46 protein-coding genes and 1 pseudogene (1 of these 47 running past the window's edge) are annotated in these 44,545 nt (G+C 72.0%); 28 read left to right on the top strand and 19 right to left on the bottom strand.

The window, feature by feature from the left end; genetic code table 11:
- Positions 1-121: 121 nt before the first annotated feature.
- Together ABZ370_RS37385 and ABZ370_RS37380 are read right to left on the bottom strand one after the other, a co-directional pair.
- Positions 122-1,642, bottom strand: coding sequence for a DUF1996 domain-containing protein (locus ABZ370_RS37385; protein ID WP_358630695.1), 1,521 nt, complete (start codon positions 1,640-1,642; stop codon positions 122-124).
- Positions 1,643-1,662: 20 nt separating this feature from the next.
- A complete protein-coding gene (locus ABZ370_RS37380; RefSeq protein ID WP_358630693.1) occupies positions 1,663-2,199 on the bottom strand; it encodes a DUF4142 domain-containing protein in 537 nt (178 codons plus the stop codon).
- A 938-nt stretch (positions 2,200-3,137) separates the two neighbouring features.
- On the opposite strand from ABZ370_RS37380, the gene ABZ370_RS37375 reads away from it, so the two are divergent.
- The 8 genes from ABZ370_RS37375 (at position 3,138) to ABZ370_RS37340 (ending at position 12,154) form a co-directional block, all read left to right on the top strand.
- Positions 3,138-3,731 carry a hypothetical protein gene (locus tag ABZ370_RS37375; RefSeq protein ID WP_358630712.1) on the top strand — a complete coding sequence of 198 codons (594 nt, stop codon included), beginning with the start codon at positions 3,138-3,140 and terminating at the stop codon, positions 3,729-3,731.
- 157 nt (positions 3,732-3,888) lie between these two features.
- Positions 3,889-4,974, top strand: a complete 1,086-nt coding sequence (locus ABZ370_RS37370) for a substrate-binding domain-containing protein (RefSeq protein ID WP_358630691.1) — start codon at positions 3,889-3,891, stop codon at positions 4,972-4,974.
- A gap of 122 nt (positions 4,975-5,096) precedes the next feature.
- Positions 5,097-6,443 carry a sugar ABC transporter substrate-binding protein gene (locus ABZ370_RS37365; RefSeq protein ID WP_358630689.1) on the top strand — a complete coding sequence of 449 codons (1,347 nt, stop codon included), beginning with the start codon at positions 5,097-5,099 and terminating at the stop codon, positions 6,441-6,443.
- Between the two features lie 74 nt (positions 6,444-6,517).
- Positions 6,518-7,468 carry a sugar ABC transporter permease gene (locus ABZ370_RS37360; protein WP_358630710.1) on the top strand — a complete coding sequence of 317 codons (951 nt, stop codon included), beginning with the start codon at positions 6,518-6,520 and terminating at the stop codon, positions 7,466-7,468.
- Positions 7,465-8,352 carry a carbohydrate ABC transporter permease gene (locus tag ABZ370_RS37355; RefSeq protein WP_358630687.1) on the top strand — a complete coding sequence of 296 codons (888 nt, stop codon included), beginning with the start codon at positions 7,465-7,467 and terminating at the stop codon, positions 8,350-8,352. Before ABZ370_RS37360 ends, ABZ370_RS37355 begins: the two co-directional genes overlap by 4 nt.
- Before the next feature lie 77 nt (positions 8,353-8,429).
- Positions 8,430-9,410, top strand: a complete 981-nt coding sequence (locus tag ABZ370_RS37350; RefSeq protein ID WP_358630708.1) for a hydroxyacid dehydrogenase — start codon at positions 8,430-8,432, stop codon at positions 9,408-9,410.
- Positions 9,411-9,455: 45 nt separating this feature from the next.
- Complete coding sequence (locus ABZ370_RS37345) at positions 9,456-11,399, top strand: DUF2264 domain-containing protein (protein ID WP_358630685.1); 1,944 nt, start codon at positions 9,456-9,458, stop codon at positions 11,397-11,399.
- Positions 11,396-12,154, top strand: coding sequence for a TIM barrel protein (locus tag ABZ370_RS37340; RefSeq protein WP_358630683.1), 759 nt, complete (start codon positions 11,396-11,398; stop codon positions 12,152-12,154). Before ABZ370_RS37345 ends, ABZ370_RS37340 begins: the two co-directional genes overlap by 4 nt.
- Positions 12,155-12,196: 42 nt before the next feature.
- Here ABZ370_RS37340 and ABZ370_RS37335 read toward each other — a convergent pair whose 3' ends face one another.
- On the bottom strand, positions 12,197-12,763 hold the full coding sequence (locus ABZ370_RS37335; protein WP_358630680.1) for a hypothetical protein: 567 nt from the start codon (positions 12,761-12,763) through the stop codon (positions 12,197-12,199).
- 178 nt (positions 12,764-12,941) lie between these two features.
- On the opposite strand from ABZ370_RS37335, the gene ABZ370_RS37330 reads away from it, so the two are divergent.
- Entirely contained in the window at positions 12,942-13,928 is a 987-nt protein-coding gene (locus tag ABZ370_RS37330) for a pirin family protein (protein WP_358630677.1), read from the top strand.
- A 201-nt stretch (positions 13,929-14,129) separates the two neighbouring features.
- Here ABZ370_RS37330 and ABZ370_RS37325 read toward each other — a convergent pair whose 3' ends face one another.
- The 4 genes from ABZ370_RS37325 to ABZ370_RS37310 form a co-directional block, all read right to left on the bottom strand.
- Positions 14,130-14,966 carry a lysophospholipid acyltransferase family protein gene (locus tag ABZ370_RS37325; RefSeq protein ID WP_358630674.1) on the bottom strand — a complete coding sequence of 279 codons (837 nt, stop codon included), beginning with the start codon at positions 14,964-14,966 and terminating at the stop codon, positions 14,130-14,132.
- Positions 14,963-15,721 carry a GNAT family N-acyltransferase gene (locus ABZ370_RS37320; RefSeq protein ID WP_358630672.1) on the bottom strand — a complete coding sequence of 253 codons (759 nt, stop codon included), beginning with the start codon at positions 15,719-15,721 and terminating at the stop codon, positions 14,963-14,965. The genes ABZ370_RS37325 and ABZ370_RS37320 overlap by 4 nt, the downstream gene beginning before the upstream one ends.
- A gap of 140 nt (positions 15,722-15,861) precedes the next feature.
- The gene (def, locus tag ABZ370_RS37315) at positions 15,862-16,539 is read right to left on the bottom strand and encodes a peptide deformylase (RefSeq protein ID WP_358630669.1); all 678 of its coding nucleotides are present in this window, start codon (positions 16,537-16,539) and stop codon (positions 15,862-15,864) included.
- A gap of 258 nt (positions 16,540-16,797) precedes the next feature.
- Entirely contained in the window at positions 16,798-17,316 is a 519-nt protein-coding gene (locus ABZ370_RS37310; protein ID WP_358630667.1) for a helix-turn-helix domain-containing protein, read from the bottom strand.
- Between the two features lie 38 nt (positions 17,317-17,354).
- Here ABZ370_RS37310 and ABZ370_RS37305 point away from each other — a divergent pair.
- From ABZ370_RS37305 to ABZ370_RS37290, 4 genes and pseudogenes are all read left to right on the top strand, one after another.
- A pseudogene (locus tag ABZ370_RS37305) lies at positions 17,355-17,789 on the top strand (hypothetical protein); the annotation flags it as partial.
- Between the two features lie 24 nt (positions 17,790-17,813).
- Positions 17,814-18,173, top strand: coding sequence for a hypothetical protein (locus ABZ370_RS37300; RefSeq protein WP_358630713.1), 360 nt, complete (start codon positions 17,814-17,816; stop codon positions 18,171-18,173).
- Positions 18,174-18,210: 37 nt separating this feature from the next.
- The gene (locus tag ABZ370_RS37295; RefSeq protein ID WP_358630664.1) at positions 18,211-18,693 is read left to right on the top strand and encodes an NUDIX domain-containing protein; all 483 of its coding nucleotides are present in this window, start codon (positions 18,211-18,213) and stop codon (positions 18,691-18,693) included.
- Between the two features lie 20 nt (positions 18,694-18,713).
- Complete coding sequence (locus tag ABZ370_RS37290) at positions 18,714-20,426, top strand: GAF domain-containing protein (RefSeq protein WP_358630661.1); 1,713 nt, start codon at positions 18,714-18,716, stop codon at positions 20,424-20,426.
- Here the strand turns inward: ABZ370_RS37290 and ABZ370_RS37285 are convergent.
- Both ABZ370_RS37285 and ABZ370_RS37280 read right to left on the bottom strand, forming a co-directional pair.
- The gene (locus ABZ370_RS37285; protein ID WP_358630658.1) at positions 20,365-21,375 is read right to left on the bottom strand and encodes a hypothetical protein; all 1,011 of its coding nucleotides are present in this window, start codon (positions 21,373-21,375) and stop codon (positions 20,365-20,367) included. The genes ABZ370_RS37290 and ABZ370_RS37285 overlap by 62 nt on opposite strands.
- 71 nt (positions 21,376-21,446) lie before the next feature.
- Positions 21,447-22,166 carry a response regulator transcription factor gene (locus ABZ370_RS37280; RefSeq protein WP_358630656.1) on the bottom strand — a complete coding sequence of 240 codons (720 nt, stop codon included), beginning with the start codon at positions 22,164-22,166 and terminating at the stop codon, positions 21,447-21,449.
- 200 nt (positions 22,167-22,366) lie between these two features.
- On the opposite strand from ABZ370_RS37280, the gene ABZ370_RS37275 reads away from it, so the two are divergent.
- Positions 22,367-22,948, top strand: coding sequence for a hypothetical protein (locus ABZ370_RS37275; protein ID WP_358630653.1), 582 nt, complete (start codon positions 22,367-22,369; stop codon positions 22,946-22,948).
- Between the two features lie 25 nt (positions 22,949-22,973).
- On the opposite strand, the gene ABZ370_RS37270 is transcribed toward ABZ370_RS37275, so the two are convergent.
- The 4 genes from ABZ370_RS37270 to ABZ370_RS37255 all read right to left on the bottom strand — a co-directional run bounded on the left by ABZ370_RS37270 (position 22,974) and on the right by ABZ370_RS37255 (position 26,582).
- On the bottom strand, positions 22,974-23,639 hold the full coding sequence (locus tag ABZ370_RS37270; protein ID WP_358630650.1) for a CBS domain-containing protein: 666 nt from the start codon (positions 23,637-23,639) through the stop codon (positions 22,974-22,976).
- A gap of 29 nt (positions 23,640-23,668) precedes the next feature.
- Positions 23,669-24,736, bottom strand: a complete 1,068-nt coding sequence (locus ABZ370_RS37265; RefSeq protein ID WP_358630647.1) for an alcohol dehydrogenase catalytic domain-containing protein — start codon at positions 24,734-24,736, stop codon at positions 23,669-23,671.
- Positions 24,737-25,068: 332 nt separating this feature from the next.
- Positions 25,069-25,977: a universal stress protein gene (locus tag ABZ370_RS37260; protein WP_358630645.1), complete on the bottom strand. Its 909-nt coding sequence runs from the start codon at positions 25,975-25,977 to the stop codon at positions 25,069-25,071.
- On the bottom strand, positions 25,974-26,582 hold the full coding sequence (locus ABZ370_RS37255; RefSeq protein WP_358630642.1) for a CBS domain-containing protein: 609 nt from the start codon (positions 26,580-26,582) through the stop codon (positions 25,974-25,976). The genes ABZ370_RS37260 and ABZ370_RS37255 overlap by 4 nt, the downstream gene beginning before the upstream one ends.
- Before the next feature lie 189 nt (positions 26,583-26,771).
- Between ABZ370_RS37255 and ABZ370_RS37250 the strand changes: the two genes are divergently transcribed.
- The gene (locus tag ABZ370_RS37250; RefSeq protein ID WP_358630639.1) at positions 26,772-29,162 is read left to right on the top strand and encodes a phosphoketolase family protein; all 2,391 of its coding nucleotides are present in this window, start codon (positions 26,772-26,774) and stop codon (positions 29,160-29,162) included.
- A 7-nt stretch (positions 29,163-29,169) separates the two neighbouring features.
- On the opposite strand, the gene ABZ370_RS37245 is transcribed toward ABZ370_RS37250, so the two are convergent.
- Entirely contained in the window at positions 29,170-30,489 is a 1,320-nt protein-coding gene (locus ABZ370_RS37245) for an FAD-binding protein (protein ID WP_358630636.1), read from the bottom strand.
- A 221-nt stretch (positions 30,490-30,710) separates the two neighbouring features.
- On the opposite strand from ABZ370_RS37245, the gene ABZ370_RS37240 reads away from it, so the two are divergent.
- The 13 genes from ABZ370_RS37240 (at position 30,711) to ABZ370_RS37180 (ending at position 39,574) form a co-directional block, all read left to right on the top strand.
- Positions 30,711-31,568 (top strand): MIP/aquaporin family protein, encoded by an 858-nt coding sequence (locus ABZ370_RS37240; RefSeq protein WP_358630633.1) that lies wholly within the window; start codon positions 30,711-30,713, stop codon positions 31,566-31,568.
- Between the two features lie 10 nt (positions 31,569-31,578).
- The gene (gene glpK, locus ABZ370_RS37235) at positions 31,579-33,096 is read left to right on the top strand and encodes a glycerol kinase GlpK (protein ID WP_358630630.1); all 1,518 of its coding nucleotides are present in this window, start codon (positions 31,579-31,581) and stop codon (positions 33,094-33,096) included.
- 117 nt (positions 33,097-33,213) lie between these two features.
- The gene (locus tag ABZ370_RS37230; protein ID WP_358630627.1) at positions 33,214-33,747 is read left to right on the top strand and encodes a hypothetical protein; all 534 of its coding nucleotides are present in this window, start codon (positions 33,214-33,216) and stop codon (positions 33,745-33,747) included.
- Entirely contained in the window at positions 33,744-34,667 is a 924-nt protein-coding gene (locus ABZ370_RS37225; RefSeq protein WP_358630624.1) for an SRPBCC family protein, read from the top strand. The genes ABZ370_RS37230 and ABZ370_RS37225 overlap by 4 nt, the downstream gene beginning before the upstream one ends.
- A gap of 30 nt (positions 34,668-34,697) precedes the next feature.
- A complete protein-coding gene (gene gvpJ / locus ABZ370_RS37220) occupies positions 34,698-35,189 on the top strand; it encodes a gas vesicle protein GvpJ (protein ID WP_358630621.1) in 492 nt (163 codons plus the stop codon).
- The gene (locus ABZ370_RS37215) at positions 35,189-35,983 is read left to right on the top strand and encodes a GvpL/GvpF family gas vesicle protein (protein ID WP_358630618.1); all 795 of its coding nucleotides are present in this window, start codon (positions 35,189-35,191) and stop codon (positions 35,981-35,983) included. Before gvpJ ends, ABZ370_RS37215 begins: the two co-directional genes overlap by 1 nt.
- 2 nt (positions 35,984-35,985) lie before the next feature.
- Positions 35,986-36,237, top strand: coding sequence for a gas vesicle protein GvpG (locus ABZ370_RS37210; protein ID WP_358630615.1), 252 nt, complete (start codon positions 35,986-35,988; stop codon positions 36,235-36,237).
- A 3-nt stretch (positions 36,238-36,240) separates the two neighbouring features.
- Positions 36,241-36,723 (top strand): gas vesicle protein GvpO, encoded by a 483-nt coding sequence (gene gvpO / locus ABZ370_RS37205; RefSeq protein ID WP_358630613.1) that lies wholly within the window; start codon positions 36,241-36,243, stop codon positions 36,721-36,723.
- 35 nt (positions 36,724-36,758) lie between these two features.
- On the top strand, positions 36,759-37,121 hold the full coding sequence (locus tag ABZ370_RS37200; protein ID WP_358630706.1) for a gas vesicle protein: 363 nt from the start codon (positions 36,759-36,761) through the stop codon (positions 37,119-37,121).
- Positions 37,118-37,912: a GvpL/GvpF family gas vesicle protein gene (locus ABZ370_RS37195; RefSeq protein WP_358630610.1), complete on the top strand. Its 795-nt coding sequence runs from the start codon at positions 37,118-37,120 to the stop codon at positions 37,910-37,912. Before ABZ370_RS37200 ends, ABZ370_RS37195 begins: the two co-directional genes overlap by 4 nt.
- A complete protein-coding gene (locus ABZ370_RS37190) occupies positions 37,909-38,103 on the top strand; it encodes a gas vesicle protein (RefSeq protein WP_358630607.1) in 195 nt (64 codons plus the stop codon). Before ABZ370_RS37195 ends, ABZ370_RS37190 begins: the two co-directional genes overlap by 4 nt.
- Positions 38,078-38,410 carry a gas vesicle protein K gene (locus tag ABZ370_RS37185; RefSeq protein ID WP_358630604.1) on the top strand — a complete coding sequence of 111 codons (333 nt, stop codon included), beginning with the start codon at positions 38,078-38,080 and terminating at the stop codon, positions 38,408-38,410. Before ABZ370_RS37190 ends, ABZ370_RS37185 begins: the two co-directional genes overlap by 26 nt.
- Positions 38,411-38,482: 72 nt before the next feature.
- The gene (locus ABZ370_RS37180) at positions 38,483-39,574 is read left to right on the top strand and encodes a helix-turn-helix domain-containing protein (protein WP_358630601.1); all 1,092 of its coding nucleotides are present in this window, start codon (positions 38,483-38,485) and stop codon (positions 39,572-39,574) included.
- Between the two features lie 14 nt (positions 39,575-39,588).
- Here the strand turns inward: ABZ370_RS37180 and ABZ370_RS37175 are convergent, their stop codons facing one another.
- The 5 genes from ABZ370_RS37175 to ABZ370_RS37155 form a co-directional block, all read right to left on the bottom strand.
- The gene (locus ABZ370_RS37175; protein WP_358630598.1) at positions 39,589-41,454 is read right to left on the bottom strand and encodes a CocE/NonD family hydrolase; all 1,866 of its coding nucleotides are present in this window, start codon (positions 41,452-41,454) and stop codon (positions 39,589-39,591) included.
- A gap of 11 nt (positions 41,455-41,465) precedes the next feature.
- A complete protein-coding gene (locus ABZ370_RS37170; protein ID WP_358630594.1) occupies positions 41,466-42,413 on the bottom strand; it encodes a transporter substrate-binding domain-containing protein in 948 nt (315 codons plus the stop codon).
- Positions 42,414-42,504: 91 nt separating this feature from the next.
- Complete coding sequence (locus tag ABZ370_RS37165) at positions 42,505-43,758, bottom strand: membrane dipeptidase (RefSeq protein ID WP_358630592.1); 1,254 nt, start codon at positions 43,756-43,758, stop codon at positions 42,505-42,507.
- Positions 43,755-44,543 (bottom strand): amino acid ABC transporter ATP-binding protein, encoded by a 789-nt coding sequence (locus ABZ370_RS37160; protein ID WP_358630589.1) that lies wholly within the window; start codon positions 44,541-44,543, stop codon positions 43,755-43,757. The genes ABZ370_RS37165 and ABZ370_RS37160 overlap by 4 nt, the downstream gene beginning before the upstream one ends.
- Positions 44,540-44,545, bottom strand: partial view of an amino acid ABC transporter permease gene (locus tag ABZ370_RS37155; protein ID WP_358630586.1) — the end only. Its footprint extends 903 nt past the window's final position; 6 of the gene's 909 nt are visible here — the last part of the coding sequence; its start codon lies off the right edge, out of view; its stop codon occupies positions 44,540-44,542. The genes ABZ370_RS37160 and ABZ370_RS37155 overlap by 4 nt, the downstream gene beginning before the upstream one ends.

Genomic DNA, 44,545 nt, shown 5'->3' with positions numbered 1-44,545 from the left:
CGTGCTGGTTTGTGTCGTGGGGGGCGTTCGGCGGGGAGACCGGCCCGGCTTGGTTGTGGGTGATCCGGGGCGCGGGGCGTGCGAGCCGGGGGCGCCCCCCGCGCCTGGTGTTCGCCACTCATCAGGTGCACTGCTGGCCGCTGTTGATGCAGTCCACGGCCTTGCTCATCAGGTCGTCCGGCATCACGTTGACGAAGTCATCGTGATCGGTGATGGGCTTGTGCAACTGCTCGGGGAAGCCGTCCACCGCGAACGGGGTGTCGCCCGGGTTCTCGTAGCTGATGGTGTTCTCCAGCTGCGGGATGGCCTTGAAGCCCTGGGGGCAGGAGCCGTCGTCGTTGGCGTTGGCCACGTGGTCACGGTGGTTGGCGCTGTCCGCGTTCTGACCGTCCCAGCAACCCTGGAAGTCGAAGACGCGCAGCAGGTCGCTGCCCTGGGGGCAGAGCGGGTACTTGTCCGTCAGCTGACGGTCCTCGAAGCCGCTGCAGCTCCAGGCGGCGTTGGCGTTGGCATCACCGTTGGTGAAGGCCTTGGCGTCACCGGTGATGATCCGGAGAAACTTCGGCATGGCCTCGACCTTGCTCTGGGCGTTGCCCTTGAACTCGATCTTGGAGGCCTTGGGGGTCAGGATCGTGCCGACGTTGCCTTCCTGGCCACCGCCGAGCTGGTCGGCGTCGGCCTCGTCCTTGCCGTCCTGGAGACGGACGACCGGCCAGTAGTAGGTCGACTTGTCGCCGTTGGAGCAGGAGGTGCCGGCCTGCTCGAAGGTCTGGTTGTTGGCGAACGCGTCGTTGCCGTCGTTGCCCACGTAGTCGTGCATGTGGTGCGCGCCGTTGGACACACCGGGGGCGACGATGACGTTGTCGCTGTTGCGCAGACCCGCCTCGCCGACGCCGCACTCCGAGGTGAAGGTACCGGTCGAGCCGTCGCCGCCTGCCTGCGGCGCCTTGTCGACGTTCGGCTGCACCTGGGTGATGTCGACAAAGTCGTTCTGCGCGGGGCCGTTGCCCGCCTGGCCGCCGGCGTTGCCGGGCACGTCGTTGGCGCCCTCGCCGCCCTGCTGCTGGCCGCCCTGGTCGCCGCCCTGCTGCTGGTCGCCACCTTGCTGCTGGTCGCCACCCTGCTGGCCTTGCTGCTGACCACCCTGCTGGCCCTGCTGCTGGCCTTGCTGCTGGCCGCCTTGCTGGCCCGCCTGCTGGGCGACCTGCTGCATCTTGCAATCGGTCATGCCCTGCAGCTGGTTCTGCCCGCCGCCCTGGCCCATCGCCTGGCCCATTTGGCTGAGCGTCTGCTGGCGCTGGTCGTTGAGCTTGCTCAGCACGGCGTCGCCGGAGGCCTGGCCCTTGTTCATCTGCTGGTAAGCGGTGGCCACCTGGTTGTCCAGCTCACCGAGGCCCTTGGCGACCTTGGACTGGGAACCCTTCGGCACATCGCTCAGCTTCTGGCTCACATCCGGGCAGCTGATCGTGCCCCCGGCTGATTTGGCTGATACGGCCCCATCTTGAGCGGAAGCGTTCTTGTCACCGCTCGCCGAAGCGTTGGCGGTGATGATTGCCGCCCCGCCGCCGCCCAGTGCCAGTGCGGCGACGATGGCGACCGTTTTGTTCTTGAACCGCCCGCGCTTGTGGGTCTGTTGCCTCATGAGATCACTTCACTTAGTCGTTAGAGGGCGTCGTAGTCGACAAGCCCGGTGTCCTCGAGGACCGTGATGTGGTCGAGAACGATGGTGTTGGCCCTGGTGGCCAGAGACCTGACCATGGAGTTCTTGCTCTGAGCCCGTACCTGCGCCACCAGATTGAACACCTTCCCGTGGGCACTGCGCAGGAATTGCGCGAACAAGCGCTCGAATTCTGCGCTGCTCGGTGCCTGGGACATCTCGTTCAGCCAGCCCTGCTGCTGGTCGTTGGGCTGGGTGGGCAGGCTGACGCCCAGGGCCTGGGCGACCTCGTTCGTACGGCGGTCGAGTTCGGTATGGCCGTCGATGAGGTGTTGGCCCGCGGTCTTGACGGCTTCCGTGGTACCGCGCTCCTTGCCCATGCGTCCAGAGGGAAGTTCCCAGAGCCCGGCGAGCTTGACCTTGCGTACGAAGTCACGGTCGGTCGGCGTGAGGGGTCCGTACTGCGTACTGACCGTACCCCCGCCGTCGTCCGCGACGCCGTTGGGCAGTACCGCGGCGCTGCTCGAGCTGAACAGACTCACGGGGATGAGGATTGCCGCCAGCGTCACGGCGAGCGCACCAATGATGAGCCCGCTGCCGACTGTACGGCTGGATGCCTTGGATCTGCTCAGGATTGCTGATCGCACAGCGCCCTCCTTGCTTCGGAGTGACACCGGACGCTAGTGCCTGGTGTGGCACGGTCGTGGAGACCTCATCACTAGTGAATAAAGCCGGGACAGAGATCTCTGCTTGTTGCTATTCTCCGCGCCCGCGCGTTGAGGCCCCGGGAAAGCGCCTGAATCGCACCTGAATCACCCTTAAGTCCGCCTGCAGTCCACGCCGTTCAAAGTTTTTTCCTCCGCGTTGAGCACGGCGCCGCGGCCGTACGTATGGCAGGGAGAACCCCTCGTCATCACCACGACCGGAAGGGCCCAAGCCGTGCGAGCGACCGCGATGAACCCGACGTCGGTGACCAGTGTTTCGCGGACCGTCCCGGGAAACCGTCCCGCGCGGAAACCGCCGGTGCTGCCATCGGCTTGGAGCCGGACCCCGACGTGGCGGGAGCCCGTGCCCCACGAGCCCGCCGAGGAGGGGACGGGCGCCGCGGTGATCCGGCTGCTCCCGGGCGGCCGGGGTCCGTCCCGGCACGGTGACGACGAGGCGGGCCCTGCCCCCGCTCCTCTCCCCTTTGTACGTCTCTCTTCCAGGCCCAAGTCTGTCCTCTATATGGGGGAGAGCCGTTATAGGGGAGAGGACCGGGTTGGAAGGCCACCCGGCGGACCCGAAGCCGCGTAGACCGGCAGCCCCCGCGGCCGGGTCCGCTGACGGGCCGTCAGCGTCGGTTTCCTGACGTATGACACTATGCCGGAGCGCGGATTCCTCATCTCTGACCTGCTGATACGGCCCACCCGTGGCGCAGGTAGCGTGTGCCCGGTCAGCCGGTCGGGCAGGGTGCAACAAGAGGTGGGACGTGGCCGCCATGCGAGAGACGTTGTCGAAGCGGGTGGCCCAGGCGCGCCAGGAGTTGCCCGGCCACTACGCCCATCTCTTCGACGGACGCCCCGAGGTGGACATCTCCGCCACCGAACTCCGGCCCGAGCAGGCGGTCCAGCTGGCCACCGCGTACGGCTACCGCCACGATCGCACCCGGGGCTCCAAGTCGCTCCGCTACCGCGTCTTCGTTCCGGACCAGGACGCCGGAGCGCTGCGGGAGGCGGTGCCGCCCGGCACCCCCTTCGAGGCGGCCGCCCGGCATCCGGCCTTCCACGGCCGCAGCGCCCGGGCCGCCCGGAACCACGCCGAGATGATCGAGCGGGAGCGCAGCCTGGTCAAGCTGGTCCCGGCCATGGTGGTGGTGTCGTTCGTCGCCGTCTGGCTGGTGGTGCAGCTGATACTGACCGGAAAGCCGGTGCTGCTGGTGCCGGTGGCCTTCTTCGTCTTCCTGGAGATCGCGCTGATCCTGATGCTGCGCGCCGGGCGCCGCAAGCAGCGTGTTCTGGAGGTGCAGGCCGAGTGGCTGATGCGCCGCTACCCCCCTGACGGCTTCCCCGACTGCTTCTCGTCCGGCGTGTGAGCCGGTGGGTGAGTCGGTGTGTGCGTCCGGTGTGTGAGGACGCCCTCGTCGCCGCTGATCGAATGATCGCTACTATGGCGGTGTTCAGCGGATAACGAAAGCCGATCGCGCCGCCGCACGTCCGGCCATACGCGTCCGGCGAGACGGGCGGTAGGACATGCGGGAGCCGGCGCGGAAGCGGCAGGCGCGAATCCGGGGCTTGGTCGAGTCACGGGGGTACGCGCGGATCACCGACCTCGCGGATGAGCTGGGGGTCTCCGTCGTCACCGTACGGCGGGACGTCGAGGAGCTGGCCCAGCGCGGCGAGGTGCGCCGCGGTCACGGGGTGGCCCGCTCGCTGCAGCCGATGGCCGAGGAGTCCACCGCCACCGGCGACACCGTCGGCATGGTGGTCCCGGAGCGCAACACCTATCTGACCGAGGCCGTGCAGGCGGCCCGGGAGGCCGCCGAGAAGGCGGGGCTGCGGCTCGCGCTGCACATCGCGGCCGACGAGGACGACGCGGAGCGCACGGCGGTGCGCTCCGCGCTGGAGGCGGGGGCTCGCGGGCTGCTGCTCTCGCCGCACTGGCGCACGGCGGCCGAGGCGGCGCGGGATCATTCCTGGCTGCGCGCCCTGGACGTCCCCGTGGTGCTGCTGGAGCGCCGTCCCGAGCGCGGCAGCTCCCTCTACGGGCTGGACTGTGTGCGCTCGGACCACGCCTACGGAGTGCATCTGGCGCTGGGGCATCTGACCTCCCTCGGCCACCGGCGCGTCGTGCTGGCCGCGCGCGACGACAGCCCGACGGCCAGGGTGATCCGGACGGAGTTCGCCGGGCAGACGGCGGCCCTGGGGATCGGCGAGGGCTGTACGGCCATCCTCAGCTCGCGCACCGCGGGCCCCGACCCGCGCGCCGCCGATCCGCGGGCGGTCGACCTGGCGGAGACGCTGCGCCGGACCGGGGCCACCGCGGCGCTGATCCATAGCGACATGGACGCGCTGGTGCTGGTCCAGCGGCTGCGGGAGGCCGGGGTCGAGGTGCCGCGGGACTGCTCGGTGGTCGCGTACAACGACGTGGTGGCCGACATGGGCCAGATCGCGCTCACCGCCGTCGCCCCGCCCAAGGCGGAGGTCGGCCGGGCCGCCCTCGGGCTGCTGCTCCGGCAGCTCGACCGTGCCCGGGAGGGCCGGTGGCCGGGGGCCGCCCGTCATCTGGAGCTGCTGCCCGGCCTGGTGGTCCGGGACTCGACGGCCCCACTGACGTGAGGGCGATGCGCCTGATCGTTTGACCGCTTTAGTTTCTTCTGTTCGATGTATTGACGGTATTTCCGTCAAGCGATCAGGATTCCCCCTGACTCCACCGCTCCACCGCGAACAGGGGAGGGTCCATGCCTGGTCACAGACGCCCAGGACGCCCGGCTACCGGACGCCGGGCGACAGCCGGAACAACGGCACTGCTCACACTGCTCGCCCTCCTGCTGACCGGCTGCTCCGGTGGCGGAGCGAACACCGCCAAGGACGGCCCCGTCCACCTCACCTTCTGGTCCGCGCTGCGCGGCAGCCAGGAGGTGGTGGACGAGTTCAACCGCACCCACACCGACATCAAGGTCGACTTCGCCCAGGTCCCCTCGGGGGAGCAGGGCGGCTGGGCCAAGCTCAGCAACGCCGCCCGCGCGGGCAACGCCCCCGACGTGGCCACCGTCGAATACCCCCAGCTGCCCAGCTTCACGATCGACGGGGTGCCCCGGGACATCAGCAAGCTGCTGCCCGACTCGGTGCGCCGCAAGATCCTGCCGCAGGCGCTGGACCTCACCACCTTCGACGGGCGCACCTATGCCGTACCGGTGGACATCGAGCCGATGGTCTTCCTGTACCGCAAGGACATCTTCACCAAGAACCACATCCCGGTCCCCAAGACCTGGGCGGAGTTCGAGAGTTCGGCCCGCGAGCTGAAGAAGGCCGAGCCCCGGTCGCGGATCGCCAGCCTCTTCACCACCGGCGGCACCCTCTACCTGGCCGCGTACGCCTGGCAGGCCGGGGGCCAGTGGTACGAGACCGACGACGACACCTGGCGCGTCTCCATGGACGACGCGCCCACCCGCAAGGTCGCCGCCTACTGGCAGCGCCTGATGGACGACGACCTGGTGCGCGCCGAGCCCGGGTCCAGCCAGCAGTGGCGGGCCCATCTGCGCAGCGGTGAGACGGCCGGTTATCTGGCGGGCGCCTGGGCCGCGGGCTCCATGATGGCGTCCACCCCCACCGGCAAGGGCAAATGGGCCATCGCGCCGGTGCCGCAGTGGGACCCGGCCAAGCCGAAGGTGAGCACCCAGGGCGGCTCGACCTTCATGGTCACCAAGGACAGCGACCATCCCAAGGAGGCCATGGAGTTCATCTCCTGGATGGTCACCAGCCCCGACGCCCTGCGGGCCAAGCTCGCCAGCGGTGTCAGCAGCGCCTTCCCGTCGGTGCCCGGTCTGGTCCCGGTCGCCCGCAAGGAGATGGACACCAGCTACTACTCCGGCCAGGACATCTTCGGCCTCTTCGATCAACAGGCCAAGCAGATCACCCCCACCTGGAAGTGGGGGCCGCGGATGGTGTCGACGACCACCTCCGGTGACGACGGGCTCGCCAAGGCCGGGGCCGGCAGCGGCAGCGTCCTGGAGGCCCTGCGCGAGGCCCAGAGCAAGACGATGCCCGATCTGAAGAGCCTCGGCCTGTCGGTCACCACCCGCTGAACCCCGTCAGCCGCGCTGTGTCTCCCTGTGGCTTCCCCCTTTCACCGTGAGCCGAGGTATCCGTGAGTACCGTCATCTCTTCAAAACCGGCGGCACCGCCACCGGCGGCCGCCGCCGAACCGCCCTCCAGAGCCGGACGGCGCCAGCAGCGGATCGCCGCCGCCGTCCTGCTGACCCCGTTCACGGCACTGCTCGTCGCCGTGTTCCTGGTCCCCGTCGGCTACGCCATCTACCTCAGCTTCTTCGGCGAGGACCATGAGGGGCTCGGCTTCGGCGGCGGGCGTACGGTCTTCACCGGACTGCGCAGCTACCTCGCGGTGCTCCAGGACCCCAGCTTCCTCACCGGGTTCGGCACCATCGCCCTGTACTGCGTGATCTTCGTTCCGCTCGTGGTCCTCGGCGCGCTGGCGATCGCCCTGCTGCTCGACTCGGGCCTGGTCCGGCTACGGCGTACCGCGCAGATGCTGCTCTACTTGCCGCACGCCGTCCCCGGCATCATCGCGGCCGTCCTGTGGCTGTACCTCTACACCCCCGGGCTCAGCCCGATCATCAAGGTCTTCGCCCAGGCCGACATCACCATCGACTTCCTCGGGCTGCACACCGTGCTCCCGTCGATCGTCAACATCGCCCTGTGGAGCGGGCTCGGCTACAACATGATCATCTTCTACGCGGCGCTCCAGGCGCTGCCGCGCGAGGTGATCGAGGCCGCGACCATCGACGGCGCCGGTGGCATCCGCACCGCGCTCCAGGTCAAGGTGCCCATCATCCGGGGTTCCCTGGTGATGGTGTGCATGTTCTCCCTGATCGGCGCGTTGCAGCTGTTCACCGAGCCGATGCTGATGAACCAGGCCACCCCGATGGTCAACTCCCGCTTCACCCCCAACATGTACATCTACGACGCGGCCTTCCGCCGCAACAACTACGGACTCGCCTCCGCGGCCTCGGTCATCCTGCTCGTCGTCACCTGCGCCCTGTCGTACGCCGTGACGCGCTGGTCGGGCCGCCGGGAACGGAGCGCGCGATGACCACGACCACCCCGACCAGCACCGTCCGTACCCCCAGAGCCGGTGGCCGCTCCCGGCTGACCAGCCGCGGCGTGGCCAACGCGGTCGTCCTGATCGCGGCCCTCTACACCATGCTGCCCGCCCTGTGGCTGGTGCTGGCGTCCACCAAGAACGCCGACGCCCTCTTCGGCAGCGACATCCTCTCCTTCGGCAACTTCTCCTTCGCGAGCAACCTCTCCGACCTGTTCTCCATGGACGGCGGGCTCTACGGCGAGTGGTACGTCAACAGCCTGCTGTACGCGGTCGTCGGCGCCCTGACCGGCTCCCTGATCAGCGTCGCCGCGGGCTACGCGTTCGACAAGTACGAGTTCCGGCACAAGGAGAAGCTGTTCGCCCTGGTCCTCACGGGCGTCATGGTGCCGCCCACCGTCCTCGCCCTGCCGCTGTACCTGGTGGCCTCCGGCGTCGGCATGGTGAACACCTTCTGGGCGGTCTTCATCCCCGTCCTCTTCAACCCGTTCGGCGTGTACCTGGCCCGCCTGCTCAGCAGCGGCTACGTACCGAACGAGGTGCTGGAGGCGTCCCGGGTCGACGGCGCGGGCGAGCTGCAGACGTATGTGCGCGTCAGCCTGCGCATGCTCGGCCCCGGATTCGTGACCGTGTTCCTGTTCCAGCTCACGGCCATCTGGAACAACTTCTTCCTGCCCATGGTGATGCTGTCCGACCAGCACCTGTATCCGCTCAGCCTCGGCCTCTACACCTGGAACAGCTCCGCCACCGTATCGCCCGAGTACTACCCGCTGGTCGTCATCGGCTCGCTGCTCGCCGTCGTACCGCTGATCGTGGCGTTCGTGATGCTGCAGCGCTACTGGAAGTCCGGACTGACCGCAGGGAGCGTCAAGTGATCGCACCGCAGCAACCGCAGCAGCAACCGCAAACGCAGCAGCCGCCGTCCCGCCCTCGGCCGCGCGCCGCCCTGGCCATGGCGGAGCGCAGCGCCCGCCAGGTGCTCGGCTCCGGCGCGCTGGACCGGCTCACCGCACTCCTCGACCTCGAACCGGACCTCGTCCTCGACGACTTCACCACCCCTGCCGCGCGCCGCGTCCTCGCCGACACCGAACTCCTCGTCACCGGCTGGGGCTGCCCGCCGCTGGACCACCGGGCCCTGGACGCCGCGCCCAGGCTGCGCGCCGTCGTCCACACCGCCGGGACGGTACGCCACCACATCACCGACGCCTGCTGGGAGCGCGGTATCGCGGTCTCCTCGGCGGCCGCGGCCAACGCCGTACCCGTCGCCGAATACACCCTCGCCATGATCCTGCTCTCCAACAAGCGCGTCCTGGGCATGGCCCGCGACTACCGCGCCGAACGGGGCACCGTCGACTGGAGCGCACGTTACCCGGAGGCGGGCAACTACCGCAGAACGGTCGGCATCCTCAGCGCCTCGGAAATCGGCCGCCGGGTGATCGCACTGCTGGAGCCGTACGACCTCGACGTCCAGCTGTACGACCCGTATGTGACGGCCCAAGACGCCCGGGAGCTGGGCGTACGCCAGGTGGGGCTGCGGGAGCTGTTCGCCACCAGCGACATCGTCAGCGTCCACACCCCGCTGCTGCCCGCCACCCGCGGCCTGGTCGACCGGGAGCTGCTGGCCGCCATGCCGGACGGCGCCACCCTGATCAACACCGCGCGGGGGGCGGTGCTGGACCAGGCGGCGCTGACCGACGAGGTGGTGGCGGGGCGCCTCCACGCGGTCCTCGACGTCACCGTGCCGGAGGTCCTTCCGGCCGAGTCGCCGCTGTACACCTGCGACAACGTGCTCCTCACCCCGCATATCGCCGGGTCCAAGAGCGGTGAGCTGCGGCGCCTGGCCGACCTCGCGATCGGCGAGGTCGAAAACTACGTAGCGGGCCGGGACTTCGCGCATCCCGTACTCCACGAACAGCTGGACCGCTCCGCGTAACCGCCCCGCCGCACGGCCGCCCCGGACAAGGAGACACACCCCCACATGTTCGTACTCGACCTCCCCGAAGACGACCGCTCCCTCAGCCCGCACACCGGATACACCCGCGCCCACTGGGAAGCCGCCGCCGACGGACTGCTGGGGGCCGCGCTCCGCTTCGCCACCCCCCACCACGCGCTGCTCGACCTGCCGGGGCCGCCGTCCCAGTCCGGTGTCCGCTCCGACGGGCTCGAAGGGTTCGCCCGCACCTTCCTGCTCGCCGCGTTCCGCACGGCGGGCGCCTACGGCAAGGACCCGCACGGCTTCCTGGCGCGCTACACCGAGGGCATCGAACGCGGTACCCGCACCCCCGGGCGCGACGACGCCGAGTCCTGGCCGCTGATCGGACACCACGGGGTGCAGGGCCAGCCGATGGTGGAGTCCGCGTCCATCGCCCTCGGGCTGCGCCTGACCGCGCCGTGGACCTGGGAGGCGCTGACGCCGGGCGCCCGGGACCGCACCGAGGAGTGGCTGCGCGGCGCGCTGCGCCACGCGCCCGCGCCCAACAACTGGTACCTCTTCCAGCTCACCGTCGCCGGTTTCCTCGAATCCGTCGGACGGGGCGACGCCGAAACCGCCCGCGCCATCGACCGCGCGCTCGGCCTGCTCGACGGCTGGTACCAGGGGCAGGGCTGGTACTCCGACGGCGACGGACGCGCCTTCGACCACTACAACGGCTGGGCGCTGCACATGTATCCGCTGCTGCACGCCCAGCTCGCCGAGGACCGCGCCGTCCTGGACCGGCTCGGCCCCCGGTTGGAAGAGTTCCTCGACGGCTTCGCCCTGCTCTTCGACGCGAACGGCGCCCCCATCCACCACGGGCGCTCCCTCACCTACCGCTTCGCCGCCGGGGCCGCCGTGGCGCTCGGCGCGCTCACCGGCCACACCCCGCTCGCGCCCGGCACCACCCGCCGCCTGCTCAGCGGCGCACTCCGCCACTTCCTCGACCGCGGCGCGCTCACCGCGGACGGCACCCTCGGCCTCGGCTGGTACGGGCCGCATCTGCCGACCGTGCAGCGCTACTCCGGACCCGCCTCGCCCTACTGGGCGTCGAAGGGCTTCCTCGGTCTGCTGCTCCCGTCCGACCACCCCGTGTGGACCGCCCCCGAGGACGCCGCCCCGGCCGAGGGTCCCGACCGGGCGCTCGCGCTGCCCGCCCCCGGGCTGCTCGTCCAGACCACCGCGAGCGACGGCCTGGCGCGGCTGCACAACCACGGCAGCTGCAAGGTGCGTCCCTGGGAGGCGGAACGGCCACCCGCCGAACCCCTCTACGGGCGGCTCGCCTACTCCACCCGCACCGGCCCCACCAGCGCCGACAACATCCCCGACAACCACATCGCGCTCCGGATGCGCGGTGTGCGCAGCGACCGGCTGCGCATCCAGCCGCTCGCCGCGGGCCCCGGCTGGCTGGCGTCCTCCCATACCCCGCTCTTCCCAGCGGGCGGTCCGGTCCTGCCCGCGGCGCGGCTGGACAGCCTGACCTTGGTGCGTGGCAGGCTCGAACTGCGGGTCCACCGCACCGTGAACATCCCCGCCGGGACCACGGTCCACCACACCGGCTGGGCCATCGCGCTGCCCCCGGGCACGGCCACCGAGACCGACGCGACCGACGGCGCCCCCGAGGTGTCCCTCGCCGGGGCGGAGGTCACCGGCCAGCTCCTGGGCCTGCACGGCTGGGACACCTCCCGTACGGTACGGGCGCCCCGGGGCACCGCGTACGGGCCCTGGGCCCTGGTCCCCGAACTGACCGGCACCGTCGGCGAGGACCCGGACGGCACCCTCTTCGCCGCGCTCGCCTCGCTCACCGGCGACCCCGCACCGGCGCCGCTCACCGGGCTCGCCGATGTCGAGGTCGGTGGACACACTGTCACCGTGCGCTGGCCGGACGGCACCCGTACCGTCGTGGACTTCGGCGACGGGGCCCCCACGGTGCGGGAGGAGACCGCGTGAGCCGGCTGGGCATCTGCTCGGTCACCCTCCGCCACCTCGACCCGGCCGGGGTGATCTCCGCCGTGGCCGGTGCGGGTCTGGAGTGCGTCGAGTGGGGTGGCGACGTCCATGTACCCCCGGGGGAGGAGGCCGTGGCCCGGGCGGTGCGCGAGGCCACTGTGGACGCGGGGCTCGCCGTCGCCTCGTACGGCTCGTACTACCGCGCCGGGCACACCGACCCGGGGGAGTTCGACGCCGTGCTGCGCTCGGCTGTGGCCCTCGGGGCGCCCCGGGTGCGGATCTGGGCGGGCGCCACGGGCACCGACGCGACACCGCCCGAACAGCGCCGGGCGGTGGTCGAGGACACCCGGCGCGTCGCGGCGCTCGCGGCGGACGCGGGCGTGGAACTCGCCTACGAGTTCCACCGCAACACCCTCACCGACGGCGCCGCCCACACCCTGCGACTGCTCGACGAGGTCGACCGCGCCGAGGTGCGCACCTACTGGCAGCCGCCGGTCGACCTGCCCGACGCGGAGGCGCTGACCGGGCTCGATGTGCTCGGCGGCCGGGTCGCCGCCGTCCACGCCTTCTCGTGGTGGCCCGGCACCACCCGGCTGCCGCTGACCGCGCGCGCCCCGCTGTGGCGCCGCGCGTTCGAGCGGCTGAGCACCGAGAGCGCCGCGCCCCTGGACGTGCTGCTGGAGTTCGTCCCCGGGGACGACGAGCGGCTGCTGCCGAGGGAGGCGGCGACGCTCCGGGCCCTCGCCGCCGTGTGAGCGGTCGTGACGCACGCGTCCTCGCGCCGGGTGCGGGCGGGGTCAGCCCGTGCCCGGCGAGGACGACGCGCCGGATGAGGAGGCCGCACCCGGCGAGGACGCCGACCCCGGTGCGGAGCCGAACGCGCCGCTCTCCTCGATGGTGCCGCCGAACTCGCCCCGGAGGGTCTTCATGTTCTTCGTCGGGGACGACGACAGCGCCCAGCGGTTGCCGACCAGATAGACCCCGCCGTACATCTGCGCGGTCTCCAGCCAGTCGCGCTGCGCCTTCATGCTGATGAAGTCGAGGAAGAGGAACTTCCCCTTGGAGTTGGTGCAGACCGCCTGCCGGTAGTCGTCCACCTTGGTGGTGAAGTCCGGTTCGCAGTCGACGGACTTCGCCAGCTGCTCCACCCGCGCGGGCTTGGCCGCAGGACTCGCGTCGCCGCCCGGCCGCGCCGTCGCGCCGCTGTCGCCCTTGCCGCCCGTCGCGCCGCCCGTCCTGGCGTCCGCCGAACCGCTGCCGTCGCCGCAGCCGGCGGCCAGCAGCACGCTCGCCACCGCCAGCACCGGCGCGATGCGCCGGCCGGGGCGGCGCCGCGTTATGACCGGGTGGGGTGAAGCTTCCATCGGGCTCCCTCTCGTTCTGGTTCGGCCGACGCGTGAGGTACGCACCGGTGCGTACCTCACGCCCGGAGGTACGGACGGGCGGAACCGGTTGTTCAGCGTGCCGCACACCGACGTGCGGGAATGCACCGAGATGGTTTAGCGTTCAACCAGACATCGCATCCGCAGGGAGGAGAGCATCATGCCCGCCATCACCGTCGACAGCACCGTGCAACTGCCCCACGTCCCCGCCCCCGATCCGCAGACCGTCCCGCCGCGCCCGGTCCGCTCGGTGTCCGGCTCCCCGAAGGGCTTCGAGGGAGAGGGCTTCCCGGTGTACCGGGCCTTCGCCGGGGCCTCGCTGCGCGATCTCGACCCGTTCATCCACATGGACCAGATGGGCGAGGTGGAGTACGCGCCGGGCGAGCCCAAGGGCACGCCCTGGCATCCGCACCGCGGCTTCGAGACCGTCACCTACATCATCGACGGCCAGATGGAGCACCAGGACTCCAACGGCGGCGGAGGGCTGATCGCCGACGGCGCCACACAGTGGATGACCGCCGGTGGCGGCATCCTGCACATCGAGACGCCCCCGGAGCACCTGGTGGTCTCCGGCGGTCTGTTCCACGGCATCCAGCTGTGGGTGAACCTGCCCCGCGCCAACAAGTGGAACCCGCCGCAGTACCAGTCCATCGAGGGCTCGCAGGCCGCGCTGCTCTCCTCGCCGGACGGCGGGGCGCTGGTGCGCGTCATCGCCGGTGACGTGGCCGGACACCAGGGGCCGGGCGGCACCTTCACCCCGATCACCATGATCCACGCGACCCTCGGCCCGGGCGCCCGGCTCGACCTGCCCTGGCGCCCCGACTTCAACGCGCTCGTCTACTCCCTGTCCGGACGCGGCACGGTGGGCGCCGAACAGCGCCCGCTGGACGCGCACGAGCTGGCCGTCTTCGGTGAGGGCGGTTCGCTGAGCGTCGCCGCCACCGAGCGCCCGGACAGCCGCACCCCCAACCTCGACGTGCTGATCCTCGGCGGCCTCCCGATCCGCGAGCCCGTCGCGCACTACGGCCCGTTCGTGATGAACACCAAGGCCGAGATCGCCCAGGCGGTCGAGGACTTCCAGAGCGGCCGCCTCGGCGTGATCCCCGCCGGGAGGATTCCGCACACCGGCGGTGAGGAGGGGAACTGAGCACGGTGCCCGGGGCGGGCCGGACACCGTACGTTATCTGTCAGCTGATACCTGTCGGCTGTTAGCTGATACCTGTCAGCTGGTACCTGTCGTCCGTCATCTGTCGTCCGTCATCTGTCGTCCGTCGCCTGACATCCGGCGTCTGACATCCGGCATCTGATACCTGCCGGTTGTCAGTCGCCGGATGTCAGCCGTCAGTCGTCAGCCGTGAACGGACAGCTGCGCGCCGCACACCGTCGCCTGTGCCCGGGCGGCCAGGGTGCGCCGGTCGTCGGTCCCGGGCGCGGGCCGCAGCGGCTGGTGCGTACGCACCCGCACCGTGAGCCCGGTGGCACCGGCCACCCGGCGCAGTGAGCTGCCGAAGTCGTCCTCGCCGACGAAGGCGGCCACCGTGGTCGGCGCGCCGTGCTGGACGTAGTCCAGCGACACCGGCCGCACCGGGGCGCCCGCGTCCAGGGCCGCCTGGAAAGTGGCCCGCCGGAAGCTGCCGCCTGTCCCGGCGCACCAGGTGACGCCCTGCGGGAAGACCATCACCGACTGGCCGGACCGCAGCCGGTCCGCCATCTCCCCTATGCTGACGGGCAGTTGGCGCAGGGAGTCGCGGTCGATGAACATCGTGCCCGCCCGCTTCGCCAGCGGACCGACCACCGGCCAGCCGCCCACCTCCCGCTTGGCCAGCATGGCCACCGGTTCGACGGCCTGCAGCGCGATGATGTCGAGCCAGGAGATGTGGTTCGCCACTACCAGGGTGCCGGTGCCGCCCGGAGCGCTGAGCGAGCGGTCGCCCGCCACCTCCAGCCGGATGTCCAGCGCGTCCAGCATCGACGCGGCCGTCGAGCGCAGCGCCTCCGGGTCGGCGATGCGCTCGCCCCGGAGCAGCGCGCGCACCATCGCCCGGCTGAACGCCGCGTAACGGCGGGCCATCCGGGTGGCGGGCAGCCGCTCCGCGGCGTGCGACACACAGCGGGGGGAGCAGGGCGACCAGGCCGCCCACGCGTGTGCCGGAAGGTTCGCGTTGACGCTCACCGGCACGGTCACCGGGGCTCGCCGAGGAAGTAGCGGCGGTAGCGGTCGTTCATCCGCTCCGTGTCCAGGAGGACGAAGAAGTCGGCGTCGTTGAAGCTCCGGTCGTGCTGCGGGGAGCCGCACATCCAGGCGCCGACCCGCAGGTAGCCGCGGAGCAGCGGCGGCAGTTCGGAGTAGCTGGGCCGGGCGTCCAGCGTCTGCGTCGGAACCCACGGGTCGAGCGGGTGGACCCGCAGCTCGGGCGGGGCGGCGTGCTTGGTGGTGCCCAGCAGCCAGGCGTTCGCGGCGGCCTGCTCGCCGTCGCCGAGCGGGACCGAGGCGCAGCCCGCGAGGTAGCGGTGGCCGGACAGCAGGACGTAGCGGGCGAGACCGGCCCACATCAGGTTGATCACCGCGCCGGTGCGGTGATCGGGGTGCACACAGGCCCGGCCCGCCTCGACCATCGAGGAGCGCACCTCCTCGGGAAGCCCCCGCAGATCGAACTCGGTGTCCGAGTAGAGCCGCTCGCTGCGCCCCGGGGGCAGCAGCCGGTAGGTGCCGACCACGGTGCCCGTCGAGGTGTCGGTGACGATCAGGTGGTCCATGACGTCGTCGAACTCGTCCACGTCACGGCCGGGGAAGGGGGAGTTCAGTACCCCTCCCCGTTCTTCGCCGAACACCTGGTAGCGCAGCCGCTGCGCGGCGTGGATCTGCTCCTCGGTATGTGCGATGGAGGTGACGTACGAGCTCGTGGGGGCCGCAGCCGGGGACGTCGTGAGCACGGACATTCCTGTTCTCCGTTCAGGGGACCGTCAGGAGCGGTGACGGCACCACTGTCGCTCCGGCTCCGAACGGCACAGTGTCCGCGTGGTGATTCGACGACTGCCAGCCGATGACGAAAACATGCCACAGGCCGATCGCGGAGGTGTTATGGGGTGCCCTGGGTTCCTTCGCGCCCATGCGGCCCGTGGTTTCCGGGGAGGGGGAAACCCAGCGCCCGGGCCGCGGCGGTCGGGGTGGGCTGCGACCAGTGGTCGGCGACAGCCTGGGCGGACGAGAGGGAGCGGGTTTCGGCCAGATCCACATAGAGCACGCCGTCCAGGTGGTCCGTCTCGTGCTGGACGATCCGGGCGGGCCATCCGGTGAACTCCTCGTCCACCGCGCGCCCCGTCTCGTCCTGCCCGCGCAGCCGGACCCGCTCGGGCCGACTGACCACGGCCTGCCAGCCGGGGACGCTCAGACACCCCTCGAAGAAGGCGGCCCGGGCGTCGCCGAGCGGTTCGTAGGACGGGTTCACCAGCACCCGGTACGGCTGCGGCACCCGGCCGCGCGCCTCGCGCACCTCGGACGCCACCTCGGCCGGGTCCTCGATCACCGCGATCCGCAGCGGCACACCGATCTGCGGTGCGGCCAGCCCCACCCCCGGTGCGTTGTGCATGGTCTCGCGCATCGCCCCCAGCAGCCGGTCCAGCTGGTCGTCGGACAGCTGGCCGTCGTAGGGGAGGGCGGGTTGGCGCAGGACGGCGACGCCCGCGGAGACGATGGGGACCGGACGGCAGCCGTCGAGCAGCTCTTCGACCAGCTCGGGCAGGGGAGTGGTGGACATGGGGACAGCCTGGCAAGGAGGGCCCGGCGGGGGCAATCCACCGGGCGGGCCGCGGTGTGCGGAACGGGAGCCTCCGTCCGATGCTCACGATCGGACAAAGGGTGAACGCGGCGCGGACGCGCTCCGTACCCGCACTTGAGCCGCCGGGGAATCCCACGCCTCCGCGGCTCGTCCGGGTCCTCCCGAGACTCGGTTCGCTGCCGCTCCGCGGTGTCTCTCCCCGTTGTACACGGCGGAGCGGCAGCCCCCGGCCAATCGTCACTCCGCCTCGCGCGAGGGTTCGCGCGAGGCGAGCAGCGGGCCCAGGACCCGGGTGCCGGGGCCGGTGTGGCCGCCGGGGCCCGGGAGCTGGGTGGTGTTGTCCACGGTCAGCGGATCGCCGCAGTGCGCGCACGCGGTGACGGGGTTGGTGTCCCGGCCGCAGGTCAGATGGCGGATGCGGGCCGGTGCCCCGGTCGTACCGGCACACCAGCGGTCGCCCCAGTTCATCAGCGCCAGCAGCACCGGGTACAGCTCCTCACCCTTCTCGGTCGCGCGGTAGTGCTCGCGCGGCGGCCGCTCCTGGTAGCGCTCCTTGACCAGGACGCCCTCCTCGACCAGCCGGGCCAGCCGGGCCGCCAGCACCTTGCGGGAGATGCCGAGGTCATGGGCGAGGTCGTCGAACCGGCTGACCCCGGTCAATACGTCCCGCATGATCAGCGCGGTCCACGCGTCGCCGAACAGATCGGTGGCGCGGGCGATCGAGCAGGCCACGTCGGCGAGCGGAGTACGGGTCATGTCCCGACCTTATCCGAGTTCCCTCGGGGAACCCGTGGGTGTTAAGTTCCTTCAGGGAACCCGACCCGCCCCTGAGGAGAGAAGACGATGGCCGCCGCCCCGCGCATCGAGCCGGACACAGATTCGCCCGAGGCCGTCGACGGCCGCCAGATCAGGGCCGTCGCCTTCCAGGAGTGCCGCATGGCGTACGTCCGCACCACCCTCGCGGCCGTCGGCCGCACCGCGGCAGGGCGCCGGGCCCTGGTCGTGGGCAGCGGCCGCGGGCTGCTGGCGCGGGGACTGGCCGGGCTCGGCTTCGACGTCACCGCCGTCGACCCGTCCGCCGCCGCCACCCGCATCGCCCGCGAGACGCACCCGTACGGCCACCCCGCCGTCGCCTACCGGACCGCGCCCGACGGGAAGCTGGGCCTGCGGTCGCCTCGTTCGACCTCGCCTACTACGCGGACACCTTCGAGATCACCCCCGATCTCGACCGGGCGCAGGCCGAGGCCGCCCGCGTGCTGCGCCCCGGCGGTGTCCTCGTCTACGACAGCGTCAACCGCACCCCGCTGTCCCGGCTCGTCTACCTCGGCGCCTTCCAGCGCCTCCCGCTCACCCGGATCATGCCCGCCGGCCGCTACACCGCGGCCCGGCTGCGCACCCCCGCCGAACTGGCCGCCGCGCTCGACCGGCACGGCCTGCGCAACGAGGACATCTGCGACTTCCGCCCCCGGGACCCGCGCGGCCTCGTCAAGGCCACCATCGCCCGCCGCCGCGGCCGGATCACCGACGAGCAGATCCCCCCGATGGCCGGTTTCGTACTGGCCCCGGACGCCCGGCCGCGGGTCACCTACCTCGGATACGCCCTCAAGGCCTGAACGCGGCAGCCCGCGCGTTCCGGCGCACACTGGCACTGTGACGGGAAAACGCAGCGCCGGGATTCTGCTGTACCGCGAGGCGGGCCCGGCCGCCGAGGTTCTGCTGGGTCATATGGGCGGGCCGTTCTGGGCCGCCCGGGACGAGCACGCGTGGTCCGTGCCCAAGGGCGAGTACGAGGGGGACGAGCTTCCCGAGGCCGCCGCGCGGCGCGAGTTCCAGGAGGAGCTGGGGCTACCGCCGCCCGCGGGCGACCTCCGTCCGCTGGGCACCGTCCGGCAGACCGGCGGCAAGCTGGTCACCGTCTGGGCCCTGGCGGGCGACCTCGACCCGGAGCGGATCACCCCCGGCACGTTCGCCATGGAATGGCCGCGCGGGTCCGGCCGCACACAAGAGTTCCCCGAGCTCGACCGGGTCGCCTGGCTGGACCTCGACCGGGCCCGTACGAAGATCATCGCGAAGCAGCAGATCTTCCTCGACCGGCTCGGCGAACTCCTGGGCGGGGCGGCCGGGACACGCTGACGGGAAACACGGTGGTGGGTATGGAGAACGTGCGGAGTTCCGAGTACCTGCCCCGGCTGCGCCTGGACGAGCTGCTGGAGGAGCTCCAGGTGCGCATCGACGCGGTGCGCGGCACCCAGGACCGGCTGCACAGCCTGCTGGAAGCGGTCCTCTCCGTCGGCCGCGAGCTGGATCTGCGCCAGGTGCTGCGGCGGATCGTCGAGGCCGCGGTGGTGCTGGTGGACGCCGAGTACGGGGCGCTGGGCGTGGTCGGCGACGAACAGCGGCTGGCCGAGTTCCTGACGGTGGGCGTCGGCCAGGAGCAGCGCGAGGCGATCGGCTCGCTCCCGGCCGGGCACGGCATCCTGGGCGAGCTGATCCGCCACCCCGAGCCGCTGCGGCTGGCCGAGCTGTCCGAGCACCCCGCCTCGTACGGATTCCCGCCCGGCCATCCGCCGATGCACTCCTTCCTGGGTGTGCCCATCCGGGTGCGGGAGGAGGTGTTCGGGAACCTCTACCTCACCGAGAAGCGTGGCGGGAAGGAGTTCGACGGCGAGGACGAGACGGTGCTGTCCACCCTCGCGGTGGCCGCCGGAGTCGCCATCGAGAACGCCCGGCTGTACGACGAGGCCCGGCACCGCCAGCACTGGCTGGAGGCGAACGCCGAGGTCACCAACAACCTGCTGTCCGGCGTGGACGAGACCGGCGTGCTGGAGCTGATCGTCGACCACGCCCGCCGCATCCTCTCCGCCGACCTGGGCGTGCTGATGCTGCCCGTCACCGGCTCCGACTCTCTCCAGGTCGCGTTGGCGTCGGGCACCGACGCCGAGGCGCACCGCGGTCTTGTGGTGCCCCGCGAGGGCACCTTCGCGGGCGCCGCGTTCACCGCGTCCGAGCCGGTCACCAGCACCGATGTCGCGAACGACCCCAGGATCAGGATCGGCCCCCAGCGCTGGAACGGCCTCGGCCCGGCCGTCGCCGTCCCCATGCGCACCAGCGACGGGGTCGGCGGCGTCCTCTCCCTCGCCCGTACCGAACGCAGCCCCGCCTTCACCCAGATCGAGACCGACACCCTCCTCGGCTTCGCGGGCCAGGCGGCGATCGCCATGAAGCTGGCCGAGCGGCGGCGCGACGCCGAACAGCTCGCCCTGCTGGAGGACCGCGACCGCATCGCCCGTGACCTGCACGACCTGGCCATCCAGCGGCTGTTCGCGGCCGGGATGACGCTCCAGAGCACCCTGCGCTTCGTCCAGCACCCGGAGGGCTCGGAGCGGCTGCTGCGGGTGGTGGACGACCTCGACGACACCATCAAGATCATCCGATCCACGATCTTCGGGCTGCGCTCCCATGAGGCCGGCCCCGCCGTGCAGGGGCTGCGCGTCCGTACCGCCAAGACCATCGAGGAGGCGGTGCCCGCGCTCGGCTTCACCCCCGCGCTGCGCACCGAGGGCCTGGTCGACACCGACGTGCCGAGACCCGTCGCGGACGACATGGTCGCGGTGCTCGCCGAGGCGCTGTCCAACGTGGCCCGGCACGCCCGGGCGCACGCCGCCGAGGTGTCGCTGATCGTACGCGGCGCACGGCTGACCCTGACCGTGACGGACGACGGCGTCGGCCTGCCGGACGGCGGCCGCCGCAGCGGTCTGCGCAACCTCGCGGAGCGCGCCGAGAAGCTGGGCGGGCGGCTGGACCTCACCGCGCCCCGGGACGGTGGCACCCGGCTGGAGTGGGCCGTGCCCCTTCCGGACCGCTGACGCCCGGCCCCAGCCGGATCAGCATCTGCACATGGCCGGGCGCGCGCCGCCCGTCGCTCAGCGCCCAGCGCAGATCGGACCACTCCAGCGCCTGGTGCAGCAGCGAGGCCCGGATGCCATAGGCCGTCGCCAGCAGCAGGACGTGTTCCAGCGCCTGACCGGCCCGCAGCCAGTCGGCGCGCCGGTCGTGGGCGGTGGTGAGCACGGCGATCGTCGGACGGCCCTCGGTGACCGCGGTCGGCGGACGGCCGTCCGCCGGGGCGCCGCGGCGCCCCCGCCGCGGCACTCGGCCGGGGGTGTCCCGGGGGCCGAGCGCGGTCATGGGGAGGGCCTGGGGCATGCCGTACGGGCCGCCCTCGCGGGGCCGGTCACCGCCCGCCACGTGCCGGGGGTGGCCATCGGCGGTGCGCCGCTCGGCCTCCGCGGTCAGCCGCAGCAGCCGCGCGGTCTCCTCGGGGCCCGCCGGATACAGCGCCGCCCCGTCCGCGCGCGCGGCCTCGGTGAACGCGCCCAGCTCCCGTGGCGGCAGTCGGCGCCCCGGGAACGGGAACCGGCTGCCGGGCCGCCGCCAGATCATGTCGTACAGGGCGTCGGGCTGCGGGCCGTCGGGGCGCGGGGTGGCGTCGTCGCGCGGGGACACGGTCAGCCGCACGGTGGCCAGCAGGTCCGGCTGGCAGCGGTGCGGCAGCAGCCGCACCACCGGCTCCCAGCCGAAGTGGGCCACGGCCACGCGCAGATTGCACACGGCGGCCCCGGCCGAGACGCACAGCGACCGCCCCATGGGGTCGGCCTGCCGCAGACCGCGCTCCGGGGCGGCCCGGACCTCCAGGGTGACGGTGTCCGGGTTCAGCCGGTACCGCCACGGCTGGGCGTGGAGCATCGACGGAGCGGCGACGGCGGCGGAGATCAGCTTCTCCAGCGTCGCCGCGTCCAGTGCTGCGGGCTGCATGGTCTTCTCCTCGCCGGGAGGGCCGATGGTCGGAGCTAGCGGGGGACAGGACAGGGCAGGACAGGACAGGGTCAGCGGGGCGGGGCGGGACGGACGTCGGGGGCCTGTGCCGGGGGCATGTGACTGGCCAGGACGGCGGCCTGGATACGGCGTTCGACGCCCAGCTTGGCCAGCAGCCGCGAGATGTGGTTCTTGACCGTCTTCTCGGACAGGAACAGCCGCTTGCCGATCTGCCGGTTGGTCAGCCCCTCGCCGATCAGCGCCAGGATCTCCCGCTCACGCGGCGACAGCCCGGCCAGCGCCTCGTCCCGGGGCTCCTCCGGGGTGTCGTCGCCGCGCAGGGTCCTCATCAGCCGGGCGGTGGTGGCCGGGTCCAGCATCGACTGGCCGGACGCGACCGTCCGTACGGCGGAGACCAGGTCGGACCCCTTGATCTGCTTGAGCACATAGCCCGCGGCCCCGGCCATGATCGCGTCCAGCAGCGCATCGTCGTCGTCGAACGAGGTGAGCATCAGACAGGCCAGCCCCGGCATGCGGGAGCGCAGTTCACGGCAGACGGTGATGCCGTCCCCGTCCGGCAGCCGGACGTCCAGGATGGCCACGTCGGGCCGCAGCGCCGGGCCCCGGGCCAGCGCGTGGTCCACCGTTCCCGCGTCGCCGACGACCTCGATGTCCGGCTCGGCGTCCAGCAGATCGTGCAGCCCGCGCCGTACCACCTCGTGGTCGTCGAGCAGGAACACCCTGATGGGCGCCGGTGGTGTCGCCCGTGTCCCGGCCCAGGTCTCGGTCATGGCGCCCTCGCCGCCCGTCCGCTCGTCCCGCTACGTCCGTCCGTCCGCCCGGCCCCCGGTAGACGAGCCTGGCGCATCCGCCCCGTGCCGCACCAGGGCCGAACGGTCCCCCGCGCGGCCGCGACGGGACCGAAGGGTCCCCGGTGGAGAGGGCTGCCCGGCCCTCGTATCGCCTCCGCGCGCGTGCCACGGTCTGAATCATGGGCACGAACGTGCGGGGGCGGTGGTTGTGGCGATGGCGGCGCAATCTCCTCAAACGCCGCTCGGACGTGGTGGAAGCCTGGGTGGTCCTGGTGACCGGCCTGGTGATGGTGGTCGGCGGCCCGGCGGCGGGCATCGCGACCGGCGACGCCGTGGCGGACGGCCTGCGGCAGGAGCGCGCGGACCGGCACCGGGTGCCCGCGGTGCTGATGGAGCACGCCCCCGCCGCGCTGCCCGCCGCCGACGGTACGGACACCGCCCGGGTGCGCGCCGAGGTGCGGTGGACCGGACCCGACGGCACGGTGCACACCGGCACGGCGCGGGTCGACGAGGGCAGGCGCGCCGGTACGGCCACCACGGTCTGGACCGACGACCGTGGCCGTCTCGTCCCCGACCCGCCCACCGGGCGCCAGGCGGCGACCCGGGCCACGCTGGCCGGGGCGTCGGCGTCGGCGGGGGTGTGCCTGGTGTCGCTGGCGGGCCGTGGGGTGGTGCGGTGGCGGCTGGACCGCGGCCGGGAGCGCGAGTGGGAGCGGGCCTGGGCCGAGGTCGGGCCCCGCTGGACGCGTCGTCTCAGGTGAGTCTCAGGCCGGTGGCCGCTGAGTCTCAGGCCGGTGGCCGCGTCAGATGCGCGGTGGTCAGCTGGTTGTCGAAGTCCACGACGCCCTCGACCGCCCGGATCAGCCGGGCTGCGGCCGGGATCAGCACCGCGTCCCGGATATGCCCGCTGAGGGTGACCACGCCCTCGCTCACCCGCACCTCGACCGGCTGCCCCGGCGCCGGGAAGAGGTGTGCCACCACCTCGCGGCGCACCTCCTCCTCGATCTCCTCGTCCGGCCGCAGGAACACCTTCAGCAGATCGGCGCGGCTGACGATGCCCTCCAGCCGGCCCTCGGCGTCGACCACCGGAAGCCGCTTGACCCGCCTGTGGGTCATGATCCGGGCCGCTTCGGCGAGCGTCGCGTTCGCGTGCACCGTGATGGCCGGGCTCGTCATCAGCTCATCCGCGCTCACCGCGCCCGCCTTGGCCATGCCGGGCAGATCCTGCGGTTGGCCCGGGCGCGCCGGATCGCTGTCCCGGAACCCCTCCTTGGGCAGCAGATCCGCCTCGGACACCACCCCGATGACCCGGCCCTCGCCCACCAGCACCGGCAGGGCGCTCACCTTCCACTGCTCCAGCGTCCTGACGATCTCCTTGAACGGCGCCTCGCGGCCGACGGCGACGACGGTATGGGTCATCACATCGCTCACGATGCGCGCGGTCCGGGACACGGGATCATCCTCCTGTCGGCGTCCTTCCTTCACGTCCCTCGGGTGACCAGGGGCGGATGGTGTCCGCCGATCGCCACCTTGAGCGCGCCGGTGTCGGCGGACCGGGCGAACACGTCGTACGCCTCCTCCATCTGATCGAGTTCGAACAGATGGGTGATGAGCGACGACGCGGGCAGCCGCCCGGCGGCCAGCATGGACAGCAGCGTGGGCGTGGAGTACGTGTCCACCAGCCCGGTGGTGATCGTGATGTTCTTCTTCCACAGCTCTTCGAGATGCAGCGTCGCGGGGCGGGCGTGCACGCCGACGTTGGCGATCCGTCCGCCCGGCCGCACCATGCGGGTGCAGGTCTCGAAGCTCCGCGGCGTCCCCACGGCCTCGATCACCACGTCCGCGCCCAGCCCCTCGGTGAGGTCGTCGATCAGCCGTTCCGGCTCCTCGGCGGCGTCGGCCACCGCGTCGGCCCCGACCCGCTTGGCCGCGTCGAGCCGGGAGGGGGTGAGGTCGACGGCGATGATCCGGCCGGGGGAGAAGTACTCGGCGGTGGCGATCGCGGCCAGCCCGACCGGGCCCGCGCCGACCACCGCCACCGTGTCGCCGGGCGAGACCCGGCCGTTGAGCACGCCCACCTCGTAGGCGGTGGGGAAGACGTCCGCCAGCAGCACCGCGTACTGCGCGTCGGCCGCGGCGGGCAGCGGGTGCGTGGACAGATCGGCGAACGGCACCCGGACGTACTCGGCCTGGGTGCCGTGCACCGAACGCCCCAGGATCCAGCCTCCGCCGCCACGGCACTGCCCGTACGCGCGCTCCCGGCAGAACCGGCAGTGGCCGCACGCCGAGATGCACGACACCAGCACCCGGTCCCCGGGGCGTACGCCCCGCACCTCGGCGCCGGTCTCGACCACCTCGCCGACGGCCTCGTGGCCGAGGACCGTACCGGCCCGGACGTCCGGCACCTCGCCCTTGAGGATGTGCAGGTCGGTGCCGCAGATGGTGACCGTGTCGACGCGGACGATGGCGTCGGTGGCGTCCTCGATGCCGGGGTCGGGCACGTCCTGCCAGGAGAACAGCCCGGGCCCCTGGAAGACGAGTGCTTTCATGGCCGCTTCCTCTCCTCCTGGGCATGCGATGCGTAGGGGTACGCGGCGCCGGGGGCCGCCCGCTTCTCGTGGGCCCGGATTGCGCGGTGCGCGGTAACGGTCCGCTTCTCCGCGTCGTGTCGAATGCCCCCGGTGCCGCTTCCAGGCGACCACGCCGAGCCCACCCCCCGCCTAGGGCCAACCGGCCCCAGCCCAGGTCATCCGGCCCAACCGCCGCCCGGGCGGTTGATTCCCCCACCCCGCCCCTCCCCGAACCTGGGGGACAAGCCCCCAGCCTCCCGGCGAGGGCTCCGCCCCCACACCCCGCCGGGGCCGTGAGGGTGGCCGGGGGGCTAGTTCACCGGGACCAGGACTACTGGGCAGTGGGCGTGGTGGAGGGCCGCGTGGGTGAGCGGGCTCAGTTGCATGCCCAGGTGGGGCGTTCGCCGCTGGACTGCCAGGATCAGGACGTCCGCCGCCCGTGATGCCTCGACCAGGGCCTGGGCCGGGGCGGTGTGGGCTGTGTGTTCCCGCACCCGTACCTGGCCGAATTCCTTGCGCAACGTGGCCACCACGCGATACGTGACGTCCTGCTCCCGCTCGGCCCGCAGGGCCACGGCCTCCCTGGAGGGCAGAGTGTGGTCGCCCGCGAAGAGGCGGGGGCGGGCCCAGGCGTACAGCACGCGCAGCCGCGCGCCGCGGCGTATCGCGTCCTCGAAGCCGTACCGGGCGGCCGCCTCGTCCGCGCCGGTTTCCACCCCGACCAGCACTTTGCCGTGGCCCTCGGGCCCGTACGCGGGTGGCGGGGCGTCGCCGCGTACGACCAGCAGCGGGCGGTGGGTGTGGGCGGCCAGCCGTAGTCCGACCGAGCCCAGCAGCAGCCCGGTGAAGCCGCCGAGCCCCCGGGTGCCGATGACGATGAGCGAGGCGCGTTCGCCGATCCGCAGCAGTTCGGGCACCGCGTCCTGCGCGGTGAGGGTGGGGACGATCCGCAGCCCCGGGTCCTGCTCGGCGGCCCGCGCCACGGCCAGCCGCAGCACGGTCCGGGCGACCTCGACCGGGGGCCGCTGCGGCTCGGCGTTCGCGTCGAAGGCGAGTGGATCGGTCCGTGCCCAGGGCCAGGCGTGCACGATCTCCAGCGTGGCGCCGCGCCGCCGCGCCTCGCCGACCGCCCGGTCCAGGGCGTGCCAGGCGCTGTCGGAGCCGTCCAGACCGACCACGACCCGGCCGCCGTTCCGCGCCGGCCGTACGGGCTCGGTCATGACGCGCCACCTCTGGGCGGCCGACGGGAGTCGTCGACGCGGTAGGTGAGGCGGTCCACGACCGCCACCACGCCGTCCACCTGCCCGGCCATCCGCACTGCGATCGGGATCTCGCTGTGCCGGTCCAGCTCCCCCTCCAGCCGTACGACGCCGTCGGTGACGGTCACCGCGACGGACTGCGGCCGCAGCCACAGCGACCGCACCAGCACCTCGTCGATGACCTCCGCGCGGATCTCGTCGTCCGGGCGGAGGAAGACGCGGAGCAGATCGCGGCGGGTGACGATGCCGATCAGCCGGTCCTCCTCGTCGATGACGGGCAGCCGTTCCACGCGGTGCCGCGCCATGGCGCGCGCGGCGTCGACGATGGTGTCCTGTGGGTGCACGGTGACGGCGGGGCGCGACATCAGCTGTCCGGCCGTCGCGGAATCCGCGGGGGCCAGATCGGTGCCGGTGAGCACGCCGACGACCTTGTCGTCCTCGTCCACCACCGGCAGCCCGCCGATCCGGTGCCGTGCGAGCAGCGCCCCGGCCTCCTCGGACGAGGCCCCGTGGCCGACCCGGACGACATCGTCGGTCATCACGTTGCCGATCTTGCGATGCTTCATCCCCGCCTCCTCGCGGACCAGCCTCCACCGGCCGCCCGCCCGCCCACGTGGGCTGCCCGGGGTCGGGTCCGGGCCGAACGGCCCGGGTCCGGCCGTGACCCACCCGGCAAAAGGGGTACGCATCACCCATAACGGGACGAGTGCGCGAGCGCGAAGACGAGCGACGAGCGACGAGTGGAGAAAAGGCCCATGCCCGACGCAACGACGGCGCCCAACGACCTCACCGAGCACGAACTGCACGCCCTGCACGCCCACTGGCGCGCCGCGAACTACCTCGCCGTCGGCCAGATCTATTTGCTCGCCAACCCCCTGCTCACCGAACCGCTGCGCCCCGAGCACATCAAGCCGCGGCTGCTCGGCCACTGGGGCACCTCGCCCGGTCTGAACCTCGTCCACACCCACCTCGGCCGGGTCATCAGCGCCCGCGACCTGGACGCGATCTGCGTCTGGGGCCCCGGCCACGGCGGGCCCGCCGTGCTGGCCGGGTCCTGGCTGGACGGCAGTTACGCCGACATCTACCCGGACGTGAGCCGGGACGGGGCGGGCATGGCCCGGCTCTTCCGGCAGTTCTCCTTCCCCGGCGGGGTGCCCAGCCATGTCGCCCCGGAGACCCCCGGCTCTATTCACGAGGGCGGGGAGCTGGGCTATTCCCTGGCGCACGCGTACGGCGCGGCGCTCGACAACCCCGGTCTGCTGGCCGTCTGCGTCATCGGCGACGGGGAGGCCGAGACCGGACCGCTGGCCGCCTCCTGGCACGCCAACAAGTTCCTCGACCCGGTCCACGACGGCGCCGTGCTGCCGATCCTCCACCTCAACGGCTACAAGATCGCCAACCCGACGGTGCTCGCCCGGCTCCCCGGCCCCGAGCTGGACGAGCTGCTCCGCGGATACGGCCATGAGCCGATCCATGTCGCCGCCCGCCCCGGGGACGACCCGCTCCGCACCCACCGGGAGCTGGCCCGGGCCATGGACCGGGCGCTCGACCGGATCGAGCTGCTCCAGCGCACCGCCCGCGAGGAGGACGCCGTCGAACGCCCGCGCTGGCCGGTGATCGTGCTCCGTACGCCCAAGGGCTGGACCGGACCGGCCGAGGTCGACGGCGTGCCCGTCGAGGACACCTGGCGCGCCCACCAGGTGCCGCTGCCGGGCGTCCGGGAGAACCCGGAGCATCTGCGGCAGCTGGAGCGGTGGCTGCGCTCGTACCGCCCCGAGGAGCTGTTCGACGAGCGGGGGCGCCCGCGCCCGCACGTCCTCGCGTGCGTGCCCGCGGGCGACCGGCGGCTCGGCGCCAATCCGCACGCCAACGGCGGACTGCTGCTGCGCGATCTGCCGGTGCCCGACCTGGCGCGGTACGCGGTGCCCGTCGACAAGCCCGGCGCCACCCTGCACGAGCCGACCCGGGTCCTCGGCGGGCTGCTGGAGCAGATCATGGAGGACACCGCCGACCGCCGCGACTTCCGTCTCGTCGGCCCCGACGAGACCTCCTCCAACCGGCTCGACGCCGTCTACCGGGCCACCGGCAAGACGTGGCAGGAGGACATCCTCGTCACCGACGAGCATCTGAACCGGCACGGCCGGGTCATGGAGGTCCTCTCCGAACACCTCTGCCAGGGGTGGCTGGAGGGCTATCTGCTCACCGGCCGGCACGGCCTGTTCTCCTGCTACGAGGCGTTCGTGCACATCGTCGACTCCATGGTCAACCAGCACATCAAGTGGCTGAAGGTGTCCCGCGACCTGCCCTGGCGGCGCCCCATCGCCTCCCTGAACTACCTGCTGACCTCCCATGTGTGGCGGCAGGACCACAACGGCTTCTCGCACCAGGACCCCGGCTTCGTCGACCATGTGCTCAACAAGAGCCCCCAGGCCGTACGGGTGTATCTGCCGCCGGACGCCAACACTCTGCTGTGCGTGGCCGACCATGTCCTGCGCAGCCGCGACTACGTCAACGTCGTCGTCGCGGGCAAACAGCCCTGCTTCGACTGGCTCGACCTCGACCAGGCCCGGGTCCACTGCGCCCGCGGTGCCGGAAGCTGGGACTGGGCGGGTACGGAGACCGGCGCGGGCGAGCCCGATGTGGTGCTGGCCGCCGCGGGCGACGTGCCCACGCAGGAGATGCTGGCGGCCGCCGGAATCCTCCGCCGCCATCTGCCCGATGTGGCCGTGCGCGTGGTCAACGTCGTCGACATGACCCGGCTGCTGCCGAGGGACGCCCATCCGCACGGGATGCCGGACGCCGAGTTCGACGCCCTGTTCACCCGCGACCGGCCGGTCGTCTTCGCCTACCACGGCTATCCGTGGCTGGTGCACCGGCTGGCCTACCGGCGCGCCGTCCACCCCCATCTGCATGTGCGCGGCTACCGGGAGGCGGGCAGCACCACCACACCGTTCGACATGGTGGTCCGCAACGACCTGGACCGCTACCGCCTGGTCATGGACGTCATCGACCGCACCCCGGGGCTCGCGGTGCGCGCCGTGTCCGTACGGCAGCGGATGCAGGACGCCCGCGCCCGCCACCGCCGGTGGATTCGCGAGCACGGCACCGATATGCCCGAGGTCGCGGAGTGGTCCTGGACCGGCTAGCCGGCCGTCAGTCCGCCACGTCGCCGCTCCGGGACGTCCGCCGGGGAGCCCGCCAGGAGTCCGCCGGGAAGAAGCCGTCGAGGAAGGCGTTGCGGAACTTCCCCGCGGGGTCGTGGTCGGCCAGCAGCCGCCCGAAGTCGGCGGCCCGCTCGTACGAGGCGACGATCCGCCCGGGAGCCGCCGCCGTGAGCTTGCCCCAGTGCGGCCGTGCCCCCAGCGGCAGCAGCTCCTCCTCCATCGCGGCCACCACCTCGATGACCGCGTCATGGTCCGGCACCCAGGTGAAGTGCACGGCCACACAGTCCCGGCCGTACGCGGGGCTCAGCCACAGCTCGTCCGCCGCGACCGTACGGACCTCGGAGACCTGGACGACGGGCGCGATCCGGTCCCCGAGGCCGCGCAGCGCCGCGAACGCCTCGGCGGCCGCGGCCCGCGGCAGGATCAGCTCCGACTGCAGCTCGTCGCCGTTGCTGGGGGTGAAGTCCGGCCGGAAGTGGGGCAGCCGCTCATGCCACGGCCCGGGCGAGCCCAGCTGCTCGGTGCAGTGCAGCGGTGGCATCGCGGGCACCGGGTGGTGGTGGCGGTCGGCCGGGTGGGCGCCCAGCCACGGCTGGCCCGGCTCCGGCGGGCCCGGCAGGTCCGTACGGCACTTCAGCCACACCACGCCCTCGTCCGCGCGCCAGTCGGTGAACACGCTGACGCTGTACGCGGCGGCGAAGATCTCGTCGAAGCTGTCGGCCAGCCGGTCCAGCGGCAGCCCGGTCCACACCCACTGCGCCACCTCGTAGGCGGGCTCGATGTCCAGCGTCATCGAGGTGACGACGCCCAGCCCGCCGAGCCCGACCACCGCCCCCGACAGCCGGTCGGTCCCGGCGTCCCGGCGCAGCTCGGTCACATCGCCCTCCGGGCCCACGATCTCCAGTCCCGCCACCGACGCGGCCAGACAGCGCTGCACATTGCCCGAGCCATGGGTGGCGGTGGCGCAGGCGCCCGCGACCGTGATGTGCGGCAGCGAGGCGAGGTTCGCCAGGGCGTAGCCCGCCACGTGCAGTTCCTCGGCCACCTGGGCGTAGCGCATGCCCGCGGCGATGGTGGCCGTCGCGCCGCCGGGGTCGATCTCGACCCGGTGCGGCATCCGCTCCAGGGACACCAGATCGCCGTCGGTGTCGGCGATGCGGTTGAAGGAGTGGCCGGTGCCCAGCACCCGGACCCGGTCGGCGGAGCCGACGATCCGCCGCAGGTCGCCGAGCGAGGCCGGGTGGTGTACCCGGGCCGCGCCGAAGGTGATGTTCCGTGCCCAGTTGGTGGTGGCTCCGGTAGTCAGCATCCGTGCTCCTGCTTCGCTGGGGGCTGGGCCCGCTCCGGGCCTGAGGGGACGTGGCAAGGACCTTGGTACAGGCCCGGCCCCTGATCCGTACAGACCGCCGTGCCACGGCCCGATGTGACCCGGATGGAGCAGCAGGACGGGCCACCGGACCGGGGCCGCGCACACGATGGTGCGGAACGCGATCGGTACCCCCGCTCGCGCACCGCTGGAGAGGGGCGGCCATGGCGGAGGAGAAGAACACCGGAACCCGTGGCGGCATGCTCGGCGAACTCTGCGCCGAGTTTGCCGGAACCATGATCCTGATCCTCTTCGGCTGCGGTGTGGTGGCCCAGGTGGTGGCGGGCGGCGCGCTCACCAAGCCGGTCGGCGCGCTCGGCGACCACGACTCCATCGCCTGGGGGTGGGGGCTCGGTGTCACCCTCGGCGTGTACGTGGCGGCGCGGCTCAGCGGCGCGCACATCAACCCGGCGGTCACCCTCTCCCTGGCGGCCTTCAAGGGCTTCCCCTGGCGCAAGGTGCTGCCGTACATGGGGGCCCAGACGCTCGGGGCGTTCGTCGCGGCCCTCCTGGTGCGCTGGAACTACACCGAGGTGCTCGGCCACGCCGACCCCGGGCACACCTTCAAGACCCAGTTCGTCTTCTCCACCCTCCCCGGCAACGGGGTGCTGCCGGTCAGCGAGTGGGGCGCGCTGCGCGACCAGATCATCGGCACCGCGATCCTGGTGCTGCTGATCTTCGCCCTCACCGACCTCCTGAACGATCCGCCCAAGGCCAACCTGGCGCCGTTCATCATCGGCCTGGTCGTGGTCGGGATCGGCATGGCGTGGGGCGCCGACGCGGGCTACGCCATCAACCCGGCCCGTGACTTCGGCCCCCGGCTCGCCAGCTTCCTCACCGGCTACCACACCGCCTGGCGGGACCAGTACGGGAATTTCTACTTCTGGGTGCCCATCGTCGGCCCGCTGATCGGCGGCCTCGTCGGCGCCGCCCTCTACAAGGTCCTGGTCAGCCGCTTCCTCCCGAAGGCCGGACCGCAGGAAGTGGGACGCGTTCCGGCCCCCGAGGGTCCCGAGAGCTGAAGGAGGCGGCATGCCGGACTTCATCGGTGCCGTGGACCAGGGGACCACCAGCACCCGCTTCATGATCTTCGACCACGACGGTGGCGAGGTGGCGAGATACCAGCTCGAACACCATCAGCTCCTGCCCCGTGCGGGGTGGGTCGAGCACGATCCGGTGGAGATCTGGGAGCGCACCAACTCCGTCATGCAGAACGCCCTGCGCGCCGGCGGGCTGTCCCCCTCCGACCTGGCAGCGATCGGCATCACCAACCAGCGCGAGACCACCGTCATCTGGGACCCGCGCGACGGCAGGCCGTACTACAACGCCATCGTGTGGCAGGACACCCGCACCGACATCATCGCCTCCGCCCTCGAACGCGAGGGCCACGGCGAGACCATCCGCCGCAAGGCGGGGCTGCCGCCCGCCACCTACTTCTCCGGCGGCAAGATCAAGTGGATTCTGGAGAACGTGGACGGGGTCCGGGAGGCCGCGGAGGCGGGCCACGCCCTCTTCGGGAACACGGACGCCTGGGTGCTGTGGAACCTCACCGGCGGGCCCTCCGGCGGCATCCACGCCACCGATGTCACCAACGCCAGCCGCACCATGCTGATGAACCTGGAGACCCTCGACTGGGACGACGAACTCCTCGCCCTCTTCGGCATCCCGCGCGCCATGCTCCCCGTCATCAACCCCTCCTCCCACCCCGAGGCGTACGGCCAGGCCCGCACCTCCCGCCCGCTGCGCACCGCCACCCCGATCACCGGTGTCCTCGGCGACCAGCAGGCGGCCACCGTCGGACAGGTGTGCTTCGCCCCCGGCGAGGCCAAGAACACCTACGGCACCGGAAACTTCCTGGTCCTGAACACCGGCTCCGAGCTGGTCCGCTCCACCAGCGGGCTGCTCACCACCGTGGCGTACCAGTTCGGCGACAGCCCCGTCGTCTACGCCCTGGAGGGCTCCATGGCCGTCACCGGCTCGGCCGTCCAGTGGCTGCGGGACCAGATGAAGGTCATCGACGACGCCGCGGGCAGCGAACGGCTCGCCCGCACCGTCGAGGACAACGGCGGGGTCTACTTCGTCCCCGCCTTCTCCGGCCTCTTCGCCCCGTACTGGCGCTCCGACGCCCGCGGCGCCATCGTCGGCCTCACCCGCTACAACACCAATGGCCATCTGGCACGCGCCACCCTGGAAGCCATCTGCTACCAGAGCCGGGACGTCGTGGAGGCCATGGAACGCGACGCCGGTATCCACCTCGACGTCCTCCGCGTGGACGGCGGTGTCACCGACAACGAGCTGTGCATGCAGATCCAGGCCGACATCCTCGGCGTCCCGGTCAGCCGCCCCGTCATCGCCGAGACCACCGCCCTGGGCGCCGCCTACGCCGCGGGCCTGGCCACCGGCTTCTGGCGGGACACCGACGAGCTGCGCTCGCACTGGAGCGAATCCCGGCGCTGGGAGCCCCAGTGGAACGAGGAGCGGCGCGCGGAGGGCTACGCGGGCTGGAAGAAAGCGGTCGAGCGCACCCTGAACTGGGTTCCGGTGGACTGACCCGGTGAGCTGCCCCCTTCCCGAAGCTCCCTGATGGCCGAATGGGCTAAATGCACCATACTTGGGAAATGAGCCCATATGGGTTATCTCGCTTCGGTGGTGTGAGGAGGAGGGATCATGAAGAACGGCCAGGTGGCACTGGCGTTCACCGGCGGCTACCTCTTCGGGCGTGGCCACAGGGTGGGCCTGGCGCTCACCCTCGCCGGGATGGCGGCGGGCCGGCGCATCGCGTCCGGACACCTTCCGGGCGGCGTTCAGGATCTGGCGTCCTCCGAAATCGGGCGGCTGCGCGGCCAGCTGGTCTCGGCGGGCCGGTCGGCGGCGCTGTCGGCGGCCAGTCACCGCATGGACGCGCTGAGCGACCGGCTGGAGGAGCGTGCCTCGTCGCTGCGCCCGAACGGCCACGGCCCGGACGGGCACAAGGCGGACGACGAGGAGCACGAGCGGCGCGGCGGCGGGCGCTCCCGCGGTGAGTCGTCCCGCGGCGAGTCGTCACATGGCGGTGCGTCGCGCGGTGAGACGTCGCGCGGTGAGTCGTCGCGCGGGGGCGACCGTACGGACCGGCCCCGGAAGCGGCCCGCGTCCGAGGGCCGCGGCGGCGGCGAAGCCAGAAGGAGCGGGGACGACAAGGGCGGCAAGGGTGATCGGTGATGGCAGAGGGAGCGGACCAGCAGCGCACGGGCGTCCTCGGCACGCTCGCCAAGGAACTGCCCACCGAGCGGCTGATGCAGGAAGCGCAGAACCTGGTCACCGCACTCGGTGAGAAGGCTCTGACCTCGGTGAGCCACCTCGGCGACGGCGGCGGCTCCGGGCTCGACATCCCGGTGAAGCCGCTGCTCAAGGCAGGACTGCACCAGGTCAAGGAGCAGACCGTGGACAAGGCCAAGGAAGCCATCCCGGGCCTCGGCGGTGGCGGCGACGGCGGCGGGGGTGGCGACAAGGACAAGAAGCTCAAGGTCACCAACATCGTCGAGCAGATCGACATCGGCGCCCCGATCGACCTCACCTATGACTTGTGGACCCAGTTCGAGGACTTTCCCACCTTCATGAAGAAGGTGGAGGACGTCCAGCAGGAGTCCGACACCGAAATGGAGTGGAAGGCCCAGGTCTTCTGGTCGCACCGCAAGTGGCGCGCCGAGATCGTCGAGCAGGTGCCGGAGAAGCGGATCATCTGGACGTCACGCGCTGAGAAGGGCCATGTCAACGGCGCGGTCACCTTCCATGAGCTGGCCCCGGAGCTGACCCGCGTCCTCGTGGTCCTCCAGTACTACCCCCAGGGGTTCTTCGAGCGCACCGGAAACCTGTGGCGCGCCCAGGGCCGCCGGGTTCGCCTGGAGCTGAAGCACTTCCGCCGCCACGCGATGGCCGAGGTACTGCTGCACCCCGACGAGATCGAGGGCTGGCGCGGGGAGATCCGCGACGGCGAGGTCATGGAGGACGAGGACCACGAAGAAGAGCCCGAGGGGGAGGTCCGCGAGGACGAGGAGCCGGAAGGTGAGTACGGCGACGAGGACGCCTACGAGGAGGAGTACGAGGAGGACGAGGAGCCGGCGCGGCCTTCGCGGCGCTGACGGGTCCCGCCTCCGGAACAGGTGAGCGTGGTGACCGTAGCAAGCCAGCAGAGTCAGTATCTGGACCGGGCGAGCTCGAGCGCCCTGGTCGACGTGGTGGACCTGATCCTGGACAAGGGGCTGGTCATCGACGTGTACGTCCGGGTCTCCCTGGTGGGCATCGAGATCCTCACGATCGACGCCCGCATCGTCGTCGCCAGTGTCGACACGTATCTCCGGTTCGCCGAGGCGACGAACCGCCTCGACCTCGCCCGCAGCGGCACCGAGACCAAGGGACTGCCCGGCCTCATGGACGAGATCCAGGAGGGCGGCGGGCGGAAGAAGACCAAGGGTGCGCTGGAAGGCGTCAAGGACACCGTCTCCGACCTGCTCCAGGGCGACGATGAGGCCGACGAGAGCGACGAGGCCGACCGGAGCGGCGAGATCGACGACGAGGCGGGGGAGCGCGAGGAAGCGCGGCGGGGGGAATCCGGTGACCGGCCCCGGCACCGGCGGAGTTCGAGCAGGGAGCGCGAGCGGTGATGGCCGAGGACGGACGTGGCTGCTACGTATACGGGGTCGTACCGGACGACCGGAGCGACGACGCCGTCAAGGACCTGGGCGCGGTCGGCGATCCGGACGCGGCGGTGACCCTGGTGCGCCACGGCGGCCAGGCCGCCGTGGTCAGCGAGGTGCCCCTGGACAAGCCGCTGGGCACCCCCGAGGATCTGCGGGCCCATGCCCGGGTGCTGGACTCCCTGGCGGCCAAATCCTCCCCGGTGCTGCCGTTCCGGTTCGGCACGGTGGTGCGCGACACCACCGCGGTGACCGGCGAACTGCTCCGCGAGGGGCACGAAGACTTCGCGCGCGCCCTCGACCGGCTGCGCGGCCGCTCCCAGTTCACCCTGCGCGCCCGCTACGTACAGGACGTGGTGCTGCGCGAGGTGCTGACCGAGCAGCCCGAGGCGGTACGGCTGCGCGAGGAACTCCAGGGCCTGCCGGAGGAGGCCGGGTACGACCAGCGCATCCAGCTGGGCCAGCTCGTCATGGACGCCATCGCCGCCAAACGGGCCCTGGACGTGCTGGAAGTGGACCGCAGGCTGGGCCCGTGCGTGCTCGCCTCGATCAGCACGGAACCGTCCTCCGCCGAGGGTCTGGTGAACGCCTCCTTCCTGGTCGAGGACGACCGGCGGACGGCCTTCGAGCAGGCCGCCGAGGAGCTGGGCAAGCGCTGGAACGGCCGGGTCAAGATCCGCCTGCTCGGGCCGCTGGCCCCGTACGACTTCGTGGCCGACGCGATGAGCCCGGCCAAGGACCCGGCCGAGGAAGGCGATTAGCCATGGGACTCTTCTCCGGACTGGTCACCTGGCCGCTGGCCCCGGTGCGCGGCGCCGTCTGGATCGCCGAACGGCTCCACGACGAGGCCCACCGCCAGCTGTACGACCCCGGGGTGATCCAGCAGCGCCTGGAAGAGGTCGCCGAGCAGCGGGAATCCGGGGAGCTGACCGAGGAGGAGGCCGCCCGGCAGGAGGACGAACTGGTCCGCCGGCTGATGGCGGGCGGCCCGCCCGGCGGAGGCCTGGAGGTGTGAGCCGTGGCCCGTGAGGAACGGGACGGACGCGACCACGGCGAGGAGCGGGAGCGTCCCCGCCGCGCCCGGCACCCCGCACCCGAAACCCGGCCCGCCTCCGGCGACACCCGGCGCGCCTCGGACGAAAACCGGCCCGCCTCGGGCGACTCCCGGCGCTCCACGTCCGAAAACCGGCGCCCGGCGTCCGAATCCCGGCGCCCGTCCGCCGACGCCCGGCGTCCCGCGGCCACGGCCAGGACCGCCGCCCGCAGCGCCGCCCGTCAGCTGCGGGACCTGACCGGACACGACCCGGAGAGCGTCACCTCGGTGGAGCGCCATGAGGACGGCGGCTGGCTCATCGGCGTCGAAGTGCTGGAGACCCACCGCATCCCGGACTCCACCGACATCCTCGCCGAGTACCGGGTCGAGGTCGACGACGAGGGCGGGCTCGTCTCGTACCGCCGCGCCCGGCGCTACTACCGCGGCAGGTCGGAGGAGCGGACATGAGCCAGGGCGCCGACTGGAACGTGCCGAGCCGCCGCATGGGCGGCCCGCCAGAACCGGCCCGCCGGGAGTCGGCGAGCCTGGCCGACATCCTGGAGCGGGTGCTCGACAAGGGCATCGTCATCGCCGGGGACATCCAGATCAACCTGCTCGACATCGAGCTGCTGACCATCAAGATCCGGCTGCTGATCGCCTCCGTGGACCGGGCCAAGGAGATGGGCATCGACTGGTGGGAGCACGACCCCACGCTCTCCTCCGGTGCCCGCGACGTCCTGGACGAGAACGAGCGGCTGCGGCGGCGCGTCGGCGAGCTGGAGTCCGGCCCCGGCGCGGACCGCGAACCGGAACGCGACCAGGGCCATGAACGAGGCCGAGGCCGGGGACGGGAGGACGGACCGTGACCGAGGACGCCCGCGCCACCTGGCTGTACGCGGTGACCGTCGCCCGCGACGAGCGCGGCGCCCCGCCCGGCCTCACCGGCGTGTCGGACGAACCGGTGCGCCTGGTCGAGAACGCCGGACTGGCCGCCGTGGTGGGCTCCGTACCGCTGGCCGACTTCGGCGAGGAGCCGCTCCGCGCCCATCTGGAGGACCTGCCCTGGCTGGAACGGGCGGCCAGGGCCCACCACCGGGTCATCGGCCGGGCGGCCGGATACGGCCAGGTCATCCCGTTGCGCTTCGCCACGATCTACCACGACGACGACCGGGTCCGCACGATGCTCCGGGAGCGGCGGGACGACTTCACGGCCACGCTGGCGCGGGTGGCCGGACGCACCGAATGGGGCGTCAAGGCGTACGTCGATCCGCGCGCCTTCCTGCCCGACCCGGCCGACGACGAGGCATCCGGCGACGACACCCCCGGCACCTCCTATCTGCTGCGCCGCCGCGCCCAGCGGGACGACAAGGAGACCGCCCATCTGCGGGCCACCGAGCGGGCGGAGGAGATCCACACCGCCCTCACCGCGCTGGCCGCGGCGAGCGCCGCCCATCCGCCGCAGGACGCGCGGCTGGCCGCGTACGAGGGCTGGATGGTGCTGAACAACTCGTATCTGGTGCCGGACGACCGGACGGAGGAGTTCACCGCCGCGGTGACCGGGCTGGGGAAGCGGTATCCGGACATCGACCTGGAGGTGAGCGGGCCATGGCCGCCGTACTCGTTCACCGCGCCGCCCGAGGCCGAGGAGGCGTCATGACGCATGCGATCGAGCGCCGCGAGGTGGCCCTGGTCGACCTCCTCGACCGGGTGCTGGCCGGGGGCGTCGTGATCGCCGGGGAGATCACCCTGAGCATCGCCGACATCGATCTGGTGCGCATTTCCCTTCGTGCACTGATCGCTTCCGTACGGATGGAAGACGAGGATGACCATCGAGCCCCGCCGCCCTGACCACCCCCACGAGCCCCACGACCCTCGCGACCGCCCCCGTCGGCTCGAAGTGGACGAGGAGTCGGTGCGCAAGAGCCTGGCCGGGCTGGTGCTGACCATCGTGGAGCTGCTGCGCCAGCTCATGGAACGGCAGGCGCTGCGCCGCGTCGACCAGGGAGGCGTCAGCGACGAACAGATCGAGAAGCTCGGGCTCACGCTGATGGCGCTGGAGAAGAACATGGAAGAGCTCAGGGAGCACTTCGGGCTCACCGAGGACGACCTCAACCTGGACCTCGGCCCGCTCGGCCCCCTCCTGCCCCGCGACTGACCTGCCGCCTCGCGACTGACCCCCTGCCCCGCGGCTGATCCGCCCGCCCGCGTCCGGCTGTACGCTGCGCGGGTGGGGATCACGCTCAACCTCCGGTCAGCGCGGGCGGCCGACGTCCACGTCGGGCGCTCGCCGCTCGCGGAGCTCATGTCGGTGCTGCACATCCTGGCCGAGCCGGACCACCACCCCGAGGCCCAGCGCTGGACGCGCCGCCTCGGCACGACCTTCGACGCCTCGCTCACCCAGGAGATGAGCGCCCTGTCGCCGCTGTGGGCGCGGCTGCGCTGCCGGTTGCTGTTCCCGCTGGCGCTGCCGCTGGACCAGTCCTTCGAGGACGAGCTGCGGCTGCTGGAGAAGCTGCCGCTGGAGGCGTTCACGGAGCTGTGCGCGCAGGGTGTGCTGGGCTTCCGGGAGCGGGTGCCCGACGCGCACAGCCTGCGACACGACCCCGGGGCCGCCTGCGCCTTCATCACCCAGTGCGAGCGGCGCTCGTTCCGCCGCGGCGAGCTGGCGCACGAGCTGATGGCCTCGCCCGAGGGGATGCGCAGCAGGCTGATCGACTTCCTGGAGCGCTGCGGCACCGCGTTCTTCGCGGCCGAATGGCGTGCGGTCCACGATCGGCTGGAGGCGGCCGTGGTGCGGTTCCGCACCGATATCCGAAGAAGCGGCCTGGCCGAGGTGCTGGCCGGGCTCAGCCCCACCGCGGTCGTCTCCCAGGGCGGCACGCGGGTGCGCTACGACAAGCTGGCCGTCGCCGAGATCGACATCGGGCCGCGCCCGCTCTTCCTGGTCCCGTCCGTCCATGTCTGGCCGCATCTGACCGTCAAGGACGAGGAGTCCCATCCCGTCGTGCTGCAGTTCGCCGCCCTGGAGGGACAGGCCGACGGGCAGCTCACTCAAGCGGAGCTGCGGGCCCGGATGTCCGCGCTGGCCTCGCTGGGCCGGATGGAGCTGTGCCGCCATCTGCTGGGCGAGCCGATCACCACCTCCGAGCTGGCCCAGCGGCTGGGCCTGGACGATACGCAGGTGTCGCGCACCCTGCGGCAGCTGCGGGACGCCGGGCTGGTGGAGTCCGAGCGCGAGGGCAAGTACGTGTACCACCGGCTGGCCACCGGCACCCTGCTCCGGCTGGGTCAGGACGTACTGGCCACCATCATGCGCTGACGCCGCTCACCGGCTCATCCCGGCCGTGTCCACAGCAGCACCGCCGAGGGGTGCCGCGCGTCCATGTGCACCCGGTTGGTGGCGACCGCCTTGCGCCGGGTGACGGCCTCGGGCTCGCCGGTGTTGGAGTTGACGTCGAAGCGCGGGAAGTTGCTCGACGAGATGTCCACCCGCAGCCGGTGTCCGGCCCCGAAGCGGTTGGCGGTGTCCGGCGCCGGAATCTCGATCTCGTACACCTCGCCCGCCACCAGCGGCTCGGGCTTCTCGAACGACGCGTGGAAGCGGCACCGGAAGATGCCCTCGGTGAGGTTCATGGCGAACCCGTGCGGATAGTCCTCGTTCGGCGGGTGCACATCGACCAGCTTCACCGTGAAGTCGGTGTCCGGCGTGGTCGAGGAGATGAACAGCCGGGCGGTGACGGGGCCCGCCACCACCATCGGCTCCGCCAGCGGCGGGGTGACCAGCGAGACCACATCGGGCCGTGAGTTCAGCGGCAGATACGGCTCGCGCGCGCCGTAGAAGCGCTCGTCCGGCACCTGGTCGAAGGCGCCCCCGACCATCACCGGCTCGCCCGAGGTCACCTGGCCGCCGAGGGTCGGCACCGGGTCGCCGGGATCGAAGTCGTACTCGACCCACGCGTCCGGGCCCGCCGGTCTCTCCCGGCTCAGCTCCCCCGAGGTGTGGCAGTAGAACGCGGTCTCCTCGGTCCCGGCCGGCGGCCACCGGGTGTCGGTGTGCCACTCGCCGCCGTGCCGCATCCGCCCGGCCGCGTCGCGGCGGCCGTCGCCCCCGCCCATCACGAAGTACCGCACCCGGGGGAACGCCGCGAGGTCACCGCCGCGCAGCACCGCGTCGAACCAGCGCTGCCGGAACGAGAGATACGAGGTGTCCACGTTGTCGCTGAACGTGGCGGCGGGCCCGAAGTCCACGTCACCGGCGAAGGTGACACAGCGCGCACCGTGCGTCCACGGTCCCATCACCAGATACGCCGGGGACGTCTTGAGCCGCCCCATGGCCGTGAAGTTCTCGATGGTGGAGCGCACGTACGGGTCGTACCAGCTCGCCATGTGCAGCGTCGGCACGTCCGGGAAGCGGTCGTAGTGTCCCCGCCCGTAGATCGCGGGCTGCCGCCAGTACGCGCCGAACGCGTCGTGCCGCCACTGGTCCAGCAGATACCGCTCGTACTGGCCGACCTGCGCGAGCGGGGAGACGCCGGTGCGCCACGGCAGCACGGTGAACCAGTCCCGCAGATCGGTCCCGGCGAACGCCTTGCGCACCAGCGGGTCCCGCTCCGCCTCCGGGCTCTCCTCACCGTGCCGGAACGCCCAGGTGACCTGCTTGAGCTCGAAGGCGCCGCCCATCCGCATGCCCGCCTCGTACGCGCTCGCGAAGCCACCGGAATCCATGAACATCGCGGCCAGCGGGGCGGGGGACTCGGCCGCGGCCGCCGTCTGGGCGTGCGCCGAGTAGGACACCCCCATCATCGCGACCCGCCCGTCGCACCAGGGCTGCCCGGCGATCCACTCCAGGGTGTCCGCGCCGTCCGGCCCTTCGCCCAGGTACTTCACGAAGGTGCCCCCGGAGTCCCCCCGGCCCCGGCAGTCCTGACGCACCACGTGGTATCCGGCCCGGACGAAGAAGGCGGAGGTCTCCTCGGGGGAGGGCACCGGCTCGTCATGGCGGCTGGCGTCCGACTCGCGGATCTCGCGGCGGCCGTACGGGGTGCGCTCCAGGATCACCGGCCGCGGACCGGGCCGCTCCCCGGACGCGTACAGATCCGCGGCGAGGATCACCCCGTCCCGTACGGGGACGTGCAGAAGGTGGCGCCACAGTCCTCCGCCGAGGTGTTCCGCGGCCTCGGTCCGCCCGGTCGGTGCCATGGGGGAGCCGCTCACTTGGTCTGGGACTGCTTCGAGCCGTTGAGGAGCATCTGCGACCGGGTGACGGTGGACAGCGGCATCCCCCAGCCGCCGAACAGCTTCGCGTAGGTGCCCGACTCCTGCATCTCCCGCAGCCCCTTGACGATCACGGCGGCGAGGCCGGTGCCCTTCTTGGCCTGGATGCCGTAGATCGCCGACGCCGCGGGGAGGCTGCGCAGGTCCTCCAGCTCCAGCGTCTCGAACTTGTCGTCCGAGGCCTCGCTGACGGTGGTGTTGGAGGCGCTGGGCGCGACCACCGCGTCGATCCGCTTGCTCTGCAGGGCCAGGCTCGCGGCGGCCAGATCCGAGTACGCCTGCGGCTGCACGGCCTTCTCGCCCTTCTTGGCGCACCGCTTGCTCAGGCCCGCGAGGACGTTCTCGGTGCCCGCGCCCTTCTCGACGCCGACCTTGTGCCCGCAGATGCCGATGCCGGACTCCGGGCGGAACCCGCTCTCCTTGTTCACCATCACGGTCACCTCGCTCTGCGCGAAGTCGGCGAAGTCGACCTCCTTCTGGCGCTCGACGAAGTCACCGGAGGGCGCGCTGAGGTCGATCCGGCCGGACTTCAGCCCCGGGATCACCGCGTCGAACGGCGTCCGCGTCATCTTGATCTTGATGTCGAGCTGGGAGGCGAGCTGCTCGGCCAGATCCGGGACCAGGCCGGTGATCTTCCCGTCGGAGCCGATGGTGACATACGGGTCGTACTCGCTGACCCCCATGACCAGGGTCTTCTTCTGGTACTCCGCGGGCACCTCGGCCGCCAGCTTGTCGTCCTTCGGCTCCAGGGCGAGGGTCGGCGTGGGCATGGCCTCCGCGGACTTGCTGCCCTTGTCGTCCGGAGTGTCGTCGACCGAACAGGCGGTGAGGGGGAGCGCGAGGGACAGGAGCAGGGCGCACCCGGCGGCGCGAGATCGGTGCATGACTGGGCTCCGTTTCGGGAGATCCGGCTGATCCGGACGAGGGGGGTGGGAGGCGTGGGGACGTGGGGGGCTTACGGGACGGGGCGGGCGGTCAGCGGCCCCAGACGGTCTCGGCGACGCGCCGCACATTGCCCCCGGCCAGCTTGGCCACGTCCTCCTCGGAGTAGCCGTGGTCGAACAGCCAGCGGATCATGTTGCCGACGGCCTCCGCGGGGTTCTCACAGCCGTGGACGTACTCGACCGGCTCGTGCGGCGGCGGTCCGGCACTCTGGCCGTCGTGGGCGTCGTCCTTGCCGAAGAGCGGGGCGAACGTGCGGTGCCAGGCGGTGTGATCGCCGAAGTTGGTGTCCGGGCCGAAGGCCACGTGGTCGATGCCGACCAGGTCCAGGCAGCGCTCCACGTGTTCCATCACCGACTCCAGGCTGTGCCGGGGGTGCCGGGCGGTGATGGTGGTGTGCGGAGCCGCCTCGACGCCGATGAACCCGCCGGAGCCCGCGCACGCCCGGATCACATCGTCGGGCTTCATGCGCGGGGTCGGCCACAGCGCCCGCGACCCGGCGTGGGTGATCACCACGGGGTCCGTGGAGCGGCGCACCGCGTCCAGCGCCGTGGCGTCCCCGGAGTGCGATACGTCGACGATGACGCCGAGGTCGTTCATCCGCCGCAGGGCGCGGCGGCCGAGCACCGTCAGCCCGGTGTCACCGGTGTCCGCGAGCCCCGAGCCGAGCTGGTTGCTCTCGCTGTACACCAGCCCGAGCAGCCGCACGCCCAGCCCGTAGAGCAGATCGAGCCGGTCGACGTCATTGCCGATGGGGGACGCGGACTCCAGGGTCAGCACCACGCCCACCTGGTTCCCGGCCCGGGCCCGCTCCGCGTCCTCCAGGGTGCGGACCGGGGCCACCAGGCGCTGATGGGCGAAGTCGGCCTGCCGCATGGCCAGGTCGCTCACCGCGTCGTCCCAGTCCCAGGGGGTGTGCGAGCGGATCATGCTGACGGCGGCCGGGCCGCCGTCGAAGAACAGGTCCACCCCCGAGTGCGCCATGCCCTCGTACGGGATCGCCTCCCGGCCCTGGCGGCGGAAGGCGGCGAAGTTCCCCGGGTCCGCGGGCCGCAGCGACAGATGGTCGTGCGCGGAGATCACCAGATGGCGTTCCTCGAAGTCCCGCGCCCGGGTCTCGACGTCCTCGCTCCACACCGGCGCCGAGCCGGGCACCCGGCCCACCGCCGGGACCAGCTCGTAGTCCTGGAAGTCCGCGCCCGGCTCCAGGTAGTGGTACGAGCGGTAGCCGTCCCACAGATCCAGCCGGGCGCGGGTCTTGGCGGACAGAGGGCGTTCGGTGCTCATGCGCTGACCTTCGACAGGAACGTGCGGGTGCGGTCATGGGAGGGGGAGGCGAACAGCCGGTCCGGCGGGCCCTCCTCGACGATCCGCCCGTCGTCCATGAACACGACGCGGTCGGCGACCTCGGCGGCGAAGCGCATCTCATGCGTGACGACCACCATCGTCATGCCCTCCCGGGCCAGGTCCCGGATGACGCTCAGCACTTCCTGCACCATCTCGGGGTCCAGGGCGGAGGTCGGCTCGTCGAACAGCATCACCTTCGGCCGCATCGCCAGCGCCCTTGCGATGGCCACGCGCTGCTGCTGGCCGCCGGAGAGCTGCTCGGGGTAGCTGTCGAGCTTGTGGACGAGCCCGACCCGCTCCATCAGCTCCTCGGCCCGGGCGTCGGCCTTCGCCGTCGACAGCCCGAGGACCCGGCGCGGCGCCTCGACGATGTTCTCGCGGGCGGTGAGGTGCGGGAACAGGTTGAAGCTCTGGAAGACCATGCCCATGGACGAGCGCTGCGCGGCCAGTTCGCGGGGGCCCAGCTCGTGCAGCGAGGTGCCGCTCAGCCGGTAGCCGATGACGCTGCCGTCGACCATGACCAGGCCGTCGTCCGGGGTCTCCAGATGGTTGACGCAGCGCAGCAGCGTGCTCTTGCCCGATCCGGACGGGCCGATGACACAGACCGTCTCACCCCGGTGGATATCCAGGGAAATGCCGTGCAGCACCTCCGTGGAGCGGAACGACTTGACGATTCCGCGCAGGGAGACGATGGGCTGCGCTCCCCTTTCCGATGGCACGGTCATAC

Origin of the sequence: Streptomyces sp. NPDC005962 (genome assembly GCF_040629205.1) — a bacterium.
In the GTDB taxonomy this organism is placed as follows: Bacteria; Actinomycetota; Actinomycetes; order Streptomycetales; family Streptomycetaceae; genus Streptomyces.
The sequence above is the reverse complement of the archived record's forward strand: the minus strand, read 5'-3'. Positions and strand labels throughout refer to the sequence as shown.

Excerpts from the sequence above, each read along its gene's own strand:
- ABZ370_RS37385 (WP_358630695.1), bottom strand. The coding sequence starts at position 1,642 with ATGAGGCAACAGACCCACAAGCGCGGGCGGTTCAAGAACAAAACGGTC.
- ABZ370_RS37375 (WP_358630712.1), top strand. The coding sequence starts at position 3,138 with ATGCGAGAGACGTTGTCGAAGCGGGTGGCCCAGGCGCGCCAGGAGTTG.
- ABZ370_RS37370 (WP_358630691.1), top strand. The coding sequence starts at position 3,889 with ATGCGGGAGCCGGCGCGGAAGCGGCAGGCGCGAATCCGGGGCTTGGTC.
- ABZ370_RS37365 (WP_358630689.1), top strand. The coding sequence starts at position 5,097 with ATGCCTGGTCACAGACGCCCAGGACGCCCGGCTACCGGACGCCGGGCG.
- ABZ370_RS37355 (WP_358630687.1), top strand. The coding sequence starts at position 7,465 with ATGACCACGACCACCCCGACCAGCACCGTCCGTACCCCCAGAGCCGGT.
- ABZ370_RS37350 (WP_358630708.1), top strand. The coding sequence starts at position 8,430 with ATGGCGGAGCGCAGCGCCCGCCAGGTGCTCGGCTCCGGCGCGCTGGAC.
- ABZ370_RS37345 (WP_358630685.1), top strand. The coding sequence starts at position 9,456 with ATGTTCGTACTCGACCTCCCCGAAGACGACCGCTCCCTCAGCCCGCAC.
- ABZ370_RS37335 (WP_358630680.1), bottom strand. The coding sequence starts at position 12,763 with ATGGAAGCTTCACCCCACCCGGTCATAACGCGGCGCCGCCCCGGCCGG.
- ABZ370_RS37330 (WP_358630677.1), top strand. The coding sequence starts at position 12,942 with ATGCCCGCCATCACCGTCGACAGCACCGTGCAACTGCCCCACGTCCCC.
- ABZ370_RS37320 (WP_358630672.1), bottom strand. The coding sequence starts at position 15,721 with ATGTCCGTGCTCACGACGTCCCCGGCTGCGGCCCCCACGAGCTCGTAC.
- def (WP_358630669.1), bottom strand. The coding sequence starts at position 16,539 with ATGTCCACCACTCCCCTGCCCGAGCTGGTCGAAGAGCTGCTCGACGGC.
- ABZ370_RS37310 (WP_358630667.1), bottom strand. The coding sequence starts at position 17,316 with ATGACCCGTACTCCGCTCGCCGACGTGGCCTGCTCGATCGCCCGCGCC.
- ABZ370_RS37290 (WP_358630661.1), top strand. The coding sequence starts at position 18,714 with ATGGAGAACGTGCGGAGTTCCGAGTACCTGCCCCGGCTGCGCCTGGAC.
- ABZ370_RS37285 (WP_358630658.1), bottom strand. The coding sequence starts at position 21,375 with ATGCAGCCCGCAGCACTGGACGCGGCGACGCTGGAGAAGCTGATCTCC.
- ABZ370_RS37280 (WP_358630656.1), bottom strand. The coding sequence starts at position 22,166 with ATGACCGAGACCTGGGCCGGGACACGGGCGACACCACCGGCGCCCATC.
- ABZ370_RS37275 (WP_358630653.1), top strand. The coding sequence starts at position 22,367 with ATGGGCACGAACGTGCGGGGGCGGTGGTTGTGGCGATGGCGGCGCAAT.
- ABZ370_RS37265 (WP_358630647.1), bottom strand. The coding sequence starts at position 24,736 with ATGAAAGCACTCGTCTTCCAGGGGCCCGGGCTGTTCTCCTGGCAGGAC.
- ABZ370_RS37260 (WP_358630645.1), bottom strand. The coding sequence starts at position 25,977 with ATGACCGAGCCCGTACGGCCGGCGCGGAACGGCGGCCGGGTCGTGGTC.
- ABZ370_RS37255 (WP_358630642.1), bottom strand. The coding sequence starts at position 26,582 with ATGAAGCATCGCAAGATCGGCAACGTGATGACCGACGATGTCGTCCGG.
- ABZ370_RS37250 (WP_358630639.1), top strand. The coding sequence starts at position 26,772 with ATGCCCGACGCAACGACGGCGCCCAACGACCTCACCGAGCACGAACTG.
- ABZ370_RS37245 (WP_358630636.1), bottom strand. The coding sequence starts at position 30,489 with ATGCTGACTACCGGAGCCACCACCAACTGGGCACGGAACATCACCTTC.
- ABZ370_RS37240 (WP_358630633.1), top strand. The coding sequence starts at position 30,711 with ATGGCGGAGGAGAAGAACACCGGAACCCGTGGCGGCATGCTCGGCGAA.
- glpK (WP_358630630.1), top strand. The coding sequence starts at position 31,579 with ATGCCGGACTTCATCGGTGCCGTGGACCAGGGGACCACCAGCACCCGC.
- ABZ370_RS37230 (WP_358630627.1), top strand. The coding sequence starts at position 33,214 with ATGAAGAACGGCCAGGTGGCACTGGCGTTCACCGGCGGCTACCTCTTC.
- ABZ370_RS37215 (WP_358630618.1), top strand. The coding sequence starts at position 35,189 with ATGGCCGAGGACGGACGTGGCTGCTACGTATACGGGGTCGTACCGGAC.
- ABZ370_RS37210 (WP_358630615.1), top strand. The coding sequence starts at position 35,986 with ATGGGACTCTTCTCCGGACTGGTCACCTGGCCGCTGGCCCCGGTGCGC.
- ABZ370_RS37200 (WP_358630706.1), top strand. The coding sequence starts at position 36,759 with ATGGGCGGCCCGCCAGAACCGGCCCGCCGGGAGTCGGCGAGCCTGGCC.
- ABZ370_RS37190 (WP_358630607.1), top strand. The coding sequence starts at position 37,909 with ATGACGCATGCGATCGAGCGCCGCGAGGTGGCCCTGGTCGACCTCCTC.
- ABZ370_RS37185 (WP_358630604.1), top strand. The coding sequence starts at position 38,078 with ATGACCATCGAGCCCCGCCGCCCTGACCACCCCCACGAGCCCCACGAC.
- ABZ370_RS37175 (WP_358630598.1), bottom strand. The coding sequence starts at position 41,454 with ATGGCACCGACCGGGCGGACCGAGGCCGCGGAACACCTCGGCGGAGGA.
- ABZ370_RS37170 (WP_358630594.1), bottom strand. The coding sequence starts at position 42,413 with ATGCACCGATCTCGCGCCGCCGGGTGCGCCCTGCTCCTGTCCCTCGCG.
- ABZ370_RS37165 (WP_358630592.1), bottom strand. The coding sequence starts at position 43,758 with ATGAGCACCGAACGCCCTCTGTCCGCCAAGACCCGCGCCCGGCTGGAT.
- ABZ370_RS37160 (WP_358630589.1), bottom strand. The coding sequence starts at position 44,543 with ATGACCGTGCCATCGGAAAGGGGAGCGCAGCCCATCGTCTCCCTGCGC.